Here is a 56,313-nt window from a genome sequence, read left to right as displayed (position 1 = left end):
ACGCAGTTGCCGGCACAGTTCGGCACCGGGCAGGAAACGGTCATAGTCCCGCTGCGGCATCGGCCCCAGTTCGATGCGGAATTTGTGCTGAATATCGCGCACCGCGATGCCGAGAAAGGCCGATTCGCCGAGCCGCGGCGCGCCGCGCCCGGCCTTGAGCCGCGCCTGCTCGCGCGGCTCCACCCGCAGCCAGTGCGGCACGTTTTCGACGATGCGCACCGGCACCTTGAAATACTGCTGCAAAATCTTGCTCAGGCCTTCCGGATCGCGGCTGTGGCGAATCAGATGACCGGCCATAAAATGTTTGGCGTGGGCGTTGATGCTGTCGCGTTCCTGCTGCGCCGGCTGGCCGATGCCGATCAGGCTCGACAGGTATTCGTCGAAGCGCCGGTTGTCCGGGCGATCCAGCGATACCGTCGGCTGCGCGTCGGCCCAGGCGCGGTAAAACAGCAGCGTCAGCCGGTGATGGAACAGGTTGGTGAACGCCAGCAGGGTGGTGTCCTGATGGTGGTACACCCGTTCGCGCACGTATTCGGTCAGGTGCAGCGGCAGCGGTCCGTTGGGGCCGAACAGGCCGAAGCTGAAGATCGAGACGTCGTGCAGCGGGCTGTTGGCGCGCGGCGCCACCTGCGCCAGCGTGGAGGGCGCGAACGACAGCGACGGCTCCTGGCCCAGGCGCAGCATCTCGTGACGCGGCAGCGGCGCACGCCCCAGCAGGTAGGGTTGGCCGCCCTGGGCGTCGATACGGCGCAGCAGCTGAAACAGATCGTGTTTGTAAGGCGCGCTGCGCAGCCGCGGCCAGAAGTCGTCAGGCAGGCGATACAGCGCGTTGATCTGCGGCGGCGCCAGTTCGGTGGCGATCATCTCCGCGCTCATATCAGCGTCCTTTTGCCCATGCGCGCCTGCCAGTGGGCGATTTCGCCGCGCTGCTGGCTGGAGAGCGTCATCTCGGTGAAGGTGTTCATCGCCACCAGGCGCGAGAACAGGCGCTCCAGCACGCTGCCGAGCAGGTAAGGGCTGTTGCCGGAGAACGCCTGCTCATCGACCGTCAGATCGATGGCGATGCCGCGTGCGAACACGATGGGGCCCGGCTCCGGCACTCGCCGATAGACCGGCCGCAGGTTGCAGTGGCGCACGCCCTGGATCTGTTTGGCGATCGCCGGCTCGCTCAGGTTGCCGTACAGCCCCAGCAGCTGGCGCAGGCTGGCGGCGCCCTGTTCCGGATCGCCGTCCATCATGCTGAGGTAGTTCAGCTGCAGCTGGCTGATCAGCCGCCAGGTGATCATCCCTTCGGCCAGCGCCGGGCGCGGCGGGGTGGGGCCTTTGCGCAGCGAAACCTGTTTGATCGGGATCGAGTCGGGCATCACGAAGTTGCCCTGATCCTGTTGCAGCAGCATCAACGGCAGGTCGCGGCTGGTGCACAGCACGTCGGCGGTGAGGTATTTCAGATCGCTGTGCCACGGCGATTGCCGCTCGTCCACCAGCGACACGAAAACTTCCGAGCCGGCATAGCCGGTGCGGGTGCCGTAGCGGCGGGCGTGCTCCGACAGCGTGCGCTGTTCGCGCCGCAGCGAGAAGTAGGCGCCATAGTTGCCGTCGTCCGCGCTCAGGGTGCTGTAAAACGGCCGAAACTCCTGCTCGTAGCGTTTCTCGCTGGCGCTGCCGCCGAGCCGTTGCACTGAGAACACTTCGTAATCCAGCGGCCGGATATTGTCGACCACCAGATGGTATTCGTGGTTTTTTTCGTTGATCGCGATGCGTTCGGCGACCTTCGGAAACAGGTTGATCACCGGCGTGCAGTGCAGCGCCAAATGAGCGATATCGACTACCCGTTCCAGCGCGGCGTCGTGTCGATCCAGCAGCACCACGATCTCGAACTGACGCAGCGCCTTTTTCCCTTCGCGCACGCTCTGCAGCAGCGGGCGCAGGCCGTTGACGCTGAAGAACTGGAAGCGCGCCGGGAAGGCGAAGTACTCCTGCAGCAGCCGGTAGCCTTCGAAGTTGCGCAGATCGTTGGGCAGCAGTGCCTGTTCGGCCGCGAAGCCTTCCTGCCGCAGCCCGTCCAGCGCCAGCGCCCGCCGCTGCGGCTGCGCCTCCACTGTTTGGCCGATCAATCCGACGCTGTGCTGCATCAGCAGTTCCAGCAGCTGCTGCGCCTGCATGTCCGGCCCGGCCAGGTAAAACATCAGCTGATCCAGCTGCAGGTTATTGAGCGTCACGCTTTCGTAGCATTCGAGACGAATGCGCAATGCGCTGACGCAGCCGCTGTGCTGCAGCCCCAGCGAGGCCAGCGGGATATCGGCCGGAATGCCGCCCAGCTCGACGCCGGCGATGCGCACCGGCTGCAGCGTGACATCATGGGCGGTGGTGTAGCTGCAGGTGATGCCGCTTTTCTTCAGCGTCTGGCTGTCCATCATGGTGCCGCGCGGCACCACGAAGCCGTTGCTGATGTCGCCTTTGCTGCTGTCCGGCTGCAGCTCGGCGATCGCCATCGACGGCGTCGGCGACAGGTAGTTGGGGTAGATGATCTCCAGCAAGCGCTGAGAAAAGCGTGGGAACTCGGCGTCCATTTTCAGCTGCACGCGCGAGGTGAGGAAAGCGAAGCCCTCCATCAGGCGCTCGATATAAGGATCCGCCACGTCGATGCCGCGCATGCCGAGACGGCCCGCGACCTTCGGGTACTGTTCGGCGAACTCGGCGCCCATCTCACGCAGATAGGCCAGTTCGCGGTTGTAATAATCTAAAAGTTTACTGTCCATCGCCTTACCCTATGTCTTTCAGATCGAAGTGGCCGTTTTCCAGATCCACGTCGGTACGGAACAGAAACTCCAGCGGATAGGGCACGCACCACAGGCGGCCCTTGATTTCGATCGACAGCACGTTGTGCAGTTCCAGCGAGCCGGTGTCCGAGATGCAGCGCACCTGCAGCCCCTCGGGCAAAATGCGCGGCTCGAAATGGAGAATGGATTCGGTCAACGCGCGCTGAATGTCCAGCCATTCGATATCCGACATGCGCTTGCCCGCCAGCGAGGCGATGCCGTAATTCAGGGTGGAGCGCCGCACCTGCGGAAAATCGCCGAGATCCAGATTGGACTCGCTGTTGACGCAGTTGAATAGCCACTGCAGATCGCGCAGTACCCGGCGGCGCAGCTCGCTGTGCGACACCAGGTTGCGCACTTGCGCCTCCTGCTTTTTTTGCGGTTCGTCGTCGGTCAGCATATCGAGCAGCACCGGCTGCATTTTGTCGCGCGACGTCAGGCGCTCGCTGTCCTGGCGAAAGCGGTAACCCTGGCGACTCAAATCGCCGCCGTCGTAGTGGGGTGGGCGCTTATCGTTCATGTTCAGGCGCTCGCGTCGAAGCTCAGCTGCCGCAGGCTGTGCAGCGGGAATTCATCGTTTTCGCTGAGCCAGGTCTTCAGGCCCAGCCCCGCATAGTGGGTGCCGTCGCCCAACGGTTGCCATTCGGTGCGTTTGCCCAGCAGCAGCGCGTCGTCGCTGCCTTCGGCCAGCGGATAACGGGCGGGCAGTTGACACACCTGTTCGCGGCCGTCGGTCAGGCGCACCAGCGCATGGCTCCATACCAGATCGATGGCGCTCTGCGGCGCCTGGAACTGGATCGCGGCGATGTCGGCGAACGGCAGCCAGTAGTAAACGCCGTTCAGCGCCAGCTCGCACACCGGCCCGAGGCGGCCGTCACCGTCGGTCAGCCAGTCGAAACTCAGCTGTCGCTCTTGGTCGCCTTCGGCCAGCGTTAACCGCCCGGCGCCGGCCGGTGCGGCTTCCAGCGCTTCGTCGCGCAGTGCCTGGGCCGCTTCGGCCGCGCCTTGCGCATCCTGATGCAGCGCTCGTACCATCAGTGTCAGCCAGGGCTGATCCTGGCGCAGCAGCGCCGGCTCGGCCGTGCCGGCGAACACCGCCTGACGTTGCAGCTCAGCGTTGACCGACTGCATCAGCAGCAAGGTGGTCGGTTGGGCGATCGGTTTCAGCGCCTGCCAGGATTTCAGCTGCGCGTTGGCGCGCGCCCAGTTGCCGCTCAGGCACAACAGTTGCACCAGCGCGGCGCGCAGGTCGGCATCCGCCGGTTTCGCCTTGATCTCGTTTTCGACGGCGGTGATGGCCGCGCCGATCGACTGGCCTTGCAGCATGCTTGCTAATGATTTCACGGGCTTTCCTTATAATCAGTGAGTGGCGCCGTTAACCGACAGGTAGCTGCCGCTGGCGGGATCGACCCGGTCTGCGGCCAGCTTTTCCACCAGCTTGAAGGTCAGCGGAGCGGGGGCGCTCAGCAGCGGCTGCCAGGCGGTTTGCGCCTGCTGCACGCGCTGTTTGACCTTGTTCTCGTCAGCGGCGTCGATGCGCGGCATTTCAACGATTGCTTCGCCGTTGAACGCCCAGGCGTGCAGCTTCGGTTCGAAACTCAGCAGCAGGAAGCTGCCCGGCGCCTGCGGGTTACCGCCCAGCACCAGCCGTTGGGCGTTGGCGCTGACGACGGTCAGCGCGCGATCGCCGCCGTTGAGCTGCGCCAGCGGATAGCCTTGCAGGAACCACAATGTCGGCGAGAGGGTTTGGCCGCCCTGTTGCAGCGTGACCGCGCCGCTGCCTTGCAGCCAGCCGTCCTCGCCGCAGCGGAGCGCGTCGCCGGCGGGAATGAACAGCGCGCCGCCGTTGGCGTCGTCATGCCAGAAGGTGCGGAAGTGGCAGCCCTGCGGCAGGTTGAAACGCTGAGGCGGCGCGGTGTCCGCCTGCGGAGAGGTCACGGCCACCGCCGCAGGGATCGCCGGCTGCGGCGGGGTTTCCGGCTGCTCGACGGTTTCTTGTTTGACTACCGGCTTCCAGCCGCGCGCTTTGGCGGCGTCGCCGCTGGCCAGTTTTTCACCGCGCTTGTCGGTCAGCGTCCAGGGCAGTTGGCCGGCTTTCGAGCACTGCTTTTCCAGCAGATTGCCAACGCGCGGCAGAAAGTCGTTCAGCACCGCCGGATCTTTGCCTTGCGCCGCGACGATGCGCAGCGGAATGCTTTTGCCGCACCAGCTTTCGGGATTGCTGTTTTTGACGTCATCGATAAACACTTCCAGCTTCTGGCTGGGGGAGTAAACCAGGCGATAGTTCATCGCTTGCGCGGTCGGTACCGCCATCAGGGCGACGAGCCCCGGCATCCAATATTTCATAGTGAACCTTGCTGTGAATATGCGCTGCTCAGTCGCGGCTCAGAAACCGCTCCGCATCCGCCAGTGAATGCAGCAGGGTGGTTTCCTGCGGTGAGCCAATCCAGACGGCGATAGCGCTGTAGTTATCGCTGTTATTGTTTTTCTTCCATGCCTGCTGCATCAGGGCGATCCACTCGCTGGGGGAGTTGACCATGTGCAGCGACTGTTCCAGTTCGGCCTGGCTGAAGCTGTGCCAGAAACCGTCGGTGCACAGCAGGAAAACGTCGCCGTCTTCCAGCTGCAGCACGTCGCTGTAGGTGGCGTCGCGTTCTTCATTGAGCCCCAGCGCGAAATACAGCAGGTTGCTGTTGATGCCGTTGGTTTGATAACCGGCGTCTTGCATCTGTTGTATCAGGCTGTGGTCGGTGGTGACGGCATGCAGGTAGCCGCGGCGGAACAGGTACAGGCGGCTGTCGCCGGCGTGCGCCCAGTAGGCCAGCTGGTAATCGCGATCGATAAACAGGCTGACCAGCGTGGTACCCATCTTGCTGTATTCGTCCGACTGCCGCTGCTGCTGGTGGATGGCGGCGTTGGCGCGCGTGATGTGCTGACGAATGCTCTGGGCGTTCAGGTGCTTTTCGCCGTCGAAGTTTTGCAAAATGGTGTCGCGCGCCAGTTTGGCGGCGATATCGCCGCCCGGAAAGCCGGCAATGCCGTCGCACACCACGAAACAGGCGGCGCGGTTGCCGAGCACCTCGCCGGTCTGATCCTGGTTGGAGGCGCGGCCGCCCTGGTTGGAGGTAGAGGCTATGGTGATATTCATTACGCGTCCGGTTTGGTCTGTGAGTCTTTGTATTGATTCACTTCAACGTCATAGGCGTGCAGGAAGGCTTCGCCGAACAGGGTGTGGAAATCGTCCTCGATCTCGCCGGAGGTTTGCTGATAGTTCTTCACGAAGTAGTCCCACAGCGCAGCCTTGCGGTTGGCGGGCAGCGACAGACGCGGCGCCACGCCTTCCTTGCGTGCTTCCTCTTCGAGGCGCTCCGGGTTGAACGACTGCAGCATGGCGGCGATGATGGCGCGGATGCCGGCGATCATCCCCAGCTGGTGCGCCTGCAGGTCGATCAGCGCGTCGCGTACCGCCTGCTCCGGCGGCATAAAGCCTGGCATCTGGCTGCCGAACATCTGCATCAGCACCGTTTTGCCCGAAGGCAGCAGCTTGAACGGGTTGTTGGCCTCGTCGAGGATCATGGTCATCTCGGCCTTCACGCCGCGCTTGAGGATCGAGCGGGATGAAAGCAGGGCGACGGTGCCTTGTGAGAACAGGCTCAGCAGGCGGCCGGCCTGGCGGATCTGTCGTTCGTCGAAATGCGGCTGCGGCTGCAGATCGTCGAGACCAATGCCTTGCAGCAGCGCCGTCAGCAGCGGCCCCTCTAAGGTGTCGCCATTCGGCACGGCGGTGTGCTGCCGCTGAGCGGACTGGTAGGCGACCGGATCGATGCCCAGGCGGTTGCCCTGGCGCTGGCGCGGTGGCTGCGCAGGCGGTTCCTGCTGGCTGAACTGCGGCGCAGGTTGGGACTGTGGCTCGGGGATCTGCACGGGTGGCGGCGTCGGCTGCGAGCGCGGCGCTTGCGGTTGTGCGGCGATCGGCGGCGGAGACGGCGGTGCGAGCGGTTGTGCCGGTTCCTCCGGCTGAGCCAGCGGCACGGCGCCGCCCATCAGCAGCCCCAGCGGATCGTTGCTGTTTAGCGTTTCTGGCGACGCGGGAGCGGATGAGCCGCCGAACAGCGCCAGCGGATCCAGCTCTTGCTCCGGTTGCTGCGCATTCTGAGCCGGGGTTGCCGGCCGCACTGGCGCCGCCTGCTCCGCCAGCAGCGCGCTGGGGGTGGTATCGGCCAGGATGTGTTCGCGCTCAAAGGTGGTGTCGGTATTGAACAGCGCCGCCGGATCGGTTTGCTGCTGCTGCAGCTGGCGCAGATCGACATCGCCCGCCAGCTGCGCCAGCGGATCGGCCGGGTTCAGCTCGTGAGCGGGAGTGTCCAGCAGCGGATGATTGTTCGGATTGGCGACCGGCGGCGGCGTGACTGCGGCCGGCGCATTCGGCGTAAATTCTTCCACCAGACTGTCCCAGATTTCGTTGGGGATTGGCGCGGCGGACTTTTCTTGGGCGGCTGCTGCAGGGGCCGCAACCGCGGCAACGGCGGCGGCCTTAGCCACCGGTTGGGCCTGTGGTGCGGCGTGCTGCTGCAGCGCGCTGACTTCAATCTGGTAATCGTCGATGCCGAGCACGTCGCCGTCCTGCAGTTCAACCTGGCGGCCACGCTCCAGCGGAATGTCGTTCAGCAGCACGCGGGTGACGTTGCCGCGGTTGGTGATACGGCATTCGCCGTCAGCGGAAATATGCACGATCGCCTGCAGGCGGGAAATGGCGCGCTCTTCGTCCGGCAGCACCAGATTGTTGTCCACGCTGCGGCCGATGGTGCCGCCCGGCGGCAGAAAATCGCAACTGCTCTGTGGCGGAACCTGGCCGCTTTTATTTTTTACAATGGAAAATCGCATAAGGCATTCCTGCTGATTAGTAGGTAGTGCAATAATTAATGATTCGATCTTTGGCTTGCCAAAATTGGCGGATATTTTGGCAAGCCGTTAAGTTGTTTCTTAACTCGTTCACTAAGGCTTGTTGTAGTCTTAATTTTACGAAATGCTTTTGTTATTAATTGAAAGAATTATGGAATAAGAAGGTGAAATGAAATTCCGTTGAACATCTCAAGGGTAAGGGCTCTCTCATAACTAATTCTGATATCAGTTGTCGTCTTTCCCTTGGTACTTCTTGATGATGGTTTGCAGCGCTTGGCTATGTACAAGATCGATGCACTTTGCCATCGTCATCGGCTCCCCAGACATGCTGTCATAGTGCTTTGCCAGAAATTCTTTTGCCAGCGTCCTGACAGCGGTATGCGCTTCCAGAGAATAATCGCCGAATTCCGCGTAACCCCGAGCAGCGGCGGCGGCGTCGTTTTTGACTTCTTTTGCTGAGTATCCCTCGGCGATACAAACGCTAAGCGCGTAGTTTTTGAGGTATTCGGCAGAGGAATAGTCAATTTTTGTCGCTGCATTAGCGTTCAACGTTGCGGCGATGGTCACAGTCAGTAAGATTCTTTTCACTGATTATTTCCGAGACGGTTTTTCATTTACTCTACCCGGATTGTCTTTCACCCAATTATCATTAGGGCGCTGTACATAGTCTTTCGCAAGTTTGTCAAGATCTTCACTATGGTACATATCCATGCACTTCATTAAGTCTAAGCGGCTTTTTCCGTCCTTAGCATTGTAATTTTTTTGCAAGTACTGCTTTGTCAGCGCAATGATAGGGGATTCTTCATCACGAATTGCATAGTATGACCAAGCATCGATTCCATTCGATGAGGCAATTGCATCTTTGCTGGCTTCTGGTGATGTCTTATAAGCGCCGGAAATGCAGTAGGTTAGAGCAATATCCTTGTAGTTTTGAAAATAACTTCTGTACGCCGCTTGCGGCGGCCACTTTTCAATCGACTCTTCTTGATTTTTTTGCGCTATAGCAAAAGTGGCATATAGGCAAAAAAAGGAGATAAGGATTCTTTTCATCTCAACACTCCAAAATCCGTATGGTTTGTGCAGAGTAGTAGATAACCAGCGCATGAGTATCTCAATGCTTGATGGCTAATACCCAGTGAAAATAGTTAATAAAACTCTAATTTTCTTGAATTAATAATTTTATAAAATTGCAATCTGCAATATTAATTATTAATTAGAGTAACGTTCGAAGATGGCTTTAGCTTCACTGGAATTCTGCAGCGAAAGGCAATCTAAAGTATGATAACTTCCTTTAACTGAGCCTTGACTATTTTTATTGGCGTACTGTTCAGCCAGTTTTTCGCCTTGTTCGAATGCATCCATGGGGAGTTTACTGAATTCTAAATAGGCGGAAGCGGAACGGAAGGCATCTTGCTTGGTTTTTTCTGAGTCAGTAGACTTCCCAATGCAGCGGCTAACCAGCCAATTTTCATAAAGCTCGCTTTGAGGTAAGTTTTCTATTTTTATATCTTCCGCCAGCAGCATAGGCGAAACGAGAAGAAGAGCAAGGGCGATGTGGGTAGTCTTCATTTTAATATCCAAAGTGATGCGACCTCAGGAACAAAAGATCCATTCTCAGGATCCCCCATGAAATGACAAGAGTCAGAGCAAATGTCACCGTTCCATAATGTGACATGTCCTCTGGCATTTCGCCAGCCATTTCCTTGTATAACCATTATCCCTTTTTTACCTGAAAATTTAGCTGGGGTAGGGGATTTCACCGTGATATCAGGCTTGCCGAAGTTCTTTTCTAGAAAGAGAATCATATCGTTAACACGATAAAGATACCATTTCTTATCTTTACCAGACACAGTCGCATAACCGGAGTTAGAGGGAATTGGTATGCCTGTATAGTTGAGTACATAGCTCATTCGTATAGGGCAAGCATTTTCAAAAATACCGTTTTCAATATTGCTTTCTACTTTTCCACCAATCAATGCACCCACTTTTTTACATTGATATTGACTTCAGAAAAACGAATCCATGCGGGCCCAAATAGAGGTTTTTTCATCCTGACTCTCCATTGTATCCATATTATGAACCCCCGGCCGTAGCCGGGGGCAGACAAATTAAGCTTCGCGGTTTTCCTTGATGTTCCAACCTGCGCTGCTTTCGGCGCCTTTGCCGCCTTTGTCGCTCTGCTCCCAGTATTGCTGTTTCACTTTCGCCGCCTGGAAGGAGTAGGTGACGCCCACGGTATCTTCGCCGCCTGCGCCGGTGTACTGCACGGCGGTCACCAGCACGTCGTCCAGGGTGATTTTAACGTACTCAACCTGAGTACCGCCCGCCTTGCAGACAGACAACTCAACCTTGGTCAGGTGCTTACCGCTGGAGCAGTGCTTCAGCAGCGCCGGGGTTGACTTGTCGACCAGCGCGTTGACGTGCAGATCGTTGAAGCACACTTTACCGGCGCCACCGCCGCCGCCAACGCCCATATTGCCCGGTTGAGAAGCGCCCCAGGAGAAAGAAGTAATGTCGGTCCAGCCTTTGTGATTCGAATCTTTAGATTCGCCGCTGGCACCTTCAACTTTCAGGAACATATCAATAGCCATAGTTTCTTCACTCTTTATTAAGGGTTAACAGTAGTATTAACGTTACGTTGAAAAACTCAGGTAATAGCAGCAGGAATTGCAAGTGTGGTAATGCATTACCAATTTATATCCTTGTGCCATGCACCTTCTTAAATACCGAAAACTATCGGTACGGGTTACCGAGCCACTATTAAGTGCTAATGGCTCAATGCTTAATTATTTCGCGTTATCTTGATTCCACGTGCGATCTGGATTGCCTGCAATGAGCTGTCGGGAAAGATTGTCCAATTCAGAACTATGGTACAACCGCAGACAGTTCAAGGTGACGCCTTGACTCTTGTCTTTAGTTTCACTGTGAAACTCATTGACTCTGGATTTATATTTTCCGATGAGAACATTGATTTTCTCATCACCTGATTCGATGTCGAATGGCATCCATTCTCTCATCGCATTCGCCGTTCTGGCTGCATCAAGAGAGAATGCCTTATCCGAATCGGAGACCTGTGCCAGGCAGCGAGACAATGCCAGTTCTTTTACGACCTGGTGATAAGGCATCTGTTTGATAAATGCCACAGGATCCTGAATCGGCGCTGCTTGCAGCCTTAATGAGGCGATAAGCAAGCATGCAGTTAAACCAAACCTCATGCTTTTACTGGTCAGCCGATGTAACACTAGCTTAATTCCCAAAACCAGACTTCTTTGCAGTTAAAATAGCAATGGGAATGGCAGGTCAATAGCGAGTTTTCTGGTTCGATAAGATCAATGTGTCCGCCATCATAGTTGGTTATTTTATTGAAGAACACGACGCCTTTTTTATTGCCGATACCCTTCTCTGCATCTGGAGCATTAAAGAAAATGTTGGCTTTGCCAAAACTACTGGAGCGATGCAACTGATCGGCCAGCAGTTTGGCTCCAGGTTCAATTGTTTTACCCTTATAGGCGCCTTTTTTGATTGGCAGGCGGCCTTTGAAGCTGATGCCGGCTTTCAACAGCGCCAGGCTCATGCGGACGGCACAGGTATTGGCATAACCAGGGTTTTGCTTTAGAAGCGTATCAAGCTCATAACCAATCTCGGCGTAAACGGCTTCTGCTGCCAAATATCCCGGGCTAGAGTAATCAGAGGAGTAATGGCTGCTTTTTAGCTGACGATATAAAGGTTTCATGCTTTGCCTCCTTTGCAGGGGAAGCGAGTCGCCAGAGCCTCTTCAATCAGAGGGGCAGCCCTTTCGTGCAGGCGCGCAGCGGGAAGTTTATTAAAGAATTCGAACACAAACTCCTGCAGAGTGACGGTTTGTAGCTGGCTGTATTGGCACCAGCTTTTTCCTTCCGTCGCGTCCAACACGCCCAGCAAATAAATCCGTGCTTTCTCTTTTTCCTGTTTATCTGCACTGCGATAGAAACGGAAAAAGTCGCTGCCTGGCAGATTGACATCATCGGACGTCAAATGCGCTATCGATGTCTGCTCTGCGAAAGCCGGCGGCGCGGCGGGGAGCGAGCAGACGACAGCCAACAGCGATGCCAGATAAAACCGTTTTGTCTTCATCTTTCTTTCCCTGTGATGAGGTTGATGTATCAGCCAGGCCGCGTGACCGCGGCCTGACTTCAGTCCATCAGGACGCGTCGTTTTGCTTCAGCGACGGTAGCTTCGACACCAGGCGCAGGGAGACGGTCAGGCCTTCCAGCTGGTAGTGCGGGCGCAGGAAGAACTTGGCGCTGTAATAGCCCGGGTTGTCTTCGATCTCTTCCACCTGCACTTCCGCCGCGGCCAGCGGTTTGCGCGACTTGGTTTCCTGCGAGGAGTTGGCCGGATCGCCGTCCACGTAGTTCATGATCCAGTCGTTCAGCCAGCGTTCCATGTCGTCGCGCTCGCGGAAGGAGCCAATTTTGTCGCGCACGATGCACTTCAGGTAGTGCGCGAAGCGGCAGCAGGCGAACAGGTACGGCAGGCGCGCGGAAAGCTGGGCGTTGGCGGAGGCGTCGGCGTCGTAGTATTCCGCCGGCTTCTGCAGCGACTGCGCGCCGATAAAGGCGGCGAAGTCGGAGTTTTTGCGGTGCACCAGCGGCATAAAGCCGTTTTTGGCCAGCTCGGCTTCGCGGCGATCGCTGATGGCGATCTCGGTCGGGCACTTCATGTCCACGCCGCCGTCGTCGCTCGGGAAGGTGTGGCACGGCAGGTTTTCCACCGCACCGCCGGACTCCACACCGCGAATGGCGGTGCACCAACCGAACTCTTTGAACGAACGGTTGATGTTGGCGGCCATGGCGTAGGCGGCGTTGGTCCAGGTGTAGTTGCCGTGGGTCGCGCCGTCGGTGTCTTCTTCGAAGTCAAACTCGTCCACCGGGTTGGTGCGGATGCCGTACGGCAGGCGCGCCAGGAAGCGTGGCATCACCAGGCCCAGGTAGCGCGCGTCTTCCGATTCGCGCAGGCTGCGCCAGGCAGCGTACTCGGTGTTCTGGAAAATCTTGGTCAGATCGCGCGGGTTGGACAGCTCCTGCCAGGACTCCATCTGCATTACGCTCGGCGCGGTGCCGGCGATGAACGGGCAGTGCGAGGCGGCGCCGATCTTGGCCATTTCGCCCAGCAGCTCCACGTCCTGCGGGCTGTGATCGAAGTAGTAGTCGCCCACCAGGCAGCCGAACGGCTCGCCGCCGAACTGGCCATACTCTTCTTCATACACTTTCTTGAAGATCGGGCTCTGGTCCCAGCCTACGCCTTTATAACGTTTCAGCGTGCGGCCCAGCTCCTGCTTGGAAATGCTCATAAAGCGGATCTTCAGCATCTCGTCGGTTTCGGAGTTGTTGACCAGATAATGCAGGCCGTGCCAGGCGCCTTCCAGCTTCTGGAAGTCGTCGTGGTGAATGATCTGGTTGATCTGCTGTGACAGCTTTTCGTCGATTTCCGCGATCAGCGCCTGGATGGTGCGGTAGGCGTCGGAAGAGACGGTGACGGTGTTTTCCAGCGCCTGTTGCGCCAGGGTTTTCACCGCGTTCTCGACCGCCTCTTTGGCCTGATCGGTCTTCGGCCGGAACTCTTTGTTCAGCAGCGCGCTGAATTCATCGCTGGAAAAAGTCTCGGTGGTCTGCAACGCATTCTGTTGCTGAGGCGAGTTGCTCATCGATTAATCCTCACGCTCGTTGTTGTCATCGTTAACCGCCGGTTTCGGCGCGTCGGTCAGGGATTGCAGCAGTGCCGGGTTTTGCAGGATCTTGGAGATCAGCTCCTCGGCGCCGTTCTTACCGTCCATGTAGGAAAGCAGGTTGGAAAGCTGGGTGCGGGCATCCAGCAGGTTGTCCAGCGCGTCGACTTTGCGGGCGATAGCGGCGGGGGAGAAGTCTTCCATGCTTTCGAAGGTCAGATCGATGTTTAGCTTACCTTCCCCGGTCAGGGTGTTGTCGACCTGGTAAGCGACGCGTGGCTTCAGCGATTTCATACGCTCGTCGAAGTTGTCGACGTCGATTTCCATGAACTTGCGTTCTTCCACGCTGGCTTGTGGATCGACCGCTTTCCCCACCAGATCCGCCATCACGCCCATCACGAACGGCAGCTGGATTTTGCGCTCTGCGCCATAAATTTCGACATCGTATTCAATCTGTACGCGCGGCGCGCGGTTGCGGGCGATGAATTTCTGCCCGCTGCGGGATTTCGAGTTTGACATGATTTACTCCATCTAATGGCGATTGGGAACGCGCCTCGTCCGGCTGGGAGAGTCAGGTTCTGATTCGGGTCTGCGCAGGGGCAGACGGTATCGGGTGTCGTCAAGAGAACAAAAGTCGGCGGCTAGCTGTTCTCCTCGTTGTCGGGGCGACCGAGAATGGTCTCCAGTTGGTTAAGCCCATCGGGCGCCAAATCGCGGACGATCTGCATAAAGTCCAGCGTAATCAGCCGTTGGACCCGATCGATCATCAGCGGCGCCGGGTGGCTCGGCTCATGAAGACGAAAATAGTTTTTCACCTTGTCCAGCATCAGCTGGGCGTCGTCGCGCGACTGGATCTGTGCGCTGCGCCAGTTGAGCGGGGCAGTGGCGCTCTGCGCGGCGGCCGGTTGCTGCGTGGCCGCGGTTTCCTCCGGTGAGTCCGCTTCGGCGGCGGCCGGAGCCTCGTTCTGGCCGGCGAGTGCCACGAGAGAAAATACCTTGGTCAGCGCGCTCATTTCCGGCAGCGCGCTTTCACCCAGATGGCGGGTGACTTCGCTGCGGATGGCACTCAAGGTGTTGGCGATGTGCGTCACCAGTGCGCCTTCGGGGCGATCCTGCTGCGCCAACTCATCCTGCAGCCGCGCGCGGCCACCGGGAAAGTTGGGGCACTCTTGCTTGCTGCCGTCGAGCAGGGCGCCGGCATCGCGCAGCGAGATTTCACCGGCGGCGCTTTTCAGCAGCGGCGCAGCGCGCACGCTGGCGGCCAGCGCGGCCTTGTCGCCAAGATCGGCCAGCGCATTGATACGAAACAGCGGGTCGGCCTCGCCGTCGAACTCCAGCGGCGGCTGCAGGGCATCCCAGTAACGGACCATCGACTGGTGGATCAGCGTCAGCCCGTCGGCGTAGCCCGATAAACCGCGCAGCTGGGTCCAGGCGCGGGTGAGATACAGCATGACGCGCAGATCTTTGGTGCGCGCCAGCAGCGAGGTTGCGAGGCGTTCGACCTGCACCCAATCCGGCGCTTCTTCCGGAATGATGGTGCTGCCAAATTGTTGTTCGGCCTTGCCGGTGGCGGCTTGTTCCATCGCCAGAAAGTCGGCGTCATATTCCAGGTTGTCGCCGCAGGGATTGTCCGCGTCAACCGGGGCCAGCAGGGTATCGGTGTCGATAGCCATAAAATTTCCTTCAACGAGCGATGTTAATCAAACATTTGCGGGTACTGGCCGCCGCGGCCGGGGCGCGCCCAGCCGTTGGGCTCGAACAGCAGCGAAAACAGCTGCACGGTGAGGTTGCCGCTGTGCACGTGGGTGTAGAGCGGGTGTCCGTCGGCCTGATTGGTCCACCAGAAGCTGGTGTACTGCGCCGGATCGAAACAGTCGGCGGCCTGTTGCCAGCCGAGGCCTGGCACGTCCGGGTGTTGGAAACCGATAATCGACAATATCTCGGAGTCCGCCTCCGCCGGTGGGCTGGGCAGCGCAGGAATAGCCTGCAATGTGCGGTCGATCTGTTCGGCGGAGAAACCGTTGCGCACGCCGTTCAGCAGGGTATGACCGAGCTGTTGGTACCAGCTCGCCGCCATGTTCAGCTGTTGCGGACGCCAATCTTGCAGGCTGAACAGGCGCAGCGCGCAGATCGGGTAGCGCCGCCCGACGCGATCGCGCGCCGGCAACAGGCAACCCATCTGCACGTACGGGCTGCCGAGCGTGGCGGGGATCACGAAGTTCCACACCGGTGCGTTGCTGAACGGGTGGCCGTTTGGCCCCTGCGCATCGCGCTGCAAATTCACCAGCCCATTATGGAACCAGTGGGCCCAGTTATTGACCACCGGCTCGGGCAGGCGGCGTTGCAGAAAATCGCCGGCGGAAGGGAGTTTGCCGTACCAGCCGAGGCTCGTCGGGGCGCTTGAATCAGTGCTCATGGTCAGGTCCTTTCGGGGCTACGGGCACGAGAAGGCCGGCAGTTGGAACGGATTACGGATGCTATTGGGCGTAAATTCCAGCGTGACGCGGTGGCCGTCGAGATTAAAGGTCGCCTGGCGGCCGAGGCCGCCGGTGCCCGAGGACTGCGCCATATCCACCAGGCGGTTCAGCGCCCATGGCCCGCTGGTCACCAGGCTGGCGGTGGTGCCGTTGGCCAGTGCCAGCTGCAAATGCACCTGGTTGGTATTGCGGGTGCCTGGCCAACTGACCACCAGCGGCACCTGTGGGCCGTGGCTGTATTTGAACAGCTGGCCGTCGATATCCAGCGTCAGGTTGAGGATATCGTTATCCATCCGCACCGGCCGCACGGTGACGCGGTAAGAGGGGGTTGCGGTGCCGTTGGCAAAAAACGCGTCGCGGATGCGCTGCGCCTGCTGGAACGAACGCAGGATGCCTTCGCCGCCAGGCAGCGTCTTGCCGTCCACGCCGGGGGTAAAGCGCCAGTTGGCGCGAGTGGTGTCGACTTTGCCCTGCAGATTGTCGCGGAAGAAGCTGTCCATCAGCCCGCTGTTCGGCGCGAACATGCGCGCCAAATCGTCCGGCGTCACTTCCTGGCGCGCCCGGGCCACCAGCGGATAACGGCCGGCGATCGCCTGGCGGCAGAAGCTGCCGACCTCGAAGCTGATGCGCTTTTTCACGTTTTCCATCTCTTTGCGCTGGGTGTCGCTGCTGGCGCCGATCGCCAGCGACAGCAACATCTGCTTGAACGGCACCGGCAAGCGGCCGGATTCGGCCTGCAGGCGCGGGATGACGTCGCTCGGCGGCGCCGACATGCCGCTGTTGGCCGCGCCCTGAACCGCCGTCAGATAGCTGTACAGCTCATCGACCTGCTTCAGCACGCTGTCGAACGGGATCGCCTTATTGCCTTCGCCCTGGCTTTGCGCCAGCTCCAGCAGCGGCGCGAAGTGCGCCATAACCAGCTGTTCCGGCTGGACCGACACGTCGCCGTCGGCGTTGGCCGGCCGGTTGGTGAACAGCGCCTCCAGCGTGCGGTTGGCGTTTTGATTCAGTTTGTCTTCGGTTTTGGCCAGCAGCGAACGGGAATCAGCGTCGCTTTTCTCGTCGCGCAGGGTGACGTTTTTGCTGACGTTGACCAGCAGATTGCGCATCGGCGACGGGTTGCCGGACAGCAGGCGCGCGCTGCTGATGCGCTGGGTCAGATTGCCGATGTTGGCCAACTGGATATCCCCCAGCAGCTCATCCCAGGCGCTGATGAAGTCCTGCATGTACAGCTGGCGGATGGTCTTGGTCAGATCGGCACTTTTCTGTTCCGGCGCCTGGCTGTTCAACACCCACACGTCTTCTTTACGCAGGGTGTCGGTCACCGGATCGATGTTGTCGTTGAACGCCTTCCAATATCCCTGCGAGGTGAACAGGCCCGGTACGCCGTCGGTCACCGGTTTGCCACTTTTGCGGCTGAACGCCAGTTCGGTTTGCGGGCCGGCTAAATCGACCAGGCTGACCGGCTTGATGTCGGTCTGTTTCAGCAGCAGGCGTTTGAGGCGGCCATAGACGCGCTGCGACAGCGGCGCTCGATTGATGGCGGCCTGCGCTTGCGCCACCAGCTGTTCGTCTTTGGCGTAAGGCGAGGCCTGGATCTGCGCGTCCAGCAGTTGGCTTAGGTGCCATTCGATCTGCTGCAGCTGCTTCTGGGTACTGCCCTGCGGCAGATTACGCTGCAGGTTGAGCATCACCCAGGCGCGCAGGAATTTGCCGTCGTACTGCTTCGGCAGATACAGCATCTGGTAGGCCTTCAGCGCTTCGTAGCTGAAGTCCGCATCACCGTGGTTGTCGTTACGCAGCGTGGTGGCAATCTGTTGCGCCACCTGCGGCAGCAGCAGCTCTTTCAGCGCTTTCTGGTACAGCGCATTACCGGCGTCGCCCACCTGATCGCCGCGGAACAGCCCCATGCGGTAGGTGAACGGCGGATCGTCCAGCGAAAAGTTCTGGCTGTCCGGCAGGTGCAGCAGGCTGTTGAGGAACGGCAGCAGCGAGAACATGTCGCCGTTGCCCAACTGCGTCAGGTTTTGCCCCTGACGCTCGACGCCGGGCACCTTGGCGGCGACTTCCGCCAGATAGGCCTTGTTGTTGCCGTAGCTGGTGAACCAGAGCATCGCCAGCACCGCCAGGATCACCGCCAGCGCGATGTAACCCGCCCAGTGCAGGGCGCGGTTGCGGTATTCCCACCAGCGGTTGCTGCCCGCCAGCCCGGACTCCTGGAAGACCACCGATTCCAGCGTCTCTTTCAGGAAGAAGCTTTGGCCTTTGGCCGCCGGGATCGGCGCTTCCTGGCCTACGCTGTCCCAGGCCGCATTGGCCTGCGCCCCAGAATTTGCCGTCGGCAGCTGCAGATAGCGGTTCAGCTCGCCCATCACCCGGTCGAACGGCAGACCTTCCTGCGTGCCGCTGGTGAAATAGATGCCGCGCGGGGTAAAGCGGGTTTCAAAACTGGAGGTGGCGAATACCTGCTCCAGGTATTGGCTGAGCAGCGGGCGCAACGCGGCGAATTCCTGCGGGAACAGATAGCTTTCGGCACGCTGGCGCGCATCGTGCTCCATCAGCAGCGTATCCGGCAGCGCCGCGTCCAATCGCTGTTGCAGCAGGGCGTATTGTTGTTCGAAAGCGGCGTTTAGATTGAAGTCCGGCTGCCGCGAGCGCTCGTAAGGGAAGGTGAACCCCCAGATCTGGTCGCGCTGCGCTTTGTCGAAGCTGCCGAAGTAGGCCATAAAGCCGTTGAGCAGGTCGGTTTTGGTCACCAGTACATAGACCGGGAAATGAATGCCCAGCTGCTCGTGCAGTTCGATCAGGCGTTTGCGCAGCGCGCTGGCCTGGGCGGCGCGCGCTTCGGCGCTGTCGCTCAGCAGATCGGCGACGCTGATGGTCACCATTACGCCGTTGATCGGCTGACGGGTACGGTATTTTTTCAATAGTGCGACGAAGCTTTGCCATTCGCCGGCGTCTTCTTCGCGCTGGCTTTCCTGCGTGGTGTAGCGGCCGGCGGTGTCGAGCAGCACGGCGTCGTTGGTAAACCACCAGTCGCAGTTGCGGGTGCCGCCCACGCCGCGCAGCGCGGATTTGCCGAAGCGATCCGCCAGCGGGAAGTGCAGGCCTGAGTTGACCAGCGCGGTGGTTTTGCCGGCGCCGGGCGCGCCGATGATCACATACCACGGCAGTTGGTACAGGTATTGGCGGCTGAAACGGGTCATCCAACGGTATTTGCCGCCATCCTGGCCCGGTGCGAAGCGTGCTTTCTTCAGCAACTGCGCCGCTTCGTCGAAACGCTGCGCGAGCTGTTCGTCTTGCTTGGTTTCCGGCTTGCCGTCTTCCGCCGGCACCGTTTCGGCAGCGCGCAGGTTGCTTAGCAGACGGCTGTTGAACCAGGCGCTATAGAGGCGCGGGATCAGGCGGCACAGGAACCAGATCAGGTAGATAACGCCGATGGCGATCTGGCGGTTGAGTTCCGGCTCCAGCGGGCGATAGTCACCGATGGCCACCAGCGGGCCGATCATCCAGATGATGAACGCCAGCGCGGTGATGCCGACAAAGCCCCACAGCAGGCGGCTGGTGATGATGGAGAATAACGTACTGAGCATTACTTTCCGGTTCCTTGCGGCAAGCCGTTGATTTCCGCCTGGGTATTTTCCGGGGCGACCAACAGCGTAATTTCTACCCGGCGGTTCAACGCGCGGTTCACTTTGTTATCGTTCGGCGCGACGGGGTTGCTTTCGCCGCGGCCCTCGGCCTTGACCCGCTGCGGGTTGGCGAGGTGCTTTTGCAAGCGAGCGCTGACCGCTTCGGCGCGCGCCAGCGACAGCTCCCAGTTGGAGGCGAAACGAGCGCTGCGGATCGGCACGTTGTCGCTGTAGCCGGTGACCAGGATCTTGCCGCTGACGCCGTTCATGGCGGCGGCGATGCGGTCGATAACCGGAATATAGTTGGCGCGCACCGTGGTGGCGGCGGAGTCGAACAGCCCATCGCCTTTGAGGATCACCACGCTTTGCTGCGCTTCGTCGCGTACCACCACCAGCCCCTCGGCAATCTCTTTGCGCAGGAAGCTTTTCAGGCTCAACGTCGGCGGCGCGGCAGGCGCCGGGTTACCGATCGCCACCTGCGGCAGATTGGTTTGGTAAATCGCCGCCAGCACCGGGCTGGTGTTGTCGCCCAGCCGCCAGTTGAGGGCGATGAACAGCAGCGAAGCCAGGAAGCCGGTCAGCGCCACGCAGGCCCACAGCGGCACCAACGGGCGCCACAGTTTCTGCTGTACCGGTAGGTCCAATGCATGAGGCGACAGCGGCGGAGCATAGCCGCCGCGCACCGAACGGATCAGTTGCAGCAGGCGCTGCTTCATGGTTTCCAGCTGAGAACGGCCATTTTCCATTACCCGGTAGCGGCCTTCAAAGCCCAACAGCAGGCAATAATTGATCAGCTCCAGCAGATTGATGTGCTCGCGCGGGCTTTGCGACAGCTTGGCCAGCAGTTGGAAAAACTTCTCGCCGCCCCAGGTTTCGTTGTGGAAGGTCACCAGCAGCCCACTGCCGGACCAGACGCTGTTGCTGCCCCACGGGGTCAGCGCCGCCGCTTCATCCAGCGCGGTGCACAGGCAATAACGCGCACCGATGATCACTTCGTACGGCAGGTTGGCGCGTTGGCCGCGGATCTCGAAGCGGCGCATTTCGTCGATCAGCTGTTGGCGCAGCTGCGCCGGGTTGGCATGCGTGGCCGACTGGCGGATCTGCGAAATGGCGTTCAGCAGCGGGTTGGCGGCGTCCACCAGCGGGTTGGCTGCCGGCGCCATGCTATTTTCCTGAGTCATAGGTTACCGGTCCGTATGGCTGCGAATCGCCCAAAATTCCATGTCCAGCCCCGGGAATTCGCCGGCCAGGTGCAGGGCGAAGGCGCTGGATTTTTCCATCTGTTTCCACAGGTCGCCGCCTTTTTCCAGCTCGAAGTAGGTGTAGCCGGCGTGATACGGGATCTGGCGCGGTGCGGCGGGCATGGTGCGCAGACCGATGCCCGGCAGCTGCAGCTGCACCAGATCGCGGATGCGGGTGACCGGGGCGATCTTCATCTGCGCCGGGAAATGGGTCAGCAACACCTCGGCGGCCACGTCGGCGCGCACCGCCAGCACGAAGCCGAAATCGCGCATCATTTTGGCGTCCTGTACGGTGGCGACGTTCAGTCCGTGGGAACGTTCAACCAGCGTCAGCTGAATGGCGTTGTCTTCCAGCACCACCGACAGCCCCTGACGCAGCAACAGCATCAGCTTGCCGAAGCACAGCGCCAGGTTGTCATGGTCATACACCGGCAGACGGCCTTCCGGGGTGCGCTGCGCCGAAAAGCTGGCGAGCTCGGTGGCGAACTGCAGCCAATCGGCGAACAGACGCTCCGGGTGCAGATGGTCGAGGTGGTAGGCGTGGCTGACCTGACCGAGATGGCGGTTGATCAGCTGCAACAGCATGAAATCGACCATTTCGGAACTGCCGCCGCGGCCCGGCTGCAGCAGGCGCTGGCTCATCTGTTGGCTGCGCTGTTGCAACAGGCCCTGCAGATCGTTGATGAAGGTTTTCAGTACCGCGTTGCCCTGGCAGTTCAGCATCGGCGGGATCTGTGCGGTATCGAGACGCAGACTGTTGTCGCCGCGCTTTTCCAGCACGCGAGTGACGCTGAGCGCCGTCCATTCGGCGTTGAGCTCGCTCTCCAGCATCAACCGCAGGCGCAGGCGGCCGAACTGTAGCGCCGCGCTGCCCACCGAGACGGCGTTGAGATCGTCGACTTCGTTCTCGTAAGCCAGATAGCGCGCCAGCGCCTCCGGGCTTTCCTGGAAGATCACGTCTTCACGCCCCGCACGGTAGGTCGGCAGGGCCAGCACCACGTTTTCGCCGGTCTTGTTTTCGGCGATGGTCAGCGGCGCGGGCGCCTGCTGTGCGCCGGAGAAGCGAAACGGCGTGCCGTCCGGCATGATGCCGCTGGCGGCGTTGAGCGCAATCTTGCCCTGGCGCAGCAGCGTTTGATCCAGATCCAGGGTGAGAAATCCCCAGAAACAGCCGCTGTGGGCCTGGCCCCAGTTGCGCATATAGCCTTCGAGATAGTTTTCCGCCTGCTGGAAATGGTGAGGGCGCAAAAACATCCCCTCAGTCCAGACAACCTTATGAGCATCTTTCATCATCACACCTATAGTTACTTCGCTTCAGCGCAGCGGTGGGTCAGTCGACCTTTTTTACGGGGCGCAGGCCATTCACGCCCGCGACGATATGCGCTTCCAGCTCATCCGGCGAGAATTGCCATACTTTGTAGAAATTGGTTTCGGTGGGTTCCGGCAGCGGCAGTGAAATGCGCCAGGTTTTGCCGTCCAGATTTTGATATTCGGCGATCACGCCGATGTAACGTGCGTCCAATGCGCTTTGCCCACCGAGTTTCTTGCCGGTCTGGCCCGGCGTCAGGAAGAACTGATCGCTGTCCAGCAGGCTGTTGCCGAGCACGCTTTTGGCGTCGTTTTGCAGACTGAAGAAGTCGGCATCCATGAATTCCGCATCAGAACGCAGCAGCAGCACGCGAATTTTGATCGGCGCCGGTTGCGCGCCGGCGGCGTTCACCTGGCGATCGGCATCGAACACCAGGCTGTAACGCGACGGCACGCTTTTGGCGGAAGACATGCAACCGCCGAGCGCCAGCGCGCCCAGCAGCAGAAACAGCATCCCGCACCAGCGGGATGCGATAGGGGTCGTCATCATGGGAATCTCGTCGCCCGCAGGCGTGCTGACTACTGGAGTATCCAGGTGGCTGAGCCGGCGTTTTTACACGCCTTGCTGTCGCCGCCGACTTTGACGCAGTCCTGTTTGGCGGCGCGTGCGCGGCGCGGCAGATCCTTGCGCAGCGTCGATTTGTAGCGGGCTTCCGGCACGCCGGCGTTGGCCTGGATGTAACCCATCAGGTCGCCACCGCGGATGGCGGAAATCGCCAGCCAGTTGTTCTCCACTTCACCCAGCGCGTAGAACGCGGCGGCGTTGTCCAGGCTGCCGACGGCGGTGCCGGTATAGTTCGGGCTGCTCATGATGCTGGCGGCGTACAGGCTGCGGTACTCTTCACCGATCGGCTTAAACTGTTTCGGCGCGCTCACCGCGGCGCGGTGCTGCAGCGTGACGCCGTTGACTTCACTGCTGACGAGGGTGTCGTTATTGAGCGCCGGCGGCGGTGGCGGCGGGGTGGAACAACCGGCAAGCGTCAGGGCGGTCAGCAGCGTCAGGGTAATCCGTGTTTTCACAATATCCTCTTTAATCTTGTTGAATGGCTGTGTAATAGGGCGCCGTCATCAGGGCGCAAGCAGCAACACTTTTAATTGGCTCGGCACGATGCGCATGCCGAGCGCGTTGGTGGAATTCTGCAGGCTGAGACTGGTCAGCCGAGTAGCCGGAGTGCCTTTGAGTAACACGGTAAAGGCGCCGGTCAGGTGGCGGGACGGCCCCATCACCGTGCCGGAAGCGACGCCGGTGGCCACGCCGGGGTTGTCGCCGTTGGTCAGTGGCGTCACCGTCGCCATGTTGTGTGCCGGGGTGCCGACGAACAGAATGTTGAACGCGTTCGGGATGGCGGTTGGCGCCAGGGCGATATCCGGGTAGGGCACGGGCACCGGCGCTGGGCTTGGCGTCAGACAGACGTCGGGAAACGCCAGGTCCATGCCGATCATTTGGCTGTTGGCAAACATAAAAGGCCTCCGCAGGTTATCCGACGTGGATTTGTTCCGAATCCAGCTTGGTGATGTCTTTTGAGGTAATCAGCGTGTTGCGGGCATGAACGCGGGCGTAATCTTCCGCCTGATAATCCAGCTGCCCGGCGCGCACGTGTTCGGTCTGGCGCACTTTGCGGAACAGTGAATGGCTGATCTGGCTGACCGAATGCCACAGCGATTCGCAGCGTTTGCCGACCAGGCGGCTGATGCTGACGAAGGCCGACAGCTCTTCGCCGCTGTATTTCATCTTGTCGACGTGGCAGTCGCCGGTCTTCGCCTGTAGCCTCATGGCGTCACCGCTCAGTTTCAGCGCCTGCGCGCTGTGCAACGACAGCGAGCCGTTTGGCGTTTCAATGTGCAGATCGCCTTCGATGCTCAGCCGCGCCGCGTTTTGCGGCTCCGCGCGCTCGAGGACGGCGATCGCCCACAGCTGGTGGCCGCAGCCGGCGACCAGTACGTTGTCGCCGAGGGCCGGCGTCAGCAGGCAGCTCGCCGCCCGGCGGCAATGCCAGCCGCGGCCTTCACATTCCACCACCAGGCTACCGTCCGGCAACAGGTTGACAACCTGGCCGGCGGCCTGCTGGGGCGGTGCGATGTTGACGGCGCGAGTTGTGTTGGCAACGCTCATGGTGATCCCCTCGTGAAGTGGTCAATGCATTCAGATTCGGCTTTGGCGCTGTGCGCTCCAGGTTTCGGCGGCGTACAGTTCTTCGTCGCTCTCGAGAATCCCGCTGCGATCGCCCCAGCGCGTTTGCTGCTGGTGGGCGCGGTGCATACGGGTTCGCATAAAACGCGCGCGCCGGAAATCGGCGGCGCCGATGTCGGCATAACAAAAATCGGCGTAGGTCAGGTCGCTGTCGCTGAAATCACAGCGCGCTGCGCGGCTGTGTTGGAACACACACTGATACAGACGCGCTTGGCTGAAGTTGGCGGCGTCCAGCGTCGCTTCGCTGAAGATCGCCTGATCGAACTGCCCGCCGCGGCATTGCGCCTGGGTCAGGTTGGCTTCCAGCCACAGCGACTGCTGCGCCTGCACGCCCGTCAGGTTGGCGCGCCGCAGTGAAGCGCCCTTGAAGTTGCTCTGACGCAGCGTCGCCTGGCTGAAGTCGACATCGTCCAGTTGGTTATCGGTGAACTGGCAGGCGATCAGGCGCTGCCCGGCGTAACTTTTGCCACGATGGTCACATTCGAAAAACGTGACACGGTCGAAATCTACCCCTTCAAACTCTGTTTGGCAGAGGTTTAATCTAAAGAAAGTGACAAGAGATAACCGTGCATGATTCAACGCTGCACCGTCGAGCGGGCTTTCGTAAAAGGTGGTGCGATCGTGCTGAGTGGCGGAAAAATTCGCGCCGGCCAGTTGGCATGACATCCAGTGGCTTTGGTGGAGCGGCAGCCGACTGAAATCGCTTTGTTCAAGCCGGCAATCGTTGAACATCGTCAGTTCGATATGGCTTTCGCTGAAGCGGCTGGCCGACATGGCGCACTGATTGAAGGCCGTTTGCTTCAGGTTCGCCCGCGCGAACTGAGCGTGTTCGAGCTGGCAATCGCTGAATACGCTGTCGCGCAGATCGCAACCGGAAAAGTTAACGCCGTTCAGGTTCAGTTCGTTGAACATGCCGCCGGCCAAATCCATATCGGCGAATGACAGGCCGTGCAAATCCTCACCGGCAATCAGCTCGCCGCGTTTTACGCGTTGGCGTATCTGCTCAGGTCTTGAAGTCATACTTCCTTCCCGTTGTGGCGAGGCAATGTTTTCACTCTGACGGTATAGGCGCCGTCGAGCCGGGTCGCCTGATCCACTTGCGACTGCGACAAATCGGCCCGGAACAGGTTGGTGCCCTGCAGGTCGGTGCCTGACAACACGCATTTTTGCAGGATCGCCGCAGTGAAATTGGCGTCGCGCAGGTTGGCCTGGGACAGATCGCTGCGGATGAACAGGCTGCCGCTGCCGTTGGCCTGGCGGAAATCGGCCCCGTTCAGGCGGGTTTCCGACAGGTCGCAGTTGTTGAGACGCGCACGGCTGAAATTAGCCCGCGGCAACGGCATCTGGCGTAAATTGCACTGGTTTAGGGTCGCGTCGCTGAAATCCGCCTGCGGCAACAGCGTCTTTGCCACAAAGGCGCAGGCCGTGAGGCGTGCGGCGCGGAAGCTGAGGCTTTGCGTCTCGGTGTCAATCCAGGTGCAGCTCTCCAGCCGAGCCAGATTGAAGTTTGCCGCCAGCAGCCGGCATTTGACGAAGCTGATTTTGTCGAGCCGAGCGTGACTGAATGTCAGCTGCTCCAGCTGTAGCTCCATCAGCGTAATGTTGGCCAGCGTGGCACGGCTGAAATCACACTGCCCGAGCAAGGTTTCGTACCCCAGCAAATCGCGTAGTGACGCCATCGTGAAATCACAGCGCTGAAACAACGTTTGCTGAATGTTGGTTTCGTGCAGCTGCGCGCCGCCGAAATCCGTCGCTTCGCATTTAGCCAGGGCCAAGGAGGCATGGCTCAGATTGGCCTGCTGCAAGACGGCGCCGCTGAGATCGGCACGGGCCAACATCGCCTCGCGAAGATCGCTGCCCGCCAGCCGGGTGTGGCGCAGATTGGCGTTTTCCAGCAATGTGCCGCGCAAGTTAGCCTGACTGAGGTCCATGCCGGACAGATCGGCACCGGTGAGATCAAGGCCGCTGAGATCTTTATCGCGCAGCATGGCGGCGGCGACGCGTTGGCGAATGATCTGCGCCAGATCGCCGCTTAAACGCAGCGCCGGGCTTTGCGCCTGTGCCGACATTAAATACATCTGGTGCAGCGCGCGCTCGCTTTCCCCCAGCTGCTTGTCGCTAAACGCGTCGGGACGTTGATGCCCCTCCTGAAACAGCAGATCGCGCTGCTGCTGGTAGCTTTCCGCACCGGATGATGGCATATGCTCTCCGCCGGGGTTGAGCGGGTCGATACCGTTAGCTTGTGCCAGTTTGAGCATGTCCTGATACTGCGCCTCGGCCTGGCTCTCCAGTCGCTCGACGAATTCGGCGAGTTGATCCAGCTTCGGCGGCGCTTCTTGCGACGGCAGCGGGAACAGTTCATCGATGTCCTGGCCTTCGCGCAGCAAGCGTTGGCGGTGATCTTCGCGTTGATGCTGTTCGTAGGCGGCGAAATTTTCCGCGATCGGGCTTTGCTGCGTCGGCGTTTCCGTATCCAGCCAGGCACCGATGCATGTTTCCGGCAACAGGTCTTGTTCACGAAAAGCGTGCAGGGCACCCTGTTCTTTATCCAGCCGCTGGGTCAACACCTGCCGATAATGCTCGGTGGAACGCGGCTCTCCTTCAATTTCCAATGCCGGCATCAGTTGCATCACGTCGGCGGCGTCGTCTTCATTGATGCGTACGCTGCCCTGATAGATAAGCAGCATCTGTTCCCGATGGGGGAAGAACCAGACGGTGGTGTGGCGCATGGCGATCTCTTCGAAATACGCTTCGCCGGCGCGCAGCCGGTTGATGAAGCAGCGTATGCGCCACGGCGGCAAATGCCCTTGCTGCATTGGCTCCGACGGATGCATGTTCCATATCCGGTAGGCGGCCTGAGGCGGCAGACTGTCGCGTTGGGGAAACTGTTGGTCGCTGTCCGCCATGTTGAACAGGCGCCAGTCGATGTCGTTGGCGAAGCCGGGAAAGCCATTTTTCAACCAGTCGGCGTCGTAGTTTTTACCGATGCGGGAGAAGCGCCGTGGCCAGGTGATATCCAGCGCGTCAAAGCTTGCCGGTAGCGCGCTTTGCCGAGGAGACGTAAGACGCCCCTGCAGCGGTTCGACATTGGGTAGGCGATGGATGCGGCCTTGCGGAAATGTTTCTGGAGTGGCGCCGATACCGTGTGGATTATCGGCGAACTGAGCGCCGCCGTAAGCCCGGCGCCAGTCCAGACGCATTTCTGCAAAGGGGAGGGGAGTAGAGGGACGATCGTTGATCCAATGGCGATCGCCGAAAACCACCAGCGTTTTCTCCAGCGAATCCAGTTGAATCTTCACGGCGCAGGCGGTTTTGTCTTGCTGATGATGGGTGTAGGCATTACCGGTGGCGAGAAACTCTGCACAGGCTTTCGGGATAGCCAAGTCGAGCACGCCGCCGCTTAACGTGAGCTCTTCGGCAGCCAGCTGCCACAGCTCAGGTTCGGGGCGCAGGCGCGGGGAGGCCCCCATATCGGCCAAGGCCAAAACGGAAACGCCCAGATGATTTTGCCCTTGCCAAAAGAAGGGGCGATGAAGCGCGCTGAGGCGCAGAGGTTTTACGACTTTCATTGTGTGTGTAAAGCTTCCTGTGGATATCAGCCGGCAGCCAGGCTGCTTGCTCAAAAACAATCCGTTTTTCGGTTTAATAGATATCAGGCTATGTCACAACAGATGAAGAAAACGATGCGGCGCTGAGGGCCGCTCGCTAATGCGGGGAAAGAGCCCCGCTTCGAAACGGATGATCACGAGGACAGCGCGTTGTCCTTCCCGTTTATTCCGCGCGCCAGAAGTACGGCGGCCACGGACAACGCTGCGGCGATCGCCTTGGCGGTAAATTGGCCGACGCTCTCCAGGTGATAGGGCGCAAAAAAGCCGATGCCGGCAGTGCCCAGAATCAACAGCGCGGCGACCGCTGTAAAACAGCCCAGTTCGATCGCCAGCGCCAGTCTGCCCGGTGTCGCCGCACTCAGGTAACTCATCATAAAGCCGGGCAAGATCAGGAACCCAATCAGTTCTGCGGGGGTATTCACCGCAGACATCACTTGCTGGTTGTATTTCAGGAGAGCCAGCATAAGAGCGACAAAGATCAGCAACCGCACGGGTAATGCCGCCGCCCGGCTTGCCGGCAAAAAATTTTTGCCGATCGCGGCGAGCAACACGCAGCCCACCAGGATGCCAAAGAAGGTCAACAGGATTTGTCCCCAGAGGCTGTCCTGCGTCGAAAAGGCAATAAACGCACCCATCGTGACACTTCCTTATGCAAGGTGATTTAGTGGACTGATGGACGACAAGTCGTTTTCAGCACGTGGATACCGGATGACGTGAATTGAAAGGATTTCTTTCGCTCAAAGTCGGGAAAGCTCCTCGATCACCGCTTTTTTTGGGTTCTTCGGGTCGTACTTTATCGCGGTGAAATGGCCTGGCTGATAACGCGGCAGCTCCACGACGCTGATCGGGCCTTTCGCTACGGCCGTATGGTTTTTTCCGTCTTGGTCGATGTATTTGACTTCGACTTCGCAGACCGGTCGGTTTCCGTCCCACAGATTGGTCTGGCGAATGCTGATGATTTGCCCGGAGGCAGAAACGCCGTTCTCCATCATGCTGAGAGAGGAACCGATATGTTTGAAATAGCGCCAGAGATCGACCGTGATGAATTTGAAGAAACCCACGAGGCTGAGGATGGGAGCTAATAAAATCAAACCGATCACGGTGAAAATATTTTTGGCCTTCGACATGGGCGTCTCTTTATAAAAGATCGCCAGCGCCTGAGTCAGAATGTCGGGAACGGTCTTCTCCCGATAGATGCGAAAATCGCGGTTTTGCGTCAGGTACCCTAGCGCTGGGCACAACCGTGCGGTTTGCCTCACCGAAAAGCCTTCTAAACAACAGCCGTTAGGCGGACAAAGGGGGCAAGGAAATGATAAGGCGAACCATAGTATTTGCTGGTTTAGGCATAGCTACCGCACGAGAATTGACGCACGATCCCGATGGCGTATCTGTCACGAATAGAGACAGGAACTGACGAAAGATTTAACAAAGTTTACACAAAGGCACGATTTGTGCAGTCTACAATAGAGCTCTGCATTTGCAAAATAGCCTTGTGGATCAATGCTCAATTCGTTAACTTGCTCACGATCTTGCTTTTTATTATCTAAAACATATAGATGCGAGCAGATCGTTTTTTATCTCAAATTATTGGGAAAATGGTAATACCAAAAAATAAATGTGTAACACTTAAGTCAACTTGCTTATAAAACAACTCTTTTTTTACGTAAAAAAAGTCACTGATTGTTTTTTATCCTTACCATTTTCTTGTTAAAGATGATCAAATATATAAATTTGCCGAATGTTAATTCGGATGATTCCTATTTGGCGGGCGTCACTGAGCTCACCGGCGGGCCCTTGGGATGTGAGTTTGAACGGTTAAAAATACAGCGAGTGTGGGCGTTAACATGGGGAAGGGGTGAAGGAGAGTTGCTCTATCAGCTCACAGAGCCAGATTAATGCCGGATCGCGTTGCACCTGCCGGCCGGCGATCAGCTCAATGGGGAAAGGGGCGATGGCCAATTCGTTTGGCAGCGGGAGAAAGCGTACGCGTTGCGGATCGGAAAAATGCCGGGCCACGCTGGCAGCCAGGGTGGCGATCAGATCGCTGTCGGCGATTACGGCCGGTAGCGCGACAATATGTGAAAAGGTCACGGCGACGCGCCGCTGACCGCCGATTTCCGCCAGGCGTCGGTCGACCAATCCCCTGGCGGAGCCGTCGTCTGCCGGTGCGTACAACGCATGCGGCAGGCTGAGATAGCGCGCCAGATCCCAGCGGCCATCCGCCAGTTGCGGATGTGAACGGCTGGCGATGCACACCAGGTGTTCTTCAAACAGCGTGCGCACATAGTGGCTTTCCGTACCGGAAAGATGGCCACCCAGCGCAATGTCCACCTCGCCGCGATCCAACTGCCGGTAAATATTGTGGCGATCCAGGCGCGAAACGCGAATATCGATGCCGGGCGCTGTCTGACGTAATCGGCTGATGATGGCGGGCAGCAGCACGATATCGGCATAGTCGCCGGCCGCCAGCGTAAAGCGCCGTTGCTCGGCGGTGGCCGGATCGAAGCGGGCAGGGGGCGCCAACGCGAGATGAATCTGTTCAAGCACCTGCTGAATCTGCGGCATAAGCTGGTGGGCGCGCGGCGTGGGTGCCATGCCGCCGCCGCTGCGAACAAACAGCGGATCGTTCAGCAGCGTGCGCAGCCGCGCCAAGGCATTGCTGACGGAGGGCTGGGCGCGGTTGAGACGCCGGCCTGCGGCGGTCACGTTGCGCGTGTGGTACAACGCTTCGAACACCACCAGCAAGTTGAGATCGACGTTGGCTAAATTCATTTTATGAATACTCTATATACAGATAATCCATTTCCAGAATCATACTGCGTTCTTTAGGCTGGTAGCACACGAATTTAGCCTTCAATCAGGGGAAATGATGAACAAAGTATTGATCACCGGCATTGAGCCGTTCGATGGTGATGCGGTGAATCCTTCCTGGCAGGTAGTGCAGACGTTGGCCGGTGAACAGATAGCCGGTGCGGAAATCGCGGTGCTTGAGCTGCCCTGCGTATTGGGCGTGGCCAATACGCGGTTGATCGCAGCGATTGAGGCATTGCAGCCGCTGGCGGTAATTTGTCTGGGGCTAGCCGGGGGCCGGGCCGAGATATCGCTGGAAAGGGTAGCCATCAATCTGATCGATGCCCGCATTCCCGATAATGCGGGGCAACAGCCGATCGACGTACCGGTGGTCGCCGGTGGGCCGGTGGGATATTTCAGCACGCTGCCCGTTAAGGCCGCAGTGCAGCAGCTCCGCCGGCAGGGGATCCCGGCGGCGATCTCTTATACGGCAGGCACTTATAACTGCAACCATATTTTTTACGGTCTGCGGCACTATCTGGAGATGCAGCACGCGGGGATCAGGGGCGGGTTCGTGCATATTCCCTACAGCCACGAACTGGCGGCTGCGCATCCGGGCAAGCCGAGTATGGCATTGGCGACGATGGCAGAAGCAGTGCGCACTATTGTGCAGGTGACGCTGACGGTAGAAGAGGATGCGCGATTCGGTGACGGCGCCGTGCATTAAAAGCAGGGCGTGGTGCACCACGCCCTGTTATCGGTTATTGCTCGGCGACGCGGATCACCAGCTTGCCGAAGTTTTTGCCCTGCAGCAGACCGATAAATGCCTGCGGGGCTTGTTCCAGCCCGTCGACGATGTCTTCGCGGAACTTGATTTTCCCCTGCTCGACCCAGCTGCTCATCTGTTGCAGGAACTCATCAAAGCGTGAGCCGTAGTCGTCGAAGATGATAAAGCCCTGCATACGGATGCGTTTACGCAGGATCAGCCCTTCCAGCAGCGGCAAGCGGTCCGGCCCGGCAGGTAATCCGGTGGCATTGTAATGGGCTATGATGCCGCAGACTGGAATGCGCGCTTTGGCGTTCAACAGTGGCAACACGGCGTCGAACACCGCACCGCCGACGTTTTCATAATAGATGTCGATGCCCTGCGGGCAGGCGGCAGCCAACTGGTCGGCAAAGTCCGGGGCGCGGTGATCGATGCAGGCGTCGAATCCCAACTCTTCCACCACATAGCGGCATTTTTCCGCCCCGCCGGCAACGCCGACGACGCGGCAACCTTTCAGCTTCCCGATTTGGCCGACCACCGAACCGACCGCACCGCTGGCTGCGGCTACCACCAGCGTTTCACCCGCCTGCGGTTGGCCGATATCGAGCAATCCCATGTAAGCGGTAAACCCCGGCATGCCCAGAACGCCCAGCAGGCGGGAAGGATGCGACAGGTGCGGGCCGAGGTTGCGCAGGCCGTTGCCATCGGACAGGGCGTAATCCTGCCAGCCGTCATAGCCCAACACCCAATCGCCGACGCTGAAATCGGGATGTTGTGAGGCCTCAACGCGCGATACCGTACCGCCCACCATGACCTGACCGATCTCGACCGGCGGTGCATAGGAAGGGGCATCGCTCATGCGTCCGCGCATATAAGGATCCAACGACAGATAAACGGTGCGCAGCAACAGCTGCCCCGCGCCGGGCTGCGGCACGGGGACGGTATCGAGACGGAAGTTCGCCGCCGTCGGTTCGCCGTGCGGGCGCGAGGCCAGCAGGAAGCGACGGTTCTGTTGAGAAGGGGACATCGAAAGCTCCTTTGCATTGCGACAAACAAGGTTCGTTAAGCCTAGTTCAAGGGCGGCAGGGCAACGTTACCGAATGTGCTTAGCGTTAGAGCGGGACGATCAGCACGTCGATATGGCTGATATTGATGAAGCGTGCGGCGGAACAGGAGACCTTGTTCATCATGCCGTCGCGGTGATTGCCACAGAGCAGCAGGTCGAACGGCCTGTTGCGGCTGGCGTACTCCAGGCTGTCACCCAGTTCGCCGTGCACGATCAGCGTATCGGCAATCGGATAACCGGCGCGTTGGCGCAGCTCCTCCATAAACAGCCGCGTTTCCTCCTCCATCAGTGCGCGTAAGTCGCCCAGCATCGGCCCGGCGAAATTGTTGTACATTTCCGGGTTGGCAAGGGTGCTTAATAGAGTAATGCTGCCGCTGTAGGGGCGAACGATGGAGACGGCCTTTTCCACCAGGCGATGGCTGTCAGGCGCGACGGCGACGGTGACCAGAACGTTTTGATACCCCATATTCCACTCCTTGTCGTATCCGTCGTTTTTCAGGCGGCCGTGTCGGTGGCCTTAGAGAAAATGCTGCGCTCGGATAAAGGGTAGAGCCTGGCTGGCGTAATAAATGTGTTTCGCATCACGTGCGGCAATAAAAGCTGAGTTTGGCCGGTTATATAGCAATAAAAGATAAAACCGTTGCCGCACGTAATTTCGCTGAATTAAAGCACCTGCGCCCACAGCGTTTTCGGTACCTTGCCCAGATCGAACAATTTACCGGCAACCAGCTCGGCGCGACGGTGGTCGGCGGCGCGGTACATGTTGCTCATTTCTGTATCATTTTCAATGGAGTAGTTCAGTTTGTCGTACACCTTTTCCAGGCTGTCCAAAGAGGAGCATTTACGGAATGTCAGCAGATATTCGAGCGTATCGGTCATGATTAAAATATAGCCTGTTAATAGTTGAAGCCGGGTGAATAACACATCAGCGGCTCACGGCAACGCCGCCGAGGCAGTGATGTACGACCTGACAAAAATCATTTCAAGTAGATAAATTGCACTGGGTAATAATGAGGCGTCGCCTGTGGCGGCGCTTTGATAAATCATAATATGCAAGTGTGCCATCAGCAATCTCATCCTGCTGATAAATGAAGAAATAGGGAAAGTCTCAGGGCTGGCTGACGGCAGAAGCACCGCTGTTCCTGCTACGCGCAAGTGCGCGATGCCGCTTTTGCGGCGTTTTTTTCATCTGTCCAAAGAGGCGCAACGGCGTTACGCGGTGTTTTTCATCGCCGCTTGCATTGGTGCTCGGTCTCTCCGATCCAAAGATCAGGGAGGGTAAAACAAAACTGCGTTTTATTTTATGGCAATGAAGGGGCGGGAACGGGGGGACATTAATAATCTATTCACCTGCGGAATAATTATAACGGCGACAGAAAAGAAATAAAAAAGCATTAAAGTTTTAGAGTGCGCGGTCGATATACCGTTTTGGGGGTGATTTAACGCAAAAAGACCATTCTTTCGCCGTGCTGATACGGAAACATATCGTTACGTCTGTTTGCTTGTTCACTACGTCAACGAATCATTGATAAGCCCTTATCACCTGATGTTGAAAATTAGAACAGCCTCAAGCGAGGGGATTAAGTCAAATCTGATAGCTAATAACCTTATAGTTTACGCTGGTTATTTTTCAGCTTGGATATTTTTTAGTAGCTTAACTGGTTATTTATGCTGAGTTTGTTGGCTATATGCAGATTTTTGTTCTGTTATTTTGGTTTGGTGATGCTTTTGTTCGAATTGATCTAAAAAAGATAATTTTTTGGCTTATAAACATTGTTTTTAAGACGTTTTTTTACCTATGTCTATTTTTTGACCAAAATGGCGGTCAAAAAATGTGCGCATTTGGGGGTATTTGGTTTAAATATTTTTAATTTTTGTGATCTATGTCACATTGTATTTAAAATTGCCTCTCACTTACATTGTGTGTGCTAATGGTTCGGGGGTAGAGTTGCGCTGCTTTAGGAATAATCTTATTAAATTTGTAAAAATAGTTTCATGGTGACTAAACACTATCGAAGCAGAATGCTGTACATCCATACACGTTGGTTTACGCTCGTAGCAAATACTGAACAGTGGTCGAATTTAGCGATTGGCGAAAATTATAGCAGTCGTTTTTGAGAGATTAATTTGCCAACTTTGGGAAACAACCCAAGTCACGGGCGATAAAATTTATCACCCAGCGTATGTTTTTAAACATAGTCTGTCGGGATGGGGAATATGGGTACGTCTGAATTACTTAAGCATATTTATGACATCAATTTGTCATATTTACTTTTAGCACAGCGTTTGATCAACGATGAAAAAGCGTCCGCAATGTTCCGCCTTGGTATCGATGAAACCATGGCCGACGCGTTGGCGCAGCTGACTTTGCCGCAAATGGTTAAACTGGCCGAGACCAACCAGCTGGTTTGCCACTTCCGCTTTAACGATCACCAGACCATCGAACGCCTGACCAAAGAGTCGCGCGTCGACGATCTGCAACAAATCCATACCGGCATTTTGCTATCAAGCCATTTACTGCAAGAGCTATCGACTAAAGACGCTAGCCCGACGAAGAAAAGAGCCTGATGATGGTTGAAAAAAGTATTGTTCAAGAAGCCAAGGACATTCAGCTCGCCATGGAGCTGATTTCACTGGGAGCCCGTTTGCAGATGCTGGAGAGCGAAACCCAGCTCAGCCGCGGGCGCTTGATTAAACTTTATAAGGAGTTGCGCGGTAGCCCGCCGCCAAAAGGGATGCTGCCGTTCTCAACCGACTGGTTTATGACTTGGGAACAGAATATTCACTCCTCGATGTTTTACAACGCCTACCTGTTTCTGATGAAAAGCGGGCAGTGCAGCGGTGTGGAAGCGGTGATTAAAGCCTATCGCCTCTACCTGGAGCAGTGCCCTCAGCAGGCCGGCGATGCGCCGCTGCTGGCGCTGACCCGCGCCTGGACGCTGGTGCGTTTCGTCGACAGCGGCATGCTGCAGCTTTCCGCCTGCAGCTGCTGCGGCGGCGCATTTATCACCCACGCGCACCAGCCGCTGAACGGTTTCATCTGCAGTTTATGCCAACCCCCATCCCGCGCCGTAAAAAGACGTAAACTTTCGCCGCAACTGGCCGATATTATTCCTCAACTGCTGGACGAGCAGGTCAAACGCGCCATTTGAGCCGCCACATTGCCGGCTCTCGGCAATGAATACCGACGTGTGATACGCAGGGGCGGCATGCCGCCCCCAGACACGCAGCCTGGTCTGTTGCGCCAGGGCGCGTTTGCCCCACCTTCCATCCACATTGTTAATTTAAGGAATGCGTGTGCTAGTTATTTTGGGTTATCTCGTGGTATTGGGTGCGGTGTTTGGCGGCTACCTGATCGTGGGCGGTCATCTCGGGGCGTTATATCAACCGGCGGAGTTTCTGATTATCGGCGGAGCGGGGGTCGGCGCTTTCATCGTCGGCAACAACGGCAAGGCGATCAAGGCTACGTTGCGCGCGCTGCCGCGGCTGATGCGCCGTTCCAAATACAACAAAGATCTGTACATGGATCTGATGGCGCTGTTGTTCCGCCTGCTGGCCAAATCGCGTCAGCAAGGCATGCTGTCGCTCGAGTTCGACATCGATAATCCGCAAGAAAGTGAAATTTTCTCTAATTATCCGCGCATCCTTGCCGATAACACCCTGGTGGAGTTCATTACCGATTATTTACGGCTGATGGTGAGCGGCAATATGAATGCGTTCGAGATCGAAGCGCTGATGGACGAAGAGATCGAAACCTACGAGCAGGAAAGTGAAGTGCCCGCCGGCAGCCTGGCGATGGTGGGCGACTCCTTACCTGCGTTCGGCATCGTCGCGGCGGTGATGGGAGTGGTGCACGCCCTGGCTTCGGCAGACCGGCCGGCCGCGGAACTGGGGGCGCTGATCGCTAACGCCATGGTCGGTACTTTCCTCGGCATTTTGCTGGCCTACGGTTTCATCTCGCCGCTGGCCACGTTGCTGCGCCAAAAAAGCGCCGAAAACGTCAAGATGATGCAGTGCATCAAGGTTACGCTGCTGTCGAGCCTGAACGGCTACGCGCCGCAGATCGCGGTCGAGTTCGGCCGTAAAACGCTGTATACCACCGAACGTCCTTCTTTCGTTGAGCTGGAAGAACACGTGCGCCGCGTGAAAGCGCCGGCGCAGCAGGCGACGGAAGAAGAAGAAGCATGAAACAGAATCACCCGGTCGTTCTGGTCAGAAAGCGCAAGTCGCATCATGCCGCCCATCACGGCGGCTCCTGGAAGATCGCTTATGCCGATTTTATGACGGCGATGATGGCGTTCTTCCTGGTGATGTGGCTGCTGGCGATCGCCAGCCCGCAGGAGCTGACGCAAATCGCCGAATATTTCCGCACGCCGCTCAAGGTCGCCCTGACCAGCGGCGACAAGAGCAGTTCCGAAAGCAGCCCAATTCCGGGGGGCGGTGACGATCCTACGCAGCAGCACGGCCTGGTGAGAAAACAGGTCGATTCGCCGGACAAACGCGCCGAAGAGCTGCGCCTGAATAAGCTGCGCGAAAAGCTTGATGAGTTGATTGAGTCCGATCCGCGCCTGAAGGCGCTGCGTCCGCACCTGTTGATCAACATGATGGACGAAGGGCTGCGCATCCAGATTATCGATAGTCAGAACCGGCCGATGTTCAAAACCGGCAGCGCGCAGGTCGAAAGCTATATGCGCGATATTCTGCGGGCGATAGCGCCGATCCTCAACGACTTGCCGAACAAGATCAGCCTGTCCGGCCACACCGATGATATCCCTTATGCCACCGGCGAGCGCGGCTACAGCAACTGGGAATTGTCGGCCGATCGCGCTAACGCCTCTCGGCGCGAGCTGATCGCCGGCGGCCTGGCGGAAGGCAAGGTGCTGCGGGTGGTGGGCATGGCGGCGACCATGAGCCTGAAGCAGCACGGCGCCGATGACGCGATTAACCGTCGCATCACCGTGCTGGTGCTGAATAAGGAAACGCAAGAAGGCATCGAACACGAAAATGCCGAAAGCAACGCGATGGATATTGCCCAGCCGGACAGCTTGAAGCAACTGGCTCCGTCGGCGACTGCGCCGGCCAGCCAAACGCCGGAATCCCAATCGGCAACGCCGACTGAGCCAACGCCGTTGCCGGCAACGGACTCCGTCGGTCAATCGCAGGCATCCCCGGCGATAGCCACGGCCGGCCAAACGCCGGAACAACCGGCGGCCGCCCCCGCACCGACTAACCGCGACTCACAGCCAGAGGTGACCCCGTGAGCATGGACATTAGCGATTTTTATCAGACCTTCTTTGATGAGGCGGACGAGTTGCTGGCCGACATGGAGCAACACCTGCTGGAGCTGGATCCGTTGGCTCCCGATATCGAGCCGTTGAACGCCATCTTCCGCGCGGCGCACTCGATCAAGGGCGGCGCGGCGACCTTTGGCTTTTCGGTGCTGCAGGAAACCACCCACCTGCTGGAGAACCTGCTGGACGGTGCAAGACGCCAGGAAATGAGCCTGAGCACCGAGATTATCAACCTGTTTCTGGAAACCAAAGACATTATGCAGGAGCAACTGGACGCCTATAAAACCTCGCAACAGCCTGACGCCGAAAGCTTCGAATACATTTGCCAGGCGCTGCGCCAGCTGGCGTTGGAAGCACAACAGCAGCAGGAGGCGCCTGCGGCTCAACCTGCCGTTCAGCAGCCTGTCGTGAAGCCGGCGGCTGCGCCGGCGGCGATCGAAGGCGGCATGCGCATCAGCCTGAACGGGCTGAAAGCCAGTGAAATCCCCTTGATGTTGGAAGAGCTGGGCAACCTCGGCGAGGTTAAAGACCCTCATCAGACAGAACACAGTCTGGACGTGACGTTGCTCACCTCTGCCAGCGAAGACGACATCAGCGCGGTGCTGTGCTTCGTGCTGGAACCGGAACAAATCAGCTTCTCGACGCCGACGCAGAGCGAACCGGCTATCGCAGAAGCGAGTTTACCGGAAGCGGTCGCCGTGCCGGAGTCTGCGCCTGCGCCGGTCGCGAACGCCGCGCCGCAGGCCGCCAAACCGGCCGCCGCACCGGCGGAAGCGCCGAAAGCGCGCGCCAAGGCGAGCGAGTCCACCAGCATTCGCGTGGCGGTGGAAAAGGTGGATCAGCTGATCAACCTGGTGGGCGAGTTGGTGATCACTCAGTCGATGCTGGCGCAACGCTCCGGCACGCTCGATCCGGTGAACCATGGCGACCTGCTGAACAGCATGAGCCAGCTGGAGCGTAACGCGCGCGATCTTCAAGAGTCGGTAATGTCGATCCGCATGATGCCGATGGAATACGTCTTCAGCCGCTATCCGCGTCTGGTGCGCGATCTGGCCGGCAAGCTGAACAAGCAGGTGGAGCTGACGCTGCAGGGCAGTTCCACCGAACTGGACAAGAGCCTGATCGAACGCATTATCGATCCATTGACGCACCTGGTGCGCAACAGCCTCGATCACGGTATCGAAGAGCCGGCCACTCGCATCGCCGCCGGCAAGTCGGCGGTGGGCAATCTGGTGCTGTCGGCCGAACACCAGGGCGGCAACATCTGTATTGAGGTCATCGACGACGGCGCCGGCCTGAACCGTGAAAAAATTCTCGCCAAGGCCGCTTCACAGGGGTTGGCGGTCAGCGACAGCATGAGCGACGAAGAGGTTGGCATGCTGATCTTTGCACCGGGCTTCTCCACCGCTGAGCAGGTGACCGACGTTTCCGGCCGCGGCGTTGGCATGGACGTGGTGAAACGGAATATTCAGGAGATGGGCGGCCACGTCGAGATCCGTTCGCAGGCCGGTAAAGGCACCACCATCCGCATCCTGCTGCCACTGACCCTGGCGATCCTCGATGGCATGTCGGTCAAGGTGAACGACGAAGTCTTTATCCTGCCGCTGAATGCGGTGATGGAGTCGCTGCAGCCGCAGGCAGAAGATCTGCATCCGCTGGCCGGGGGCGAGCGCGTGCTGCAGGTGCGCGGCGAATACCTGCCGTTGGTGGAGCTGTATCGGGTATTCGAAGTGGAAGGTGCCAAAACCGACGCTACGCAGGGCATCGTAGTTATCCTGCAAAGCGCCGGCCGCCGCTATGCGCTGCTGGTAGATCAGCTGATCGGCCAGCACCAGGTGGTGGTGAAGAATCTGGAAAGCAACTACCGCAAAGTGCCGGGCATCTCCGCCGCGACCATTTTGGGCGACGGCAGCGTGGCATTGATCGTCGATGTCTCGGCGTTGCAAACCTTGAACCGTGAAAAGCGTCTGACGGACGCCGCCGCATAATAATGAGTTTATTGATTTAAAAGGTGAATGATATGGCAGGATTGGCAGCCGTCAGCAAATTGGCTGGCGAAACGGTAGGGCAAGAGTTTCTGATTTTTACCTTGGGCAACGAGGAGTACGGCATCGATATCCTCAAGGTGCAGGAAATTCGCGGCTACGATCAGGTAACCCGTATCGCCAACACGCCGGCGTTCATCAAGGGCGTTACCAATCTGCGCGGCGTGATCGTCCCGATCATCGACCTGCGGGTGAAATTCTCGCAGCAGAGTGTTTCTTATGATGAAAACACCGTGGTGATCGTGCTGAACTTTGGCCAGCGCGTGGTGGGCATCGTGGTCGACGGCGTTTCCGACGTGCTTTCGCTGACCACTGAACAGATCCGCCCTGCGCCGGAGTTCGCGGTAACGCTGGCTACCGAATACCTCACCGGCCTCGGTTCGCTGGGCGAGCGCATGCTGATCCTGGTCGATATCGAAAAGCTGCTGAGCAGCGAAGAGATGTCGCTGGTCGACAGCGTGGCCAAGAGCGTCTGATTCCAGACCCGGGGGGCAGGGCGCTGCCCCCTTCACCCATCACTATTCCTGACCTGTCGTGGCGCCGCCATCTGCGTCCGTAACCCCCACTAAAAATAGTTACTTTCCCGCATAAAGTTTTGCCGCACGGCGCCGATAACTCTCTCATTCAACGTCATCAAAGCCTGTCTGCGCGGGCTTCAACAAGGGAAATCATGTTAAATCGTATGAAGGTGGTCACCAGCCTGTTGCTGGTGTTGGTGCTGTTTGGCGCCTTGCAGTTGATTTCGGGCGGACTCTTTTTCTCCTCGCTGAAAAGCGATAAGGAAAACTTTACCGTCCTGCAAACTATCCGCCAGCAGCAGCTGCAGCTGAGTGAAAGCCGCGTTGACCTGCTGCAGGCGCGCAACTCCCTGAACCGTGCCGGTATTCGCTACATGATGGATACCAATAAGATCGGCAGCGGCGCCACCATTGATGAACTGCTGGCCAAGGCGAAAGAAGAGCTGGCCGAGGCGGAAAGACACTACGCGGCGTACGAGAAAATTCCTCAGGATCCGCGTCAGGATCCCCAGTCGGCAGAGCGCGTTAAGCAGCAATACGACATTCTGTACGGCGCGCTGTCCGAGCTGATCCAACTGCTGGGCGAAGGCAAGATCAACGCCTTCTTCGATCAGCCTACGCAGAGCTACCAGGACAATTTTGAGCAGAGCTACAACGTTTATCTGGAACAAAACGGCAAGCTGTACCAAATTGCGGTCGACGGCAGCAACAGCTCTTACAACTCGGCCATTTGGACGCTGATCGTGATTCTGGTGGTGGTGCTGGCGGTGATCGTACTGGCCTGGACCGGTATCCATCACATTCTGGTGCGTCCGCTGAACCGTATGATCGACCACATCAAACAGATCGCCGCAGGTGACCTGACTCAGCAGATCGTCGTCACCAGCCGCAACGAAATGGGCGTGCTGGCGGCCAGCCTGAAACACATGCAAAGCGAACTGATTGAAACCGTCAGCGGCGTGCGTCAGGGGGCGGATGCCATCTACAGCGGCGCGTCTGAAATCGCCGCAGGCAACAACGATCTCTCGTCCCGCACCGAGCAGCAGGCCGCTTCGCTGGAAGAAACCGCCGCCAGCATGGAACAGCTGACCGCGACGGTGAAACAGAACGCCGAAAACGCCCGTCAGGCTTCACAACTGGCGCTGAGCGCCTCCGAAACCGCGCAGAAAGGCGGCAAGGTCGTGGCCAACGTGGTGCAGACCATGCACGACATCGCCGGCAGTTCGCAGAAGATCGCCGATATTACCGGCGTGATCGACGGCATCGCTTTCCAAACCAACATCCTGGCGTTGAACGCCGCGGTGGAAGCCGCGCGCGCCGGCGAACAGGGCCGCGGCTTCGCGGTGGTGGCGGGTGAAGTGCGCAACCTGGCGCAGCGCAGCGCTCAGGCGGCGAAAGAGATCAAAGGCCTCATCGAAGACTCGGTCAGCCGCGTCGACATGGGTTCCGTGCTGGTAGAAAGCGCCGGCGAAACCATGGGCGACATCGTCAACGCCGTCACCCGCGTGACCGACATCATGGGCGAAATCGCATCGGCCTCGGACGAACAGAGCCGCGGTATCGATCAGGTTGGCCAGGCGGTAGCGGAAATGGACCGCGTTACCCAGCAGAACGCCTCATTGGTGGAAGAGTCCGCCTCGGCGGCGGCGGCGCTGGAAGAACAAGCCAGCATGCTGACTCAGTCGGTAGCGGTATTCCGCCTGAGATCGGAAGGCCAGGAAGAGTTTAAGGCGCCTGTCACCAGTAAGGCGTCGGTAACACCGGTAATCAATCATAAGAAAATGAACGCCAGCGATCTGCAGGATAACTGGGAAACGTTCTGACCGGTATCGGGCCTCTCTCGTAGGGGCCCTTTTCCCTACGTAGGCCGGTCGCCGGCCGGCTGCAAGGAGGTTCACAGTGTTTAACCGAATCCGTATCTCTACCAGCTTGTTCCTGTTGTTGATGACCTTCTGCGTTCTGCAGTTGGTCAGCAGCGGCCTGTCGTATTCCGCGTTTCGCTCCGATAACCACAACCTCGACATCATCACTCTCGGCAGCCAGCAGCGCGATTCGCTCAGCCTGAGCTGGGTGTCGCTGTTGCAGGCCCGCAATACGCTGAACCGCGCCGGCACCCGCGCGGCGCTGAAACTGCCGCAGGAGCAGGTAAATGAATTGATGAGCAGCGCCCGCAGCTCGCTGCAGAAGGCCGATCTCTATTTCAATCAGTTCATGGCGGTTGAACGCAGCAGTGAACAGCAGAGCCAGCAGACGGCAACCACCAAGGCCAGCTACGAGCGGCTGCGCGGCGCGTTGCGCGAACTGATCGGCTTCCTCGAGAAAGGGGATCTGCAGGCGTTTATGGACCAGCCGACGCAGAAAACCCAGGACCTGTTCGAGGCCGATTTCGTGCAGTACCTGCAGTTGGTCAACGGCGACATTAACGAGGCCAGAGACGGCAACCAGTTCTCCTTCACGCTGGCGGGCCTGATGCTGGCGGGGGCGGTTTTGATGCTGATCGTGGTGACCGGCAGCGCCATGTGGTGGCTGCGCACCATGTTGGTGCAGCCGCTGAACCAAATCCGCAGCCACTTTGAACGCATCGCCGCCGGCGATTTGGCGACGCCGATTCAGGTGTATGGCCGCAATGAAATCAGCATGCTGTTCGCCAGCCTGCAACGCACGCAGCAGTCGCTGATCGGCACCGTCGGCGCCGTGCGCGACGGGGCGGAGTCGATTCTGATCGGCCTGCAGGAGATAGCCGAAGGCAATAACGATCTCTCTTCCCGCACCGAGCAGCAGGCCGCTTCGTTGGAAGAGACCGCCGCCAGCATGGAACAGCTGACCGCCACGGTGAAACAGAATGCCGACAATGCGCGGCAGGCCTCCCAACTGGCGCGCGACGCCTCGGCCACTGCGGCCAAAGGCGGCGAACTGGCCGGCGACGTGGTGAACACCATGCACGATATCGCCAACAGTTCGCAGAAGATCGGCGCCATCACCAGCGTGATTGACGGCATCGCTTTCCAGACCAACATTCTGGCGCTCAATGCGGCGGTGGAAGCGGCGCGCGCCGGTGAACAGGGGCGCGGTTTCGCCGTGGTCGCCGGCGAAGTGCGCAACCTGGCGAGCCGCAGCGCGCAGGCGGCGAAAGAGATCAAGGTGCTGATCGACGAATCGGTCAGCCGCGTCAAGCACGGCTCGGTGCTGGTGGAAAACTCCGGCGCCACCATGCAGGACATCGTGCGTTCGGTGACCCGCGTGACCGACATCATGGGCGAGATAGCATCGGCTTCGGATGAACAGAGCCGTGGTATCGAGCAGGTGACGCAGGCGGTGACTCAGATGGATCAGGTCACCCAGCAGAACGCCGCGCTGGTGGAAGAGTCCGCTTCTGCCGCCACCGCGCTGGAAGAGCAGGCCATTACCCTGGCCGACGCGGTCGCGGTATTCCGTCTGGCGGACGATAACTTCGTCGCGCCAGGTAACAGCAACAACGCAGTTTCCCCCGTGGTAAAGGAAGCCCAAGATTGTTAAACCGCATAAGCAGCACGTGTTTCCCCGGTGAGGTGGCATGAAACAGGCGCCGTCAACTTCTAACCGGGATACTGCGTCGATGTTGACGCAAATGGTGCAGCGCCTGCCGCTGTCGGACGTGCATTTTCGCCGCATCAGCCAGTTGATTTATCAACGCGCCGGCATTGTGCTGGCGGAGCATAAGCGCGAGATGGTTTACAACCGCCTGGTGCGCCGTTTGCGGCTATTGGGATTGCACGATTTCGGCGATTACCTGGCGCTGTTGGAAAGCGATCCGAACAGCGCGGAATGGCAGGCGTTTATCAACGCGCTGACCACCAACCTGACGGCATTCTTCCGTGAGGCGCATCACTTCCCGATCCTGGCGGAGCATGCGCGCTCGCGGCCGAACGGCTACAGCGTCTGGAGCACCGCGGCCTCGACCGGCGAAGAGCCGTATTCGATCGCCATCACGCTGAGCGATGCTCTGGGGCAACGTGCCGGCAGTTGCCAGGTCTGGGCCAGCGACATTGATACGCAGGTGCTGGAAAAAGCGGAAACGGGCGTTTACCGCCAGGAGGATCTGCGCACTCTGACACCGACCCAAATGCAGCGCTATTTTCTGCGTGGCACCGGGCCGCATCAGGGGCTGGTGCGCGTGCGGCCAGAGTTGGCGGCGCGGGTGAACTTTCAGCCGCTGAACCTGCTGGCGCCGGAGTGGGCGCTGCCGGGGCAATTCGACGCCATTTTTTGCCGCAACGTCATGATCTATTTCGATAAGGCGACGCAGGAGCGCATCCTGCGCCGCTTCGTTCCCTTGCTTAAGCCGGGGGGGCTGATGTTTGCCGGCCACTCCGAGAATTTCAGCCAGATCAGCCGGGATTTCTACTTGCGTGGGCAGACCGTGTATGGGCTGACCAAGGAGAGGTAATGAGTAAAATCAGAGTGTTATGCGTAGACGATTCGGCACTGATGCGTCAGCTGATGACGGAAATCGTGAACGGCCATGCCGACATGGAGATGGTGGCGACCGCGCCGGATCCGCTGGTGGCGCGCGATCTGATCAAAAAATTTAACCCTCAGGTGCTGACGCTGGACGTTGAGATGCCGCGCATGGACGGGCTGGACTTCCTCGAGAAGCTGATGCGCCTGCGGCCGATGCCGGTGGTGATGGTCTCTTCGCTGACCGGCAAAGGCTCGGAGATCACGCTGCGCGCGCTGGAACTGGGCGCGGTGGACTTCGTGACCAAACCGCAGCTCGGCATTCGCGAGGGCATGTTGGCCTACAGCGAGTTGATTGCCGAGAAGATCCGCACCGCCGCCAGAGCGCGCCTGCCGCAGCGTTCCAGCAGCCCGGCGCCGGCGATCCTAAGCCATGCGCCGCTGCTGAGCAGTGAAAAACTGATCGCCATCGGTGCTTCCACCGGCGGCACCGAAGCGATCCGCCAGGTGTTGCAGCCGCTGCCGGCTACCAGCCCGGCGCTGCTGATCACCCAGCATATGCCGCCGGGTTTCACCCGTTCGTTCGCCGAACGGCTGAACAAGCTGTGCCAGATCACGGTGAAAGAAGCGGAGGACGGCGAGCGCGTACTGCCGGGCCACGCCTACATCGCTCCGGGGGATCGCCACCTGGAATTGACGCGCAGCGGCGCCAACTATCAGGTGAAGCTGCATGACGGCCCGGCGGTCAACCGTCATCGTCCGTCGGTCGACGTGCTGTTCCGCTCGGTGGCGCAATACGCCGGCCGCAATGCGGTGGGGGTGATCCTCACCGGCATGGGCAACGACGGGGCGGCGGGGATGCTGGAGATGCACCGCGCCGGGGCGTATACCCTGGCGCAGAACGAGGCGAGTTGCGTAGTGTTCGGCATGCCGCGCGAGGCGATCGCCAGCGGCGGCGTGAGCGAAGTGGTCGAGCTGGACAGGATGAGCCAGCGCATGCTGGCGCAGATCGCCGGCGGCCAGGCATTGCGCATTTGATTTTAGTCCGCAGGGTCCACCCGGCGGCGATATGACCCAGGTTCGCCGCGCGGCGGCCTGCGGTTTTGCATCATTAAACGGTTAACTATTTCAGGAGTAACAATGGCAGACAAGAACCTCAGATTTCTGGTTGTGGACGATTTCTCCACCATGCGCCGCATTGTCAGAAACTTGCTCAAAGAGCTGGGCTTCAACAACGTTGAAGAAGCTGAAGACGGCGCGGATGCGCTGAACAAGCTGCGCGCCGGCGGTTTCGACTTCGTGGTGTCCGACTGGAACATGCCGAACATGGATGGGCTGGAGCTGTTGCAAACCATCCGCGCCGATAGCGCGCTGGCCGCGATGCCGGTACTGATGGTGACGGCGGAAGCCAAGAAAGAAAATATCATCGCGGCGGCGCAGGCCGGCGCCAGCGGTTATGTAGTGAAACCTTTTACGGCGGCGACGCTGGAAGAAAAGCTCAACAAGATTTTTGAAAAATTGGGCATGTAAGGAGAGGGCGATGAGAGACATTCCAATGCCTGCCAGCGATGCAGCGACCGCGGGAGAGATCATCTCCCGCATCGGCCAACTGACCCGAATGCTGCGCGACAGCATGCGCGAACTGGGGCTCGATCAGGCGATCGCCCAGGCGGCAGAGGCGATCCCGGATGCGCGCGACCGTCTTGACTATGTCGTAACCATGACGGCGCAGGCGGCGGAACGGGCGTTGAACTGCGTGGAGGCGGCGCAACCGCGCCAGGCGGAGCTGGAATCCGGCGCGAATGCGTTGAAAGGGCGCTGGGACGAGTGGTTCGCCAACCCCATCGAACTGGACGACGCGCGTTCTCTGGTTAACGACACGCGCCAGTATCTGGATCAGGTGCCGGGCCATACGGCCTTCACCAATGCCCAGCTGCTGGAGATCATGATGGCGCAAGATTTCCAGGACCTGACCGGTCAGGTAATCAAGCGCATGATGGACGTGGTGCAGGAGATTGAAAAGCAACTGCTGATGGTGTTGATGGAAAACATGCCGGAGCAGCCGGTGAAGGAGAAACGGCCGAACGACAGCCTGCTGAACGGTCCGCAGCTCGACCAGAACGGCGTCGGCGTGATCGCCAACCAGGCGCAGGTCGACGATCTGCTCGACAGCCTCGGCTTCTGAGGCTTTTCGGGGCGCGCGACGGCGCGCCCCGACAACATTCCGCGCAGTTTTCGTCTCATCCCCTAAATAACCCGCCTTTTCTCCCGTTGTTCCACCAATGACATCGCCAATTTTTTGGCATGCTGACCGTCATTCTTTACCCTCTCGACACAGGAACGGCGTTTCGTGGCTGAAGACAGCGATCTGGAAAAAAGCGAGGCCCCCACGCCCCACAGGCTGGAAAAGGCGCGTGAAGACGGCCAGATCCCGCGTTCCCGCGAGCTGACTTCGGTACTGATGCTGCTCTCCGGCCTGGCGATTATCCTGATGGCCGGCAGCAATATCGCGCAACAGCTGGCGGCGATGCTCACGCAAGGTTTGAACTTCGACCACGGTATGGTCAGCAACGATAAACAGATGCTGCGCCAACTGGGCATGTTGCTGCGCCAGGCAGTGCTGGCGTTGTTGCCTATCATGGCGGGGCTGGTACTGGTGGCGCTTGCCGCGCCGATGCTGCTGGGGGGCATTCTGTTCAGCGGCAAGTCGATTAAATTCGATTTGAAGCGCCTGAACCCGTTGTCCGGGCTGAAGCGTATCTTTTCTACCCAGGTGCTGGCCGAGCTGCTGAAAGGGATCCTGAAAGCGACGCTGGTCGGCTGGGTGACCGGCCTTTATCTGTGGCACAACTGGGCGGCGATGCTGCATCTGATGACCCAGCAGCCGCTCGACGCGTTGGGTAATGCGCTGCAGATGATCCTGTTCTGCGGTTTTCTGGTGGTGTTGGGATTGACGCCGATGGTGGCGTTCGACGTGTTCTATCAGCTGTGGAGCCACTTTAAAAAGCTGAAGATGACCAAGCAGGATATTCGCGACGAATTCAAAGACCAGGAAGGGGACCCGCACGTCAAGGGACGCATTCGCCAGCAGCAGCGGGCGATTGCCCGGCGCCGCATGATGGCCGATGTGCCCAAGGCGGACGTGATCGTCACTAACCCGACGCACTACGCCGTTGCGTTGCAGTACAACGACAAAAAAATGAGTGCGCCGAAAGTGCTGGCCAAGGGGGCCGGCGAAATCGCCTTGCGCATTCGCGAGCTCGGTGCGGAGCACCGTATCCCGATGCTGGAAGCGCCGCCGCTGGCGCGTGCGCTGTATCGACACAGCGAGATTGGACAACATATCCCGGCCACCCTGTATGCCGCGGTCGCCGAAGTGCTGGCCTGGGTGTACCAGCTGCGCCGCTGGCGGCGCGAGGGCGGCCTGATCCCGAAAAAACCTGAACGTTTACCGGTGCCGGAAGCACTGGATTTTGCAAGAGAGAGTGACTCTGATGGCTAATTTGGCCTCCCTGCTTCGTTTGCCGGGCAATTTTAAAGATACGCAGTGGCAGGTGTTGGCCGGCCCGGTGTTGATCCTGCTGATCCTGTCGATGATGGTGCTGCCGTTGCCGGCGTTTATCCTCGACCTGTTGTTTACCTTCAACATCGCGCTGTCGATCATGGTGCTGCTGGTGGCAATGTTCACCCAACGCACGCTCGAATTCGCCGCCTTCCCGACCATTCTGCTGTTCTCCACGCTGCTGCGTTTGTCGCTTAACGTCGCGTCGACGCGCATCATCTTGTTGGAGGGGCACACCGGTTCCGCCGCCGCCGGTCGCGTGGTGGAAGCCTTCGGCCACTTCCTGGTAGGGGGCAACTTCGCCATCGGTATCGTGGTGTTCATCATCCTGGTGTTGATCAACTTCATGGTTATCACCAAGGGGGCCGGGCGTATCGCCGAAGTGGGCGCGCGCTTTGTACTGGACGGTATGCCGGGTAAACAGATGGCGATCGACGCCGACCTGAACGCCGGGTTGATCGGCGAGGATGAAGCGAAGAAACGCCGTGCAGAGGTCACCCAGGAGGCCGATTTCTACGGCTCGATGGACGGTGCCAGTAAATTCGTGCGCGGCGACGCCATCGCCGGCCTGATGATCATGGTGCTGAACGTCGTCGGCGGCCTGTTGGTCGGCGTGGTGCAACACGGCATGGAGCTGGGGGCGGCGGCGGAAAGCTATACGTTGCTGACCATCGGCGACGGCCTGGTGGCGCAGATCCCGGCGTTGGTGATCTCGACCGCCGCCGGCGTTATCGTCACCCGCGTAGCAACCGATCAGGACGTCGGCGAGCAGATGGTGGGCCAGCTGTTCAACAATCCGCGCGTGATGCTGCTGAGTGCCGGGGTGCTGGGGCTGTTGGGCCTGGTGCCGGGCATGCCGAACCTGGTGTTCCTGCTGTTTACCGCCGCGTTGCTGGGCCTGGCCTGGTGGCTGCGTGGCCGTGAACAACAGGCACCGAAAGAAGTGGAGGCGCCGGTGATGCCGGAGAATCCGCAGGCCGCCGAAGCCAGCTGGGCCGACGTGCAGTTGGAAGATCCGCTGGGGATGGAGGTGGGTTATCGGCTGATTCCGATGGTCGATTTTCAACAAAACGGTGAGCTGCTGGGGCGTATCCGCGGTATTCGCAAAAAATTCGCGCAGGACATGGGGTATCTGCCGCCGGTGGTGCACATTCGCGACAACCTGGAACTGCCGCCAGCCAGCTATCGCATCCTGATGAAAGGCGTCGAGATCGGCAGCGGTGAAGCGCAGCCGGGCCGCTGGCTGGCGATCAACCCCGGCAATGCCGTGGGCGAGCTGGCGGGAGACAAAACCGTCGATCCGGCCTTTGGGCTCGAGGCGGTATGGATCGACAGCGCCTTGCGCGAGCAGGCGCAGATCCAGGGCTTTACCGTGGTGGAAGCCAGCACCGTGGTGGCGACGCACCTCAATCACCTGATCGGCCAGTTCGCCAGCGAACTGTTTGGCCGCCAGGAAACCCAACAGTTGCTGGATCGCGTGTCGCAGGAGATGCCGAAACTGACCGAAGACTTCGTACCGGGCGTGGTGTCGCTGACCACGCTGCACAAGGTGCTGCAAAACCTGTTGGCCGAGCGCGTTTCTATCCGCGACATGCGCACCATCGTCGAAACGCTGGCGGAACATGCCCCGGCGCAGAGCGATCCTTATGAATTGACTACCGTAGTGCGGGTGGCGCTGGGCCGAGCGATCACGCAGCAGTGGTTCCCGGGCAACGGCGAGATTCAGGTTATCGGGCTGGATACCCAACTGGAGCGCCTGTTGTTGCAGGCGTTGCAGGGCGGGGGCGGTCTGGAGCCGGGCTTGGCCGATCGCCTGCTGGATCAGGCGCGCCAGGCGCTGCAGCGGCAAGAGATGCTCAGCGCGCCGCCGGTGCTGCTGGTCAACCATGCGCTGCGGGCCCTGCTGGCGCGCTTCCTGCGCCGCAGCCTGCCGCAGATCGTGGTGCTGTCGAATCTGGAGATCAACGACGATCGCCAGATTCGCATGACGTCGACCATTGGAGCTGCCTGATGAAACGCTGTCTCTTCGTGCTATGTCTGCTGGCGCCGTTAACCGCCGGTGCGGTGTCCGGTTCCTGGGTGGCTGAAGGGGCGGGCGTGACGTTGGAACAGGGTGGCATGCGTGATGAGTCCGCCGGTTTGCGGGCGCCGAACGCGTTGCCGGATGCCAATGCGCGCATCACCAGCGTCAGCTGGCGCTACCGTTTGCTGGGGCCGGAGCCGTTGGGGCTGCAGGCCCAGCTGTGTACGGTGAACCGCTGCATTCCGCTCGGCGGCGGCAGCGGTAGCAGCAACGGTCTGCAGGGGGAGCCGGCCAATGCGGAATTGCGCTTTGTCTATTACGTGCAGTCACAGGGCGGTCTGAACCCGCCGCTGCGGGTGATTGGCAATCAGGTCATCGTCAATTATCAGTAGGATCAGGCCAGAATTTGCAGGCCGTTGCGTTCCACCAGTGACAACAGCTTCATCGCGGCGGAGTTAGGTTGCGCCTCGCCGCGCTCCCATTTCTGTACCGCCTTTTTACTGACGTTGAGATACAGTGCGAACACCGGCTGACTGACGTTTTCCCGTTCGCGCAGCGCGCGGATCTCGGCCGGCCCGAACTGTTTCACCGGCCGCAGACACAGCATGTCGAAGGTACGCATGGTCACGTCGTCGACGAAACCGGCGCGGTGCAGGCCCTGAACTTCCTGATGGATCGATTTCAGCATCTTGCTCATAGTTGTAACCTTATTAATTCCCCGCAGTTGACCAGCTGATACAGTCTGAATGGTGAATAATCCAGATACAGCGCCGCCAAATGCCGCCAGGAAATTAACTCATCCTGATTGATGTTGTCTCTTTCGTTTTTGGCAAAGCCATACATGAAAAAGATCCTGCCTTCATCTGCCGTTGCGATTAATACCCGATACCCGCGCCGTTTTCCACTCTCCATCCGGGCGATGCGTTTTTTGTAAACGCAACCACCGAGATTGGCGTCGTACAACTGATTTTGCATCTCTCGCGCCGCTTTCACTATCGCGGCGTCACTGATGCGTTCGTCGCCGGCAAATGTCTGGAAGGCTTTTGTGAGATAAATGTCGGTCATTCACTCTCCGTGTGAAAATATACCCTTGGTGGGTATAGATCAAGATGTTTAACGACCAAGCTAAGATGACGAAATAGGGAGTGATGGGGAACAGGCAAATATCCGTTCTGCGCAGCCTGGCGCATAACGTTAAGGGAATTCAGAAAGCGATAAGAAGAAAATGCGAGAGGGTGGGCATAATCGGATAAACCCGCGCCCGACGGTGCGCACGCCGGGCGGAATCAGGGGGTTAGACGCCGATTTTTCTGCCGAGCAGACTGCCGGCGTGCGACTGGCCGTCCGGGCCATACAGCGATTTGTTGTTCTTGCTGAGGATCGCCAGCGCCTGAGCGTTATGGTCGATCTGCTGGTTGAGCAGCAGGCCATTGTGCTGATTTTTTTCGCGCAGCGTTTGGCTCAGCAGTTGAACGCGTTGCCAGCGATCGGCCAGGGGCGCATGGCTGGAGTAGGGCGCGCGTTGGCCGCAGGCTTTTTCCTGCCCCAGGCGCTGTTGCTCGAGGTAGGCGACCGTGGCCAGCAGTTGGCTTTTGGCATCGGTTACGCGCTGCAACGCCACGCCAGGCAACTGGCCTGAACACAGCAAGTCGTGCTCTTCCTCCAGCACGCCATTGAGCGCCTGTAGCGTTTCCAACAGTTTATCCAGCAGTTGTGCCAGGTTTTCCATAGTGATGACTTATCCTTTACCGCTACTCGCCGCCGCGCTGTCAGTCGCGCCCGGCGATCCATTGAATGTCGTTCTGCGCGTCTTGCAGCAGCGCGTCGGCGATTTTGCCGGCGTCCATCTTCAGCTCGCCGTTGCGTATCGCCTGCTTGATGGCTTCAACCCGGCCCATATCGATATCCTGGGTGCCCGGCTGCATCAGGCGCGCCTGTGCCTCGCTCAGTTTGACCTGAGTGCCGCTGACGGCAGTTTCGGCCACGGCGGCCTTACGCGGTTGGAGCGGGTTGTCGGCCGGGGTTTCACGCGGTTGCACAGTGGAAACCGGCTGTAACCGCTGGGTGCGATCGATACTCATGGTCCATCTCCGTTTACGCCGTGACCGCTCGCGGGTGACGACGCTGCAATGAAAGTTTTGCGGCCCTGCTGGCCAATAAAATGCTGCTTGATTTGTCTTATCGGCAAGGTTTGCGGAACCTTTACTTTTTTATAACGTAATGCGAATCGCGCCGTCGTCCCCGACTACGCCGCTGACTATCTGCCCGGACGCCATGCGTACGCGCACGCTGTCTTCGGCGGCGGCGTTATTCATCGCCTTGCCCGCACCGCTGATGTTGAATCCTTCGCCCTGCGCGGTGACCTGCACCGGTTGTCCGGCTTTGATCAACCAGGCGCGCCGCAGCATGGTCAGGGTCAGCGGTTGGCCGGGGCTGATATTGCGCAGGCTGACTGCGCCTAACGCTTTGCCCGCTTCGGTCAACGTCCGCGGCGGCAGGGTATCTAGCCGGCCCTCTTTCAACGTCAGATCCGCCGCAGTCAGGCGGCTGCCGGCGCTGATGCCGCGCGCCGAAACCAGATAGCGGCCGAACACCTGCACCTGAGTCTGGATAAAACGCCGCTCCTGACCACAGCGTGCCGAAATGCTGACATTGCCGCCGATCCGCGCGCTGGGCGGCAGCGACAGCTGCGGCAGCTCGCAGGCGGGCCATTGATTCGGCGGCGTGCGCACCCGCACTTTCACCTGCACCGGTTCACCACTGAATTTGCCTTGGATGAAGCTTTCGATTTGCGTCGCCAGATCGTCGGCGCGCACGTTCAGACTGCACAGCAGGCCGATAAGCAGCAGCATTTTACCTTTCATCGTCATCTTCTCAAGCTTCATCGGGATACGCGTAAGTGTACCCGCAGCGCGCGCAGGCTAAGCAGATAAATAGCGCCCCATTTTGCGTCTATTCCCGCGATAGGGTGGCGCAGGGGGCGTTTATCCTGTCGACTCCAAATTCTAACCTCGCGGAGGGAGCATGCTCGACAAACTGGACGCGGCTCTGCGCTTTGGCCAAGAGGCGCTGAACTTGCGCGCCCAGCGGCAGGAAATTCTGGCCGCCAACATCGCCAACGCAGACACACCGGGTTATCAGGCGCGGGATATCGATTTCGCCAGCCAATTGAACAAAGTGCTGGAACAAGGGCGCGTCAACGGCAACGGCATGTCGCTGAACCTGACTGCGGCGCGCCACATCCCGGCGCAAACCCTGCAGCCGCCGCAGCTCGATCTGTTGTACCGGGTACCGGACCAGCCGTCGATGGACGGCAATACGGTGGACATGGATCGCGAACGCACCAACTTTGCCGATAACAGCCTGAAATATCAGACCGACCTGACGCTGCTCAACGGGCAGATCAAAGGGATGATGTCCGTGCTGCAACAAGGATAAGGCGCATGTCTTTACTGAACATTTTTGATATCTCCGGCTCGGCGTTATCGGCGCAATCCCAGCGCATGAACGTCAGCGCCAGCAACATGGCCAACGCCGACAGCGTGACCGGCCCGGACGGCGAGCCTTACCGCGCCAAGCAGGTCGTGTTCCAGGTCGCGGCGGCGCCTGGGCAACCGACCGGCGGCGTGCGCGTCGCTCAGGTGGTGGACGATCCGGCACCCGAACGCCTGGTGTATCAGCCGGGCAACCCGTTGGCGGATGCCAAGGGCTACGTGCGCATGCCGAATGTCGATGTAGTAGGGGAAATGGTCAACACCATCTCCGCCTCCCGCAGCTACCAGGCCAACGTCGAGGTGCTCAACACCACCAAGTCGATGATGATGAAAACCCTGACGCTGGGTCAGTAACCGGAGGTTCCTATGGCTATCGCCGCAACCACTAACGAGTCGTTGGACAACACCGTCATCGGTAACAACAGCAAGACCACCAACAGCCAGGATCTGCACAACAGCTTCCTGACGTTGCTGGTGGCGCAGTTGAAAAACCAGGATCCGACCAACCCGATGCAGAACAACGAACTGACTTCTCAGCTGGCGCAGATCAACACCGTGCAGGGTATCGAAAAGCTCAACACCACGCTGGGCTCGATCTCCGGGCAGATCAACAGCAATCAGTCGCTGCAAGCCACTGCGCTGATCGGCCACGGTGTGATGGTACCCGGCAACAACATTCTGGTTGGCAGCAAGGACGGCAAGGTCAGCACCACGCCGTTCGGCGTAGAACTGGAGCGCGCCGCCGATCAGGTGACCGCCACCATTACCAACGCCAGCGGGCAGGTGGTGCGCACCATCGAAATCGGCGGCCTGACCGCCGGCGTACACGCCTTCACCTGGGACGGTTCGCTGGATGACGGCACCACCGCGCCTGACGGCGCCTACAAAGTGGCCGTCAACGCCAAAGGCAACGGCGAGCAGTTGGTGGCGCGCAGCCTGCACTTCGGGCTGGTCAACGGCGTGATCCGCGACGGCAACGGCGCCAAGTTGGATCTCGGCCTGGCGGGCAACGCCACCCTGGAAGACGTGCGACAGATCTTATAACCCTAAGCATCAGGCTCAATCGGACGATAGCCTGACCACTATTCGGAGAATAACATGGCCTTTTCTCAGGCAGTCAGCGGCTTGAACGCGGCAGCAACCAACCTGGACGTGATCGGTAACAACATCGCCAACTCCGCGACCGCGGGCTTCAAGTCCGGTAGCGTATCCTTCGCCGACATGTTCGCCGGTTCGCAGGTGGGGCTGGGCGTCAAAGTGTCCGGCATCACCCAAAACTTCAAGGGCGGCACCACTACCGGCACCAGCCGCGCGCTGGATATCGCCATCAACGGCAACGGCTTCTTCCGCATGCAAGATAAAGATGGCGGCATCTTCTACACCCGCAACGGTCAGTTCAAGCTGGATGAAAACCGCAATCTGACCAACATGCAGGGTCTACAGCTGACCGGTTATCCGGCTGCCGGTTCCCCGCCGACCATCCAGCAGGGCGCCAACCCGGTGCCGCTGAGTATTCCTGAAGGCATGATGAACGCCAAGGCGTCCACTTCCGGTGAGATGGTGGCCAACCTGAAGTCGACCCATAAAGTGCCGGAGAACAAGACCTTCGATCCGACCAAACAGGACAGCTACAACTACGTCAACACCATCACCGCCTACGACTCGCTGGGCAACGCGCACAACATCAACGCTTACTTCGTGAAGACTGAAGACAACAAGTGGCAGGTCTACACTCAGGATGGCAGCGCGGCCCCGGTTGATGCCGGCACCATGGAGTTCAGCACCAGCGGCAACCTGGTCAAAACCACCAGCACCAACGGCGCGCCGGGCGAATTCAGCATGGTGATCCCGATGACCGCCAAAGACGGCGCACCGGCGCAAAACTTTACCCTGAGCTTCGCCGGCAGCATGCAGCAGAACGTGGGCAGCGACTCGGTGAGCAAGGTGGCGCAGGACGGCTATGCCGCCGGTGAATACACCAATTTCCAGATCAACAACGACGGCACCGTCGTGGGCATCTACTCCAACCAGCAGACCCAGGTACTGGGCCAGATCGTCATGGCCAACTTCTCCAACCCGGAAGGGCTGGCGTCGCAGGGCGATAACGTTTGGCAGGAAACCGGCGCGTCCGGTCAGCCGCGCGTCGGTCTGTCGGGTGGCGGCGGCTTCGGTAAGCTGACCAGCGGTGCGCTGGAGTCTTCCAACGTCGATCTGAGTCAGGAGTTGGTGAACATGATCGTCGCGCAGCGTAACTACCAGTCCAACGCCCAGACCATCAAGACGCAGGACTCCATCCTGCAGACGCTGGTTAGCCTGCGCTAATAGGGCCGAGTTATGGATCACGCGATTTATACCGCGATGGGCGCGGCGCGCCAA

59 protein-coding genes and 1 pseudogene (2 of these 60 only partly in view) are annotated in these 56,313 nt (G+C 59.2%); 21 read left to right on the top strand and 39 right to left on the bottom strand.

The genetic code is table 11. The features are described from left to right. From tssG to EGY12_RS21400, 31 genes and pseudogenes are all read right to left on the bottom strand, one after another. Positions 1-876: the 5' portion of a type VI secretion system baseplate subunit TssG gene (gene tssG / locus EGY12_RS21550; RefSeq protein ID WP_123895301.1), read on the bottom strand. The gene continues 195 nt to the left of window position 1, outside the view; the window shows 876 of its 1,071 coding nt (coding positions 1-876); it begins with the start codon at positions 874-876; its stop codon lies beyond the left edge, outside the window. Next, on the bottom strand, positions 873-2,759 hold the full coding sequence (gene tssF, locus EGY12_RS21545; RefSeq protein ID WP_123895300.1) for a type VI secretion system baseplate subunit TssF: 1,887 nt from the start codon (positions 2,757-2,759) through the stop codon (positions 873-875). The genes tssG and tssF overlap by 4 nt, the downstream gene beginning before the upstream one ends. 4 nt (positions 2,760-2,763) lie before the next feature. Then, on the bottom strand, positions 2,764-3,339 hold the full coding sequence (locus EGY12_RS21540; RefSeq protein ID WP_123895299.1) for a type VI secretion system baseplate subunit TssE: 576 nt from the start codon (positions 3,337-3,339) through the stop codon (positions 2,764-2,766). Between the two features lie 2 nt (positions 3,340-3,341). Continuing rightward, complete coding sequence (locus tag EGY12_RS21535) at positions 3,342-4,163, bottom strand: type VI secretion system accessory protein TagJ (RefSeq protein WP_305792267.1); 822 nt, start codon at positions 4,161-4,163, stop codon at positions 3,342-3,344. A 15-nt stretch (positions 4,164-4,178) separates the two neighbouring features. After that, complete coding sequence (locus tag EGY12_RS21530) at positions 4,179-5,165, bottom strand: type VI secretion system-associated protein (protein WP_123895298.1); 987 nt, start codon at positions 5,163-5,165, stop codon at positions 4,179-4,181. Positions 5,166-5,193: 28 nt separating this feature from the next. Beyond that, positions 5,194-5,967 (bottom strand): PP2C family serine/threonine-protein phosphatase, encoded by a 774-nt coding sequence (locus EGY12_RS21525; RefSeq protein ID WP_015378289.1) that lies wholly within the window; start codon positions 5,965-5,967, stop codon positions 5,194-5,196. Continuing rightward, complete coding sequence (tagH, locus tag EGY12_RS21520; protein WP_123895297.1) at positions 5,967-7,703, bottom strand: type VI secretion system-associated FHA domain protein TagH; 1,737 nt, start codon at positions 7,701-7,703, stop codon at positions 5,967-5,969. Before tagH ends, EGY12_RS21525 begins: the two co-directional genes overlap by 1 nt. Before the next feature lie 243 nt (positions 7,704-7,946). Further along, on the bottom strand, positions 7,947-8,300 hold the full coding sequence (locus tag EGY12_RS21515) for a T6SS amidase immunity protein Tai4 family protein (protein ID WP_371415434.1): 354 nt from the start codon (positions 8,298-8,300) through the stop codon (positions 7,947-7,949). 12 nt (positions 8,301-8,312) lie between these two features. Beyond that, positions 8,313-8,771, bottom strand: coding sequence for a T6SS amidase immunity protein Tai4 family protein (locus tag EGY12_RS21510; RefSeq protein ID WP_123895295.1), 459 nt, complete (start codon positions 8,769-8,771; stop codon positions 8,313-8,315). Positions 8,772-8,930: 159 nt separating this feature from the next. Then, positions 8,931-9,290: a T6SS amidase immunity protein Tai4 family protein gene (locus tag EGY12_RS21505; RefSeq protein WP_123895294.1), complete on the bottom strand. Its 360-nt coding sequence runs from the start codon at positions 9,288-9,290 to the stop codon at positions 8,931-8,933. Further along, positions 9,287-9,771: pseudogene (locus EGY12_RS21500) on the bottom strand (type VI secretion system amidase effector protein Tae4). Before EGY12_RS21500 ends, EGY12_RS21505 begins: the two are co-directional and overlap by 4 nt. A gap of 58 nt (positions 9,772-9,829) precedes the next feature. Beyond that, positions 9,830-10,312 carry a type VI secretion system tube protein Hcp gene (locus EGY12_RS21495; RefSeq protein WP_004961372.1) on the bottom strand — a complete coding sequence of 161 codons (483 nt, stop codon included), beginning with the start codon at positions 10,310-10,312 and terminating at the stop codon, positions 9,830-9,832. Between the two features lie 195 nt (positions 10,313-10,507). Continuing rightward, positions 10,508-10,936 (bottom strand): T6SS amidase immunity protein Tai4 family protein, encoded by a 429-nt coding sequence (locus EGY12_RS21490; protein WP_123895647.1) that lies wholly within the window; start codon positions 10,934-10,936, stop codon positions 10,508-10,510. Between the two features lie 26 nt (positions 10,937-10,962). Next, on the bottom strand, positions 10,963-11,454 hold the full coding sequence (locus tag EGY12_RS21485; protein WP_033653618.1) for a T6SS effector amidase Tae4 family protein: 492 nt from the start codon (positions 11,452-11,454) through the stop codon (positions 10,963-10,965). Next, positions 11,451-11,834 carry a Rap1a/Tai family immunity protein gene (locus tag EGY12_RS21480; protein WP_049272042.1) on the bottom strand — a complete coding sequence of 128 codons (384 nt, stop codon included), beginning with the start codon at positions 11,832-11,834 and terminating at the stop codon, positions 11,451-11,453. The genes EGY12_RS21485 and EGY12_RS21480 overlap by 4 nt, the downstream gene beginning before the upstream one ends. A gap of 67 nt (positions 11,835-11,901) precedes the next feature. Next, positions 11,902-13,407, bottom strand: a complete 1,506-nt coding sequence (tssC, locus tag EGY12_RS21475) for a type VI secretion system contractile sheath large subunit (protein ID WP_016927259.1) — start codon at positions 13,405-13,407, stop codon at positions 11,902-11,904. Between the two features lie 3 nt (positions 13,408-13,410). Continuing rightward, positions 13,411-13,947, bottom strand: coding sequence for a type VI secretion system contractile sheath small subunit (gene tssB / locus EGY12_RS21470; protein WP_016927260.1), 537 nt, complete (start codon positions 13,945-13,947; stop codon positions 13,411-13,413). A 122-nt stretch (positions 13,948-14,069) separates the two neighbouring features. Continuing rightward, on the bottom strand, positions 14,070-15,101 hold the full coding sequence (gene tssA / locus EGY12_RS21465; protein ID WP_123895293.1) for a type VI secretion system protein TssA: 1,032 nt from the start codon (positions 15,099-15,101) through the stop codon (positions 14,070-14,072). A gap of 23 nt (positions 15,102-15,124) precedes the next feature. After that, entirely contained in the window at positions 15,125-15,844 is a 720-nt protein-coding gene (gene tagF, locus EGY12_RS21460; RefSeq protein WP_049201244.1) for a type VI secretion system-associated protein TagF, read from the bottom strand. Positions 15,845-15,862: 18 nt separating this feature from the next. Next, a complete protein-coding gene (gene tssM / locus EGY12_RS21455) occupies positions 15,863-19,498 on the bottom strand; it encodes a type VI secretion system membrane subunit TssM (RefSeq protein ID WP_123895292.1) in 3,636 nt (1,211 codons plus the stop codon). Further along, complete coding sequence (locus EGY12_RS21450) at positions 19,498-20,700, bottom strand: DotU family type VI secretion system protein (RefSeq protein WP_049272050.1); 1,203 nt, start codon at positions 20,698-20,700, stop codon at positions 19,498-19,500. The genes tssM and EGY12_RS21450 overlap by 1 nt, the downstream gene beginning before the upstream one ends. A gap of 21 nt (positions 20,701-20,721) precedes the next feature. Further along, positions 20,722-22,068 (bottom strand): type VI secretion system baseplate subunit TssK, encoded by a 1,347-nt coding sequence (tssK, locus tag EGY12_RS21445; protein WP_049201394.1) that lies wholly within the window; start codon positions 22,066-22,068, stop codon positions 20,722-20,724. 40 nt (positions 22,069-22,108) lie between these two features. Next, positions 22,109-22,636, bottom strand: a complete 528-nt coding sequence (gene tssJ, locus EGY12_RS21440; RefSeq protein ID WP_123895291.1) for a type VI secretion system lipoprotein TssJ — start codon at positions 22,634-22,636, stop codon at positions 22,109-22,111. 29 nt (positions 22,637-22,665) lie between these two features. After that, positions 22,666-23,166 carry a type VI secretion system accessory protein TagV gene (tagV, locus tag EGY12_RS21435; RefSeq protein WP_123895290.1) on the bottom strand — a complete coding sequence of 167 codons (501 nt, stop codon included), beginning with the start codon at positions 23,164-23,166 and terminating at the stop codon, positions 22,666-22,668. Positions 23,167-23,214: 48 nt separating this feature from the next. Then, positions 23,215-23,607 (bottom strand): DUF4150 domain-containing protein, encoded by a 393-nt coding sequence (locus EGY12_RS21430; protein ID WP_049201234.1) that lies wholly within the window; start codon positions 23,605-23,607, stop codon positions 23,215-23,217. A 16-nt stretch (positions 23,608-23,623) separates the two neighbouring features. Beyond that, on the bottom strand, positions 23,624-24,259 hold the full coding sequence (locus tag EGY12_RS21425) for a DUF3540 domain-containing protein (protein WP_123895289.1): 636 nt from the start codon (positions 24,257-24,259) through the stop codon (positions 23,624-23,626). 30 nt (positions 24,260-24,289) lie between these two features. Further along, on the bottom strand, positions 24,290-25,357 hold the full coding sequence (locus EGY12_RS21420; protein WP_123895288.1) for a pentapeptide repeat-containing protein: 1,068 nt from the start codon (positions 25,355-25,357) through the stop codon (positions 24,290-24,292). Beyond that, positions 25,354-27,906 (bottom strand): DUF2169 domain-containing protein, encoded by a 2,553-nt coding sequence (locus tag EGY12_RS21415; protein WP_123895287.1) that lies wholly within the window; start codon positions 27,904-27,906, stop codon positions 25,354-25,356. Before EGY12_RS21415 ends, EGY12_RS21420 begins: the two co-directional genes overlap by 4 nt. A 173-nt stretch (positions 27,907-28,079) precedes the next feature. Beyond that, complete coding sequence (locus EGY12_RS21410) at positions 28,080-28,580, bottom strand: hypothetical protein (RefSeq protein WP_123895286.1); 501 nt, start codon at positions 28,578-28,580, stop codon at positions 28,080-28,082. Between the two features lie 102 nt (positions 28,581-28,682). Further along, complete coding sequence (locus tag EGY12_RS21405) at positions 28,683-29,204, bottom strand: DUF3592 domain-containing protein (RefSeq protein ID WP_123895285.1); 522 nt, start codon at positions 29,202-29,204, stop codon at positions 28,683-28,685. Positions 29,205-29,784: 580 nt separating this feature from the next. Next, on the bottom strand, positions 29,785-30,717 hold the full coding sequence (locus tag EGY12_RS21400; RefSeq protein WP_123895284.1) for a LysR family transcriptional regulator: 933 nt from the start codon (positions 30,715-30,717) through the stop codon (positions 29,785-29,787). Positions 30,718-30,814: 97 nt separating this feature from the next. Here EGY12_RS21400 and pcp point away from each other — a divergent pair, with 97 nt between their 5' ends. Beyond that, positions 30,815-31,462, top strand: coding sequence for a pyroglutamyl-peptidase I (gene pcp / locus EGY12_RS21395; protein WP_123895283.1), 648 nt, complete (start codon positions 30,815-30,817; stop codon positions 31,460-31,462). Between the two features lie 34 nt (positions 31,463-31,496). Here the strand turns inward: pcp and EGY12_RS21390 are convergent, their stop codons facing one another. The 3 genes from EGY12_RS21390 to ydgT all read right to left on the bottom strand — a co-directional run bounded on the left by EGY12_RS21390 (position 31,497) and on the right by ydgT (position 33,446). Continuing rightward, positions 31,497-32,528 (bottom strand): NADP-dependent oxidoreductase, encoded by a 1,032-nt coding sequence (locus EGY12_RS21390; protein ID WP_123895282.1) that lies wholly within the window; start codon positions 32,526-32,528, stop codon positions 31,497-31,499. 85 nt (positions 32,529-32,613) lie between these two features. Beyond that, positions 32,614-33,033 carry a universal stress protein UspC gene (gene uspC, locus EGY12_RS21385; RefSeq protein WP_049201221.1) on the bottom strand — a complete coding sequence of 140 codons (420 nt, stop codon included), beginning with the start codon at positions 33,031-33,033 and terminating at the stop codon, positions 32,614-32,616. 197 nt (positions 33,034-33,230) lie between these two features. Next, positions 33,231-33,446 (bottom strand): transcription modulator YdgT, encoded by a 216-nt coding sequence (gene ydgT, locus EGY12_RS21380; protein ID WP_004934895.1) that lies wholly within the window; start codon positions 33,444-33,446, stop codon positions 33,231-33,233. Positions 33,447-34,784: 1,338 nt separating this feature from the next. Between ydgT and flhD the strand changes: the two genes are divergently transcribed. The 15 genes from flhD (at position 34,785) to EGY12_RS21300 (ending at position 50,835) form a co-directional block, all read left to right on the top strand. Beyond that, positions 34,785-35,135 carry a flagellar transcriptional regulator FlhD gene (gene flhD / locus EGY12_RS21370; protein WP_049201218.1) on the top strand — a complete coding sequence of 117 codons (351 nt, stop codon included), beginning with the start codon at positions 34,785-34,787 and terminating at the stop codon, positions 35,133-35,135. Then, entirely contained in the window at positions 35,135-35,719 is a 585-nt protein-coding gene (gene flhC, locus EGY12_RS21365) for a flagellar transcriptional regulator FlhC (RefSeq protein ID WP_019452971.1), read from the top strand. Before flhD ends, flhC begins: the two co-directional genes overlap by 1 nt. Before the next feature lie 145 nt (positions 35,720-35,864). Next, on the top strand, positions 35,865-36,755 hold the full coding sequence (gene motA, locus EGY12_RS21360) for a flagellar motor stator protein MotA (RefSeq protein WP_015378266.1): 891 nt from the start codon (positions 35,865-35,867) through the stop codon (positions 36,753-36,755). Then, on the top strand, positions 36,752-37,828 hold the full coding sequence (gene motB / locus EGY12_RS21355) for a flagellar motor protein MotB (protein WP_123895281.1): 1,077 nt from the start codon (positions 36,752-36,754) through the stop codon (positions 37,826-37,828). Before motA ends, motB begins: the two co-directional genes overlap by 4 nt. Further along, the gene (gene cheA, locus EGY12_RS21350) at positions 37,825-39,846 is read left to right on the top strand and encodes a chemotaxis protein CheA (protein ID WP_123895280.1); all 2,022 of its coding nucleotides are present in this window, start codon (positions 37,825-37,827) and stop codon (positions 39,844-39,846) included. The genes motB and cheA overlap by 4 nt, the downstream gene beginning before the upstream one ends. 32 nt (positions 39,847-39,878) lie before the next feature. Then, entirely contained in the window at positions 39,879-40,379 is a 501-nt protein-coding gene (gene cheW / locus EGY12_RS21345) for a chemotaxis protein CheW (protein WP_123895279.1), read from the top strand. Between the two features lie 194 nt (positions 40,380-40,573). Beyond that, entirely contained in the window at positions 40,574-42,244 is a 1,671-nt protein-coding gene (locus EGY12_RS21340) for a methyl-accepting chemotaxis protein (protein WP_049200613.1), read from the top strand. A gap of 76 nt (positions 42,245-42,320) precedes the next feature. Then, positions 42,321-43,937: a methyl-accepting chemotaxis protein gene (locus EGY12_RS21335; protein WP_038882060.1), complete on the top strand. Its 1,617-nt coding sequence runs from the start codon at positions 42,321-42,323 to the stop codon at positions 43,935-43,937. Between the two features lie 37 nt (positions 43,938-43,974). Then, positions 43,975-44,847, top strand: a complete 873-nt coding sequence (gene cheR / locus EGY12_RS21330) for a protein-glutamate O-methyltransferase CheR (RefSeq protein WP_038876818.1) — start codon at positions 43,975-43,977, stop codon at positions 44,845-44,847. Continuing rightward, positions 44,847-45,896, top strand: a complete 1,050-nt coding sequence (locus EGY12_RS21325) for a chemotaxis response regulator protein-glutamate methylesterase (RefSeq protein WP_015378262.1) — start codon at positions 44,847-44,849, stop codon at positions 45,894-45,896. The genes cheR and EGY12_RS21325 overlap by 1 nt, the downstream gene beginning before the upstream one ends. A 102-nt stretch (positions 45,897-45,998) precedes the next feature. Continuing rightward, positions 45,999-46,388: a chemotaxis response regulator CheY gene (cheY, locus tag EGY12_RS21320; RefSeq protein ID WP_004934862.1), complete on the top strand. Its 390-nt coding sequence runs from the start codon at positions 45,999-46,001 to the stop codon at positions 46,386-46,388. 10 nt (positions 46,389-46,398) lie between these two features. Then, a complete protein-coding gene (cheZ, locus tag EGY12_RS21315) occupies positions 46,399-47,043 on the top strand; it encodes a protein phosphatase CheZ (protein ID WP_004934858.1) in 645 nt (214 codons plus the stop codon). Positions 47,044-47,208: 165 nt separating this feature from the next. Then, the gene (gene flhB, locus EGY12_RS21310) at positions 47,209-48,360 is read left to right on the top strand and encodes a flagellar biosynthesis protein FlhB (protein ID WP_123895278.1); all 1,152 of its coding nucleotides are present in this window, start codon (positions 47,209-47,211) and stop codon (positions 48,358-48,360) included. Next, a complete protein-coding gene (gene flhA / locus EGY12_RS21305; RefSeq protein ID WP_123895277.1) occupies positions 48,353-50,431 on the top strand; it encodes a flagellar biosynthesis protein FlhA in 2,079 nt (692 codons plus the stop codon). Before flhB ends, flhA begins: the two co-directional genes overlap by 8 nt. Further along, complete coding sequence (locus EGY12_RS21300) at positions 50,431-50,835, top strand: flagellar protein FlhE (RefSeq protein WP_123895276.1); 405 nt, start codon at positions 50,431-50,433, stop codon at positions 50,833-50,835. Before flhA ends, EGY12_RS21300 begins: the two co-directional genes overlap by 1 nt. 2 nt (positions 50,836-50,837) lie before the next feature. Here EGY12_RS21300 and EGY12_RS21295 read toward each other — a convergent pair whose 3' ends face one another. From EGY12_RS21295 to flgA, 5 genes are all read right to left on the bottom strand, one after another. After that, a complete protein-coding gene (locus EGY12_RS21295; RefSeq protein ID WP_038876832.1) occupies positions 50,838-51,140 on the bottom strand; it encodes a DNA-binding transcriptional regulator in 303 nt (100 codons plus the stop codon). After that, positions 51,137-51,508 carry a type II toxin-antitoxin system RelE/ParE family toxin gene (locus tag EGY12_RS21290; protein WP_123895275.1) on the bottom strand — a complete coding sequence of 124 codons (372 nt, stop codon included), beginning with the start codon at positions 51,506-51,508 and terminating at the stop codon, positions 51,137-51,139. The genes EGY12_RS21295 and EGY12_RS21290 overlap by 4 nt, the downstream gene beginning before the upstream one ends. Before the next feature lie 229 nt (positions 51,509-51,737). Beyond that, positions 51,738-52,172, bottom strand: coding sequence for a flagella synthesis protein FlgN (locus EGY12_RS21285; RefSeq protein WP_123895274.1), 435 nt, complete (start codon positions 52,170-52,172; stop codon positions 51,738-51,740). 40 nt (positions 52,173-52,212) lie between these two features. Then, positions 52,213-52,524: a flagellar biosynthesis anti-sigma factor FlgM gene (gene flgM / locus EGY12_RS21280; RefSeq protein ID WP_123895273.1), complete on the bottom strand. Its 312-nt coding sequence runs from the start codon at positions 52,522-52,524 to the stop codon at positions 52,213-52,215. Between the two features lie 129 nt (positions 52,525-52,653). Further along, positions 52,654-53,307, bottom strand: coding sequence for a flagellar basal body P-ring formation chaperone FlgA (gene flgA, locus EGY12_RS21275; RefSeq protein ID WP_123895272.1), 654 nt, complete (start codon positions 53,305-53,307; stop codon positions 52,654-52,656). A gap of 160 nt (positions 53,308-53,467) precedes the next feature. Between flgA and flgB the strand changes: the two genes are divergently transcribed. The 5 genes in view from flgB to EGY12_RS21250 are tightly spaced (at most 54 nt apart) and all read left to right on the top strand, a layout consistent with a single transcriptional unit that may run on beyond the window. Continuing rightward, a complete protein-coding gene (gene flgB, locus EGY12_RS21270; RefSeq protein WP_033634995.1) occupies positions 53,468-53,881 on the top strand; it encodes a flagellar basal body rod protein FlgB in 414 nt (137 codons plus the stop codon). Between the two features lie 5 nt (positions 53,882-53,886). Then, positions 53,887-54,291 (top strand): flagellar basal body rod protein FlgC, encoded by a 405-nt coding sequence (gene flgC, locus EGY12_RS21265; protein WP_004934826.1) that lies wholly within the window; start codon positions 53,887-53,889, stop codon positions 54,289-54,291. 12 nt (positions 54,292-54,303) lie between these two features. After that, entirely contained in the window at positions 54,304-54,981 is a 678-nt protein-coding gene (gene flgD, locus EGY12_RS21260) for a flagellar hook assembly protein FlgD (protein ID WP_019452954.1), read from the top strand. A 54-nt stretch (positions 54,982-55,035) separates the two neighbouring features. Beyond that, the gene (gene flgE / locus EGY12_RS21255) at positions 55,036-56,259 is read left to right on the top strand and encodes a flagellar hook protein FlgE (RefSeq protein WP_123895271.1); all 1,224 of its coding nucleotides are present in this window, start codon (positions 55,036-55,038) and stop codon (positions 56,257-56,259) included. A 12-nt stretch (positions 56,260-56,271) separates the two neighbouring features. Then, on the top strand, positions 56,272-56,313 hold the beginning of the coding sequence (locus EGY12_RS21250) for a flagellar basal body rod protein FlgF (RefSeq protein ID WP_060421516.1). 714 nt of this gene lie beyond the right edge of the window; the window shows 42 of its 756 coding nt (coding positions 1-42); it begins with the start codon at positions 56,272-56,274; its stop codon lies beyond the right edge, outside the window.

Source organism: Serratia sp. FDAARGOS_506 (genome assembly GCF_003812745.1).
GTDB lineage: Bacteria > Pseudomonadota > Gammaproteobacteria > Enterobacterales > Enterobacteriaceae > Serratia.
The sequence above is the reverse complement of the archived record's forward strand: the minus strand, read 5'-3'. Positions and strand labels throughout refer to the sequence as shown.

Bases quoted from the DNA above. Each gene is read 5' to 3' on its own strand.
- tssF (WP_123895300.1), bottom strand. From the start codon at position 2,759: ATGGACAGTAAACTTTTAGATTATTACAACCGCGAACTGGCCTATCTG.
- EGY12_RS21540 (WP_123895299.1), bottom strand. From the start codon at position 3,339: ATGAACGATAAGCGCCCACCCCACTACGACGGCGGCGATTTGAGTCGC.
- EGY12_RS21530 (WP_123895298.1), bottom strand. From the start codon at position 5,165: ATGAAATATTGGATGCCGGGGCTCGTCGCCCTGATGGCGGTACCGACC.
- EGY12_RS21525 (WP_015378289.1), bottom strand. From the start codon at position 5,967: ATGAATATCACCATAGCCTCTACCTCCAACCAGGGCGGCCGCGCCTCC.
- tagH (WP_123895297.1), bottom strand. From the start codon at position 7,703: ATGCGATTTTCCATTGTAAAAAATAAAAGCGGCCAGGTTCCGCCACAG.
- EGY12_RS21510 (WP_123895295.1), bottom strand. From the start codon at position 8,771: ATGAAAAGAATCCTTATCTCCTTTTTTTGCCTATATGCCACTTTTGCT.
- EGY12_RS21505 (WP_123895294.1), bottom strand. From the start codon at position 9,290: ATGAAGACTACCCACATCGCCCTTGCTCTTCTTCTCGTTTCGCCTATG.
- EGY12_RS21495 (WP_004961372.1), bottom strand. From the start codon at position 10,312: ATGGCTATTGATATGTTCCTGAAAGTTGAAGGTGCCAGCGGCGAATCT.
- EGY12_RS21490 (WP_123895647.1), bottom strand. From the start codon at position 10,936: ATGAGGTTTGGTTTAACTGCATGCTTGCTTATCGCCTCATTAAGGCTG.
- EGY12_RS21485 (WP_033653618.1), bottom strand. From the start codon at position 11,454: ATGAAACCTTTATATCGTCAGCTAAAAAGCAGCCATTACTCCTCTGAT.
- EGY12_RS21480 (WP_049272042.1), bottom strand. From the start codon at position 11,834: ATGAAGACAAAACGGTTTTATCTGGCATCGCTGTTGGCTGTCGTCTGC.
- tssC (WP_016927259.1), bottom strand. From the start codon at position 13,407: ATGAGCAACTCGCCTCAGCAACAGAATGCGTTGCAGACCACCGAGACT.
- tssB (WP_016927260.1), bottom strand. From the start codon at position 13,947: ATGTCAAACTCGAAATCCCGCAGCGGGCAGAAATTCATCGCCCGCAAC.
- tssA (WP_123895293.1), bottom strand. From the start codon at position 15,101: ATGGCTATCGACACCGATACCCTGCTGGCCCCGGTTGACGCGGACAAT.
- tagF (WP_049201244.1), bottom strand. From the start codon at position 15,844: ATGAGCACTGATTCAAGCGCCCCGACGAGCCTCGGCTGGTACGGCAAA.
- tssM (WP_123895292.1), bottom strand. From the start codon at position 19,498: ATGCTCAGTACGTTATTCTCCATCATCACCAGCCGCCTGCTGTGGGGC.
- EGY12_RS21450 (WP_049272050.1), bottom strand. From the start codon at position 20,700: ATGGCGCCGGCAGCCAACCCGCTGGTGGACGCCGCCAACCCGCTGCTG.
- tssK (WP_049201394.1), bottom strand. From the start codon at position 22,068: ATGAAAGATGCTCATAAGGTTGTCTGGACTGAGGGGATGTTTTTGCGC.
- tssJ (WP_123895291.1), bottom strand. From the start codon at position 22,636: ATGATGACGACCCCTATCGCATCCCGCTGGTGCGGGATGCTGTTTCTG.
- EGY12_RS21430 (WP_049201234.1), bottom strand. From the start codon at position 23,607: ATGTTTGCCAACAGCCAAATGATCGGCATGGACCTGGCGTTTCCCGAC.
- EGY12_RS21425 (WP_123895289.1), bottom strand. From the start codon at position 24,259: ATGAGCGTTGCCAACACAACTCGCGCCGTCAACATCGCACCGCCCCAG.
- EGY12_RS21420 (WP_123895288.1), bottom strand. From the start codon at position 25,357: ATGACTTCAAGACCTGAGCAGATACGCCAACGCGTAAAACGCGGCGAG.
- EGY12_RS21415 (WP_123895287.1), bottom strand. From the start codon at position 27,906: ATGAAAGTCGTAAAACCTCTGCGCCTCAGCGCGCTTCATCGCCCCTTC.
- EGY12_RS21410 (WP_123895286.1), bottom strand. From the start codon at position 28,580: ATGGGTGCGTTTATTGCCTTTTCGACGCAGGACAGCCTCTGGGGACAA.
- EGY12_RS21400 (WP_123895284.1), bottom strand. From the start codon at position 30,717: ATGAATTTAGCCAACGTCGATCTCAACTTGCTGGTGGTGTTCGAAGCG.
- pcp (WP_123895283.1), top strand. From the start codon at position 30,815: ATGAACAAAGTATTGATCACCGGCATTGAGCCGTTCGATGGTGATGCG.
- EGY12_RS21390 (WP_123895282.1), bottom strand. From the start codon at position 32,528: ATGTCCCCTTCTCAACAGAACCGTCGCTTCCTGCTGGCCTCGCGCCCG.
- uspC (WP_049201221.1), bottom strand. From the start codon at position 33,033: ATGGGGTATCAAAACGTTCTGGTCACCGTCGCCGTCGCGCCTGACAGC.
- ydgT (WP_004934895.1), bottom strand. From the start codon at position 33,446: ATGACCGATACGCTCGAATATCTGCTGACATTCCGTAAATGCTCCTCT.
- flhD (WP_049201218.1), top strand. From the start codon at position 34,785: ATGGGTACGTCTGAATTACTTAAGCATATTTATGACATCAATTTGTCA.
- flhC (WP_019452971.1), top strand. From the start codon at position 35,135: ATGATGGTTGAAAAAAGTATTGTTCAAGAAGCCAAGGACATTCAGCTC.
- motB (WP_123895281.1), top strand. From the start codon at position 36,752: ATGAAACAGAATCACCCGGTCGTTCTGGTCAGAAAGCGCAAGTCGCAT.
- cheW (WP_123895279.1), top strand. From the start codon at position 39,879: ATGGCAGGATTGGCAGCCGTCAGCAAATTGGCTGGCGAAACGGTAGGG.
- EGY12_RS21340 (WP_049200613.1), top strand. From the start codon at position 40,574: ATGTTAAATCGTATGAAGGTGGTCACCAGCCTGTTGCTGGTGTTGGTG.
- cheR (WP_038876818.1), top strand. From the start codon at position 43,975: ATGAAACAGGCGCCGTCAACTTCTAACCGGGATACTGCGTCGATGTTG.
- EGY12_RS21325 (WP_015378262.1), top strand. From the start codon at position 44,847: ATGAGTAAAATCAGAGTGTTATGCGTAGACGATTCGGCACTGATGCGT.
- cheY (WP_004934862.1), top strand. From the start codon at position 45,999: ATGGCAGACAAGAACCTCAGATTTCTGGTTGTGGACGATTTCTCCACC.
- cheZ (WP_004934858.1), top strand. From the start codon at position 46,399: ATGAGAGACATTCCAATGCCTGCCAGCGATGCAGCGACCGCGGGAGAG.
- flhA (WP_123895277.1), top strand. From the start codon at position 48,353: ATGGCTAATTTGGCCTCCCTGCTTCGTTTGCCGGGCAATTTTAAAGAT.
- EGY12_RS21300 (WP_123895276.1), top strand. From the start codon at position 50,431: ATGAAACGCTGTCTCTTCGTGCTATGTCTGCTGGCGCCGTTAACCGCC.
- EGY12_RS21295 (WP_038876832.1), bottom strand. From the start codon at position 51,140: ATGAGCAAGATGCTGAAATCGATCCATCAGGAAGTTCAGGGCCTGCAC.
- EGY12_RS21290 (WP_123895275.1), bottom strand. From the start codon at position 51,508: ATGACCGACATTTATCTCACAAAAGCCTTCCAGACATTTGCCGGCGAC.
- EGY12_RS21285 (WP_123895274.1), bottom strand. From the start codon at position 52,172: ATGGAAAACCTGGCACAACTGCTGGATAAACTGTTGGAAACGCTACAG.
- flgM (WP_123895273.1), bottom strand. From the start codon at position 52,524: ATGAGTATCGATCGCACCCAGCGGTTACAGCCGGTTTCCACTGTGCAA.
- flgA (WP_123895272.1), bottom strand. From the start codon at position 53,307: ATGAAAGGTAAAATGCTGCTGCTTATCGGCCTGCTGTGCAGTCTGAAC.
- flgB (WP_033634995.1), top strand. From the start codon at position 53,468: ATGCTCGACAAACTGGACGCGGCTCTGCGCTTTGGCCAAGAGGCGCTG.
- flgC (WP_004934826.1), top strand. From the start codon at position 53,887: ATGTCTTTACTGAACATTTTTGATATCTCCGGCTCGGCGTTATCGGCG.
- flgD (WP_019452954.1), top strand. From the start codon at position 54,304: ATGGCTATCGCCGCAACCACTAACGAGTCGTTGGACAACACCGTCATC.
- flgE (WP_123895271.1), top strand. From the start codon at position 55,036: ATGGCCTTTTCTCAGGCAGTCAGCGGCTTGAACGCGGCAGCAACCAAC.